This window comes from Deltaproteobacteria bacterium, assembly GCA_040223695.1.
Taxonomy (GTDB): Bacteria; Desulfobacterota_D; UBA1144; order Nemesobacterales; family UBA2774; genus JAVKFU01.
Genome location: JAVKFU010000006.1, coordinates 57,672 through 115,342 on the forward strand (window position 1 = coordinate 57,672; position 57,671 = coordinate 115,342).

The following is a 57,671-nucleotide window of genomic DNA, read 5'->3' on the forward strand; positions in this document are numbered from 1 at the left end:
ATACAGACTCCGGAGTCGATTTCGTCAATAGAGCCCGAGCTTGCGGAGTCAGTAAAAAAAACCGTTCTCAGGGGCAAGTTGAGGTTAACAGTGTCGCTCGAAGGAACGAAAAACAATTCCCCTGCGCTCAACGTGGAGCTCGTCAGAGAGTCCAAAAAGAACCTGGAGAGGCTGAAGAGGGAAACCGGCATCGACGAAGAAATACGCATAGAGCACTTCCTGATGATTAAGGATATATTCGCGCCCGAAAACCGCGAATCCCTGAGCAAAAAAGATATACTCGATATCGATAAGATCCTGAACGATGCCATTCGGAAACTCGACGAGACGAGGAAAATAGAGGGCAAAAAGCTTGAAAAGGACTTAAAGGAGAGACTGAGGAATCTCCAGAGCCTTACCCGCACGATAGCTACTAAAAGAAAAGATTTCATGAAAACCGCCTCTGCAAAGATTAAGGACAGAATATCAAAAGTGCTCGATGAGAATCAGATTGATGAGGCTAGGCTTTATCAGGAAACGGCTTTCCTCGCCGAGAGAAGCGATATAACGGAGGAGCTTGTAAGGCTCAAGGCCCATATAGGGAAATTCAGGGAAACTACCCGAAAGCAAGGGTCGATAGGGAAAGAGCTCGACTTCCTCATTCAGGAAATGAACCGTGAAGCGGGAACCATATCGGCGAAAGCCAAGGACGCGGAAATTTCCCACCTTACGATAGACCTGCGCTCGGAGCTGGAAAAAATGAGGGAACAGATACAGAACATCGAATAAACCGATTCTCGCAAGCAGCGGATAATAAACAGAAGCGGGAGAGAGGCTGCTTAACGCAAAAAGTCGGCGGGATGGAGATAATTTCGCCGCGTAAAACAGGCAGGCCGGCTTCAGGTTGAAACAGTTAAAACACTATGTTATGTTTCTCCCCGCAATCCGGCATTTGAATTCATAACTCGGATAAACAAGGAGTACGGCATTATGAGTATTTTAGTCAACAAGGATAGCAAGGTGGTAGTTCAGGGTATTACGGGTAGCGCGGGCCTATTTCACGCGACTCAATGCCGTGAATACGGGACGAATGTTGTAGGGGGAGTAACCCCGGGAAAAGGGGGAACAGAGGTGGAAGGATTTCCGGTTTTCGATACCGTTACCGATGCCGTTGATAAGACAGGCGCCGATACCTCCCTGATTTTCGTTCCCGCTCCTTTTGCCATGGATTCGATGATTGAAGCCGTGGATGCGGGGATTGAGCTCGTTATCTGCATAACCGAGGGAATTCCCACCCAGGATATGATTAAGGTCAAAAAATTTACGGAAGGCAGGAACTCCAGGCTTATAGGCCCGAACTGCCCCGGTGTAATCACCCCCGGAGAGGCGAAGGTAGGGATCATGCCGGGATATATTCACACTCCGGGAAGAATCGGAATTATCTCGCGGAGCGGAACCCTTACATATGAAGCGGTCTGGCAGCTCTCGAACCTGGGGATCGGACAGTCAACGTGCGTCGGTATAGGCGGGGACCCGATAATCGGCACTACATTCATAGACGCCCTGAGCATGTTCGAAGAAGACGAGGATACGGACGCCGTAGTAATGATAGGGGAAATCGGGGGAAGCGCCGAGGAAGAGGCCGCAGAATTTATAAAAGAAAAGCTGAGCAAGCCCGTAGTCGCATTCATCGCAGGAGCGACAGCCCCCAAGGGAAAGAGGATGGGCCACGCGGGGGCAATCATTTCAGGGAGCTCCGGAAGCGCAGAGGACAAAGTAGCCGCGCTCGAAAGAGCAGGGGTCAGGGTATCGCCGAGCCCTGCTGAGATGGGCGAGACGCTCAAGGAAGCCATCAGCTAGCCGTCAGGTAAAGCTCCAAATTATTCAATAGCCATTCATAATGTTTTCTCAGTCCCTCCCGGATTGGAACGGCGGGGGAAAACCGGAAATCCGTTTCAGCTTTCGATACGTCGGCGTAGGTATGTTTGGCGTCTCCCCTCTGTGATTCGGTAAATTTCAGCCGGGCCTTTTTACCGGAAAGTTCCTCTATAATCCTGACGCATTCGATCAGCTTGATCCTGCTCCCGCCGCCTATGTTGTAGATTTCTCCGTCGATACCATTTTCAAACGCGCGCAGATTCGCCTGAACCGCGTCGTCTATGTAGGTAAAATCCCTTGTCTGCTCCCCTGTCCCGTAAATCTCTATTTCTTCTCCGAGAATTACAGCCCTGATGAATTTATGAAAAGCCATGTCGGGACGCTGTCTCGGGCCGTAAACAGTGAAGTATCTGAGAGAGACAGCGGGAATGCCGTACGCTTTGTGATAAAGGGATACGAGATGCTCGCCCCCAAGCTTGGATACCCCGTAGGGGGATATCGGATTCGTCGGAGAGGTCTCGGAGACGGGCAGCTCTTCCGCATCCCCGTAAACCGAGGACGACGAGGCGTAGATGAATTTTTTGAGCTCCCTGTTTTTACAGGCCTCTAAAAGCATCTGTGTTCCGAGTATGTTGTTCTTTACGTATTCATCGAATCTGCCGCCCCAGCTGGACCTCACGCCCGCGATAGCGGCCTGATGGAACACGGCTTCAATCCCCTCCGTGATCTTCCCGAGATCGAGGCCGAGAATATCGGCCTCGATGAACTCGAAACCCGGCTTCCCGAGCAAGTTCCTGATATTGTACTCTTTGATTTGGCGGGGATAGTAGTCTAAAAATGAGTCCACTCCCAGGACGCTGTTCCCCTCTTCTAAAAGCCTTTCGGCCAGATGCGAGCCTATGAAACCCGAAACTCCCGTTACTAAAACCTTCATATAAAATCCCGACCTCTCTAACTCGATTTACCGGTTCAGTCCGGCCTAATTTGACAAAGAATGAAACCACAATACATTAGTATGAAAAATATGAAAAACAAGATAACATTATCGCTTATTTTAACCGCATTTTCCATCGCACTGAATCACGCTTACGCGGTTCCGCCTCCGTGCACGACCGAGGAGCTTCTTAAGAGCTCCGATTACGCGGTCGAAGGGACAGTAATGAAAATCGAGTGCGGGGAGCCGTACGACTCAGAGGAATGCAAGCCGCTTGACGAATCTTCAGGAAATTTCGTTCCCGAACTGGTGGCCAAGTGCATGGCTACCGTAAAGGTCACGAAGAATATAAAAGGCGGGTACGAGGCAGGAAGCGAGGCTCCGGTGCCGTTTCTCAAAATAGCTCAGGATTGTGAGAACGGCTCTCACATAATTCCGGGGAGCCCGACAAAAGACCTGGCTGTAAATAGCAACATCGAGTACTACAACTCAGAGCTGTGCAGATACTGGAACCTGAAGGAGCCTGCTCCGCAGACGCCGGGACCCGGGAACAGTGATGAATCGGCAGACAAAAAACCTGAATAAAATATCGCAAATAAGACTCACAATTTTCTTTTATGCCGCTCAGCCCGTTTGAACTCGAAATTTTTCAAAACATACTCAGCTCCATAGCCGAGGAAATGGGCGTGGTGCTCATCCGCGCCGGATTCTCGCCGAATATCAAGGAAAGAAGGGACTTATCCTGCGCGATATTCATGGCTAACGGCGAAATGATAGCACAGGCGGCCCACATTCCCGTACATCTGGGCTCGATGAGCTTTGCGGTAAAGGCCGTAATAGACGAACCCGAAATAAACGAAGGAGACGTCTTCATACTTAACGACCCGTTCAGGGGGGGGACGCATCTCCCGGACGTTACCTGCATTGCCCCGGTATTCGTGAAAGACAGGCTTGAATTCTTTGTCGCCTCCCGCGCCCACCACGCCGATATGGGGGGGCTTACGCCCGGCTCAATGCCCCTTTCGACCTCTATTCACGAGGAAGGGATATTAATCCCGCCTTCGAGGCTCTACCGAAAAGGGAAACTGAACAAACCCCTCTTCGACAAGATACTCTCATCGACGCGCGACCCCGAAGAAAGGGAAGGAGATTTCAGGGCCCAGGTCGGCTCACTCGAACTAGGCGCAAGGAGGCTCCGCGAGGTCATCGACAAGTACTCTCTCAAAAAGGTGAAGACTTCCGGGAGCGAGCTTTTAAATTACAGCGAGAAGATGATGAGGGAAGTTGTAAAACAAATCCCCGCCGGGACTTATGAATTCGAGGACCGTCTGGACGATGACGGGGCGGGGACAAAAAATATACCGCTCAGGGTCTCGATCAAGGTCAGACGGGAGACGGCAGAAGTGAATTTCGAGGGATCGTCAAAGATGGTAAAGGGTTGCCTTAATACGCCGTTAAGCGTGACCACAGCCGCCGCGATATACGTATTTCAGTGCCTGGCTCCAAAAGAAATGCCCTTGAACTCGGGCCCCCTGAGAGTAGTCGGAATTAAGGCGGAAAAAGGGTCCATTCTAAATGCCGAATTTCCGGCGGCCGTCGTGGGAGGGAACGTAGAAACCTCTCAGCGGGTCGTGGACGTAGTATTCGGCGCACTTTCCCGCGCAGTCCCCGAAAAGGTGCCCGCCGCAAGCGCGGGCACTATGAGCAATACCACGTTCGGCGGCGTGAACCCCCGGACCGGGAATAAATTCGCATACTACGAGACAATCGCGGGGGGGATGGGAGGAAGATTCGGCAAGGACGGCGTAAACGCGGTTCAGACGCACATGACGAACACGCTGAATACACCGATAGAGGCGCTTGAAAGAGAACTCCCGGTGATGATCGATTCATACGGCGTCCGAAAGAGGAGCGGCGGGAAAGGCAGGTATAAAGGAGGCGACGGCATCATAAGAAAATACAAATTCCTTACCGACGCCACTGTTTCGCTCATCACCGAGCGGAGAAAATCAGCCCCCTACGGTATAAACGGCGGAGGAGAAGGGAAAAAGGGAAAGAACACACTCGTTAGAAGAGGCGTTAAAGGAAAGATAGCGCCCAAGGAAACCTTCGAAGTAAAGAAAGGAGACGTACTGGAAATAGAAACACCGGGCGGAGGCGGCTGGGGTAAGCCCGTATCCGGGGACTGACGGCAAGAAAATGGAATATCCGAAATTAAGATATATAGAAGCGATTCCGGCAGAGTCGAACGGCGAAAGGATCGTTTACCTGAGAGACCATCAAAATCCAAGCGGCAGGGTGCTGGCAGTGTCGCCCGAGACGCTTATCGTTCTGAGCCTCTTCGACGGGACCAGATCGGTAGGAGAAATACAGACGGCGCTAACACGAAAATTCGGCGATCTCGTCAATAAAGGGGATATAGAGAACCTGATTACACAACTGGACGAAGCCCTTTTCCTGGACAGCGATAAATACAGGGATTACAAAAATAAACTCGAGCATGAATTCAGAGGGGCGGATAAAAGAGAATCGAGCCACGCGGGGCTTTCCTACCCTGCCGATTCTTCCGAGCTTGCAGGATGGTTTGAAACGTTTTTTAGAAAAGCAGAGGAAACGGAGCCCTATAAAAAAGCCCAGGGGAAACCCAAGGGAATAATCTCCCCCCACATAGATTACAGAAGGGGCGGAACTTCTTACGCTAAGGCCTACAGGGAGCTACTGGGGTGCGAAGAGGCCGATACATTTATAATCTACGGAACCTCTCACTATGCGGACGTGGAAAATCCGTTCATCCTGACAAGAAAAAATTTTATAACGCCACTCGGAGAAGCTGTAACGGACAGAAACGTAGTTGAGTCACTCGTCAACTCGTGCGACTGGGACCTTTTCGAAGGGGAGATTCACCACCGTACCGAGCATTCGATTGAATTTCAGGTCGCTTTTCTCCAATACTTATTTAACGGAAAGAGGGATTTTAAAATAGTACCGATACTGTGCAACTCTTTTTACCGGCTGATCAGCGAGGGACGGTCTCCGGGCGGGGATGAAAAGATATCGGGTTTCCTGAATTCGATATCGGAAATAATATCCGGCCTGGGGGAGAGGGCTTTTATAATCGCTGCCGCTGACATGGCACACGTGGGCACGAAATTCGGGGACAGGGAACCCGTTAATAACGGGACTCTCGAACGAATAAGAGAGAGGGACATACTGAGCCTCACTTACAGCGAAAAACTCGACGCCGAGGGGTTTTACAGGTCGGTGGAGGAGGAGAAGGACTGGAGGAAGATATGCGGCCTGTCCCCCATTTACGCGACCCTTAAAACGATACAGGCCCAAGAGGGCAGGCTCCTCGATTATGATCAGGCTCTTGAGCCCGACACGGGGTCAGTGGTCAGCTTTGCGAGCATGGGATTTTATCTTTAGATTTTGTTTATTGTTAGTCTCGATACCCCGGTTAATTTCAAATTTTTTTCTAGCCGTTGCATTAAGGGGAAACAACCGAGGATTTTTAAATGCTTACTCTCTAGACACGCATCTTTTCCAGACAACTCTCTTTCACTTTATCTCACATAACCCAGCATGTTTTCTGACAAAGGGAAATGCTCTGTCATAGATGCACATGTTTGCATACCAGGTGAAGATCGAGTGAATTACCGTTTCTTATAAATACCCAGTTATTCGGACAGTCCCGAAATTGACAGCTCTTCCTTCCAAAGCGTAAGCGTCCAATGGTTTATAGAAGATTCACGATGTCCGGGTTCGGGCGTATATCTTTTATCACCAAACATTCTCCAGAAATAATGAACTATCCAGGTCATAAGACGGAGGCTGGGGATTTCTGACCCCGGTATATCCAATGCGCTTGTATAATAATCCAGACAATCCCGGAATACCCCTCCCGTAAAGGTGTCGGGGTCAAGCATTTCACGATAACAGTCTCCGTATGTGATTGATTTCGGCGCGCCCCGAAGAATAAAACCGGCGCGCGTCAGAAAAAATATTAAATCCAGCGCCGGAATACCGTGTAATCGGGAAAACTCCCAATCGATTACGCCGAGTTTGCTTTCAGAATCCACTAGAATATTTTGTGGTCCAAAATCTCTATGCTCACAAACAAGGCAGGGGATGTTAAAATCGCCGAGAATATGAATAGTTTGGTCCATGAAATGAGAGTCTATGATCTTGGCCGCCGATGAATTAATATCGGATAAAACCGAATGTACCATTTTTTCCCGCCAATCCTCAGGAGGCCTGGTTTTTGTGCTTTTGGCCAATTCCACGAGCCAGAGGGTAGTTAATCGAGCAAGCTCAGGAAAACTGTCTTTGTTTAGTACGGAAGCAAGCAGTGCTCCGTTTATAACTGTCTGAACATTCACGTGCGCGTCCGTGGTGTGGTTTGAAAATAATATCCTCGGAATTCCTTCAATATTTTTGTATTTTTCGTTTATTGTCTTAAGCACATTGCTCTCCATATTAAGCTGAGAAGCGGATTCTTCGGTTCTGGATATTTTAACAACTAACGAGGGATCGTAATTCAGCCCGTAAAAAACAATTAAAAGAATTTTATATAATTCATCTATGCCCCCGGTAATCATAAGGACCGAAAGCCTATCGCGTTCTTTATAGCCGACTTCATTCCGATTGTTCCGGATTCTTACGCGCGGACTTACAAGATCATTCTCAACGCTTAAGCAATCTTTGAGCGCTTTAACAGGAATCCCCGCAAGTTTATTTGCAGTTAATTTCTCTCCAGGTTTAGAACAGATTGAACATATGGAGAATTTTTTCAACCCTGAGCTTAAAAGCCATGGATATGACAGAAAGGGCTGAGGAAATAATTTCCAAGAAAGTCTGCGAACGGACTTACCCAGCCACTCGAGGAATCTCTTTCGAGAAATTTGAGTATTAGCTTTCGTCAGGAACTCGATAGCTCCCGGGGCATCTAAAGGAATCCAGACTTTAGGTATAGACTTTGAGGGGTCGGGTTTCGGCAGATAAAGAAAGACACTTTCGAATCCAAATTTGCTTAATCTTTCCTCTATAACCGCAGGCTTGGTAAATTGATTGACAGTCCATTCCGCATAGAAATCTCCGCCAGGTTTTAGACTGGAAAAAGCTGATTCAAGGGTTGCATCGTCGGGGTTGACTGCAACAAACAAGTCGCAACTATTTACGTCACGATTAGACGCAGGCTCAACAACCGAACCAGAAATTAATTCAACGGCACCGGATAACAAACCACCTGCTAAACAGATACTTTTTTCCGGGTCGGGATTAGACAGCAAAAACCGGAAATCAGACCTCTGAAGAATTTGATCTTGAGATTTTTCCGAAAAATTTTCTCTTTCAACCTTAATTGCGACCTTACCTCCGACATACAGGAAACACTCAAGAAGCAAAATTCAGCTTTTTTAACCCTCACCAAAAATCTGTAACGCGAAAATTAGAGATTTCTGACCCTCTGGAATGTTTTCCGCGTACTCTTTCCGGCACTGAGTTATGCAAAGCCGAACCGGGCCTGAACTCGTTGCAGTTCTTACCCCAAGTTTCCACCGTTTCACTTGCGGAGTCAAGCGATGGAGGCCGGTATATTCGTAGAGAATCTTACAGATACTTAATTCCTGTTGTAGAACCTAATTTTAAGCTCTTAATCACGAGGCGTTTTTGGGTACCTGTTTCTCCCTTTATTTCCCGCAACGCCGCATGTATTCTAACACTCTAAAGTTGGCAGAACCTGTATTCGAGGACTTAGCTTCTTCACAGCGAAACAATAATGACTGAGAATTTCTTTATCGTCGACGCGCATGAGGACATAGCGTTTCATCTCAATTACTTCAAGAGGGATTTTGTAGCCCCCGAGAAGCCCTGCATGATTACCCTTCCGTGGCTGGTTGAGGGGAACGTCAAGCTCGTGTTCAATACGATTTTCGTACACCCGAAGCTCAAACCCGAAAAAACGGTCGTATCGGCAATGGAGCAGTTCTCCACGTACGAAAAGATATACGAGGAGCACGGGGACAAGATTTTCCAGATCAGAACGAGCGACGACCTTGCGGAAATAAGCGCCGGCTCCAGAATCGGCTTTCTTACCCTGATGGAGGGAGCGGACCCGGTAGAGACGCCCGAAAAGCTGGACGAGTTTTACGGGATGGGAGTGCGCATAATAGGGCTTGCCTGGAACGACAGGAACCAGTACGCGTCGGGCAACGACACGGAGGACGGGCTTTCGGACAAAGGGATCGAGCTAATAAGGAGAATGAACGCCCTCGGAATCACTCTTGATCTGTCGCATCTGAATGAAAAGTGCTTCCGGGAGGCGATAGAGCTTACGGAGCTGATACCGGTTGCTACACATTCGAACTCGAGAGCGCTCACGGACCATCCGAGGAACCTGAAGGACGAGCAGCTACAGGCTATCGCGGAGAGGGGCGGGGTCACGGGAATAGTGCTCTACAACCAGTTTCTTAAAACCTCGGACAAAACACCGACGCTGGATGACGTATTCGCCCACGCCGACTACATGATCGAGCTCTGCGGGGAGGACCACGTAGGGATCGGGAGCGATATGGACGGGGCGAGGATAGAGGATTTCCCCGAGGGGTTAAGGAAAATATCCGACCTCCCCAAAATAGCCGATTTCTTCCTTGAAAAGGGTTATGCGGAGGACAGGGTGAGAAAGATTATGGGCGGGAATTTCCTGAGGGTAATCAGGGAGAATCTGACTTAAGAACACAAATATTGTGTTCGGCACGAATCCTCTTTCCATTCATATGCTTCAAAGACTATGTAGAACATAAACGAAAGGGACGATTTATGCGCTGTGTCGATGCTCCACGGCATCCCAGAGCCCGTAGTTAGATATAATATAAACTTTTTTAGAATTTAAGGTGTATCAATGCAGACGATTATTTCAGTCAACGATTTGAGCAAAACCTATGCCTCAGGCTTTCAGGCGCTAAAGAACGTGAGTCTCAATATACGCCGGGGAGAAATCTTTGCTCTCCTGGGCCCGAACGGCGCCGGAAAGACGACTCTTATCAGTATTATTTGCGGGATAGTCAATCCAAGCAAGGGCACAGTGCTGGCAGACGGTCACAATATCGTTTCAGACTATAGGGCGGCAAGATCGAAGATCGGTCTTGTGCCTCAGGAGCTGACCACGGATGTCTTCGAAACCGTTTGGGCTACGATGAATTTCAGCCGCGGCCTGTTCGGAAAACCCCCGAACCCCGGATATATCGAGAAGGTGCTTCGGGATCTTTCACTCTGGGACAAGAAGGACTCGAAGATTCTGGCGCTTTCGGGAGGTATGAAGCGCCGCGTATTGATCGCCAAGGCCCTGTCGCATGAGCCGAAGATACTCTTTCTCGACGAACCCACTGCCGGTGTCGACGTAGAGCTGCGCCGCGATATGTGGGAGATGGTGAGGGGTTTAAGGGAAAACGGTGTGACTATAATCCTGACGACGCACTATATCGAGGAGGCCGAGGAGATGGCCGACCGTATAGGGGTAATTAACAAGGGAGAGATTATTTTAGTGGAGGACAAGGCCGCGCTGATGCAAAAACTGGGCAAAAAACAGTTGAAGCTCCACCTGCAGAATCCTTTGATCTCCATTCCTCAAGAGCTCGCCGGGCACTCGCTCGAGCTTTCACCCGATGGGAACGAACTGGTTTACACCTTTAACACGCAGGACGACAAGACGGGCATTGCCGGACTGCTGCGACGTCTGAACGAGCATGGAATAGATTTCAGAGACCTCCATTCGAGCCAGAGCTCTCTCGAGGAAATCTTTGTCAGCCTGGTTAAAGAAAAACAATGAACATATATGCGATACGCTCAATATATTCTTTCGAGATGGCGCGTATGTGGCGCACGCTGATGCAGAGCATCGCTGCTCCGATTCTCTCGACCGCGTTATACTTCGTGGTGTTCGGAGCGGCGATAGGATCACGCATGGGGGAGATCGAGGGGGTCAGCTACGGCGCCTTTATTATTCCCGGCCTGATCATGCTGTCGCTTATGAGCGAGAGCATCTCGAACGCATCCTTCGGTATATACATGCCCAAGTTCGCGGGCACTATTTACGAGGTACTCTCAGCGCCCATCTCCTACATTGAGATCCTGATCGGTTATGTCGGCGCCGCGGCTACCAAATCAATCATCCTGGGACTGCTGATACTTGCCACGGCGCGGTTATTCGTCCCCTACGAGATTGCACATCCGCTCTGGATGGCGGGCTTTCTTGTTCTCACCTCGGTGACGTTCAGCCTCTTCGGCTTCATAATCGGCATCTGGGCGGACGGCTTCGAGAAACTGCAAATTGTACCGCTTATGATCGTTACTCCGCTTACCTTCCTGGGCGGTACTTTTTACACAATCAACATGCTGCCGCCTGTATGGCAGAAGATCACGCTGTTCAATCCGGTGGTCTATCTGGTGAGCTGTTTCAGATGGAGCTTTTACGGGGTCGCAGATGTCAGCGTGGCTGTCAGTCTGGGTATGACGCTTCTATTCCTGGCTTTATGTATTGCAGCGGTGTGGTGGATTTTCAAGACGGGTTACCGGCTCAAGACCTGAGACAGATCAAACTACGGGCGGGAATTTTTTGAGGCTTATTGTAAGGAATTCAGGGCAGCGATTGTCAATTAAGCGCCGTGTAGCGAAGCTCCCTGCCCTTCTACTTTTCTACTCCGAGACAACATATATCAAACCATCAATCAAAAAAGCGGCTCACCCCTTCTCGATTCTTTTAATAAGCGCGTCGGCGAACTCGCGCGTGCCGAGCCCGCCCCCGAGGTCGCGTGTTTTATAACCCTCGAGCAGGGCGTTATTGTACGCGTTTTTAATCTTTTCCGCGCAGGCGCGGAAATCCTCGCGCCCTTCCGTATCGGCCAGGTGGTTAAGCATCATCACGCCCGACATAAGGAGCGCGAGCGGGTTCGCTATATCCCTGCCCGCTATATCGGGAGCGGAGCCGTGAACCGCCTCAAACACTGCCTCCCTGTCCCCTATGTTGGCTCCGGGAATGACGCCAAGCCCTCCCACGAGCCCCGCGCACAGGTCGCTTATCAGATCCCCGTAGAGATTCTCCAGCAGCAGTACATCGAACTGTGAGGGGTTCTGGACGAGCCTCATACAGCCCGCGTCTATAATCAGCTCCTCATACTGAATGCCCCCATACTCCCTGCTTGCCTCCTGCGACTTACTTATAAACAGTCCGTCCGTGAGCTTCATTATATTCGCCTTGTGGAAAACCGTGACCTTTTTCCTGTTACGGTTACGCGCGTATTCGAACGCCCAGTGTGAGATACGGCTGCAGGCCTTCTCCGTCGCGACTTTCATGCTCATTACCACGCCCGGGGTTATCGTATTTTCAACCCCGCTGTAAAGACCCTCCGTATTCTCGCGGATTATAACGATGTCCACATTCCTGAAACCGGTTACCACGCCCGGGAGATTTCTCACCGGCCTGACCGCGGCGTAAAGGTCCAGTGTTTTCCTGAGCTGTACATTTACAGATGTGAATCCTCCTCCTATAGGGGTCGTACAGGGGCCCTTTAACGCTACCTTGTGCTCCCTTATAGCTTCTATAGTCTCCTGCGGAAGCACTTCCGAGCCCTTCTCAAGCGCGGCGAGCCCGGCCTGACGCTCGATCCATTCAATCCGGGCACCGGATGCTTCCAGCACCTTTTGAACCGCTTCCGTGATATTGGGACCGATTCCGTCCCCGGGAATGATTACTATATTGCGCTTTTTCATGAGAGATATTGAACCAGATTTATTATGGTTATCAAATCATGAAGACCGGCGGGAGAAAATCATTGGAAAACAGAATTAATAGGCATAAGAGTTTTTAAGTCAAAGCATCTCACTTCTTAATTGCTCTAGCTCTCAGGTTTAGACCTCCGCGCGAGTGCGTTCGCCGTATATGTGCTTACCAGCCTCGCAACCAGGAACACTATAAACAACTGACCTATGATCGCTTCAAGGATCGAAATAATCCTCGCCAGAGGGGTCAGCGAAGTAATATCGCCGTACCCGAGAGTAGTTAGTGTTGTAAAGCTGTAATAGATCAATACATTCGAGCTTAGCGGCTCGCTTATCTCCCCTTCACTCCCCACGAAGACAGCGCCCGGCGACAGGTATTCCAGAACACCGTAAATACTCGCCCACATTATGCCCAATAATAAATAAACGCATACAGCCGCGTATAAAGTATCGGCCGTCACTTCCTTTGATTTTAATATGTGCTCGAGAATTGTAACGGTAACGAGGATGAAAAAGAGCATGCTCATAAATATGGTCCTGTTTGACTTTGTAAAAGTCCATTCGGATATGAACCACGGTAGTCCCAGTATTACTAGCAATATCAGTCTTTTCTTGCTCCCGCCCACCGCGTAAACACCGAGTAAAAATACAATCGTGCTCAGTACATTAAGAACAAGGTAGCCGTATTTAGTCTCCTCGAGAACTGCCAGCAGTATCAACAGCAATAGAATTGAGACCATGAAGTTGAACATTTTGTATTTCGCCGAACTTAAGATCAAAGCGGAAAGATCAGACCTGTTAGCTTCGAGCATTTTTAGTCCTCCGAGGAGTATTATCGATACACTAATTTATCAAACAAATTTATGTAATTGCAATAATTCACGTATGAGAACAGGGGAATTAGTTAAAAGTAGATAAACCGCTTAAAAAGTATTTCAATGTACATAGTGGCCGGGAACAAGAATCGCAGGCAAATTCAATCATCCGTCAGAAAGGGTGCAGCCGTCCGTATCGACGCTGGCGTTGCCGCTCACGTTGACCGCGCGCCTGCCTCCGCTGATCGAGCACTGATTATTCTGCGGGTCTATTTCGACCACGGAATTGCCGGCGGCGTTAATTCCGTTCAGGTTGGCGGATTGAATCAATACGCTGTTATCGACCGGGTCCGAGGTCTCTCCAATGCGTACGAAGGTGTCGTCGAATGATATTACAGCGTCCCTGTTGCTCGATACGGTGATGTCTTCATCCGCTTCGAGGATTACGGACGCAGTACCCTGAACGCGGACGCCCTCCCTGCAGTTTATTATGGTTATGCTCTTTACCCTGAATGTTATAACGCTTGACCCCGTTCCTATCAGGCAATCCCCCCCATCCGCGTCTATCGCTATATCGGCGAGTTTTTCATTGAACACCAGCTCGGATTCATTTCTCAGGAACAGCGGGTCCTGAAGGACCTGCCAGCTGTTGATGGTTATGAGCGTCGGGTTCTGCTGCAAAGTGAAATCGAACAAGATGGTGCTGTCATCGGTGACCCTCAGGTTTGGTCTCTCGGCATCGAACGAATCAGACTCGAACCTCAGGCTGACAAACCCCGTGTTCGATCTGAAGCGAAGATTAAAGTTGCCCCCGTCGTCCGTTTTATCACTGTCAAGCCTCCTGCCGTCCTCCAAAACCGTCACCGTTATCTCGCCGAACTGGGCGGAGTTGGAAACTTTGCTGTCAATACTTATATTACCGCCTCCTCCGGTGTCACAGTTGAATAACGTAAAAGTGATTCCCAAAACTAACAAAATGACGACAACGTTTTTTCCCGTCATACTTCGCACCTCGAGGATCAGGCTCTGATTTATGAATTGCTCATTTTCATAATACTATAACCGCTGTGTTAAAGCCATTATTATGAAAAACAGGATCAGACAGAAGAACATCGCCGGGCGCTCGATTTGCAGAGCCGGTTTTCCGCTGCAGTCCGGCGGGATTCCGGTTCAACGAAGAGAAAAGAATTTTGAAGGGGAAATCGAAACCGGGAGTTATATTAGACAACAATTTCAGGGTCGGCTCAAGAGGTAAAAACAATAACCGTAAAGCCGGGGCGGGCCGACTTGCTGCCTGAGACAAACGACGCCCGCCCGGTTATAAGTCAAAAGCGCTTGGGCAACACAGGATCCGCAATATCTAACGAAATCATTTATTGCGAGCTTCCCGCCCCACCCGAGAAATTTATCGCTCGCTCCTTCTAACGCTAGCGAACTGTCTTGCGGCTTCGGGAAGAACCTTCTCTATGTTCTCGGGCGTGGGCTCGATATTGTTAATCTCCACTATCGCCCTGGCCATGCCCCTTATGATTATCTGCCGGTCCGAATTCTCCGCGTTAAATGCCTGTGTCTGCTCGGGAGTGAGACTGCCCCTTATTACAAGAAGGCCCTCATTGCCCTCTACCGCCAAACCCTTTGAGAGCATATTGTTTACGACGGAGAGACGCTGCGCCCTTCTCTTGTAAGCCTGCACTACATCGGGCATGCTCCTTATTTTCTGCGTGATCTGCTCGGAAATGTTGCCCTGAGCCCAGGCGTAATTGCTGAAATCGAGTGTAAGTCCCTTTTTAATAACGATGACCTTGGTCTCCGATCTCAGAACGGGCTCGTCGGGATAAACAGCGCGGCTCTGCGGCCCCGGAGATGGAACGGGCTTGGATTGCGGCGCGCTCTCCGTACCGTCCGCCGCCGGAGAGCCCTCCTCCAGGAATTCCTGTTCCAGATTTGAATAGGCCTCCCTTACCTCTTCCGCGGGGAAATAGACGTTCACCGTTATCGTCGCGCAGGATACCAGATAAAAAAAGAATACCAGCAGTAACGACTGTAAAATTTTTATTATATTTCTATTCATATTCGCGCCTCCCTCAATTCGTTTCAATCGTGGGCCCACCGGACCTCGATCTTCTGGCTATCTCTCTAATCACCGAAACCAGATGGGATATGGATATGGAATTTCTTATCGGGTCCGCCTGTATAGACAGATTTTTATATCCCAAAATCGTGTTGGAAATATCCAGCGTTTGAAATGTAATAACTCCGTCTTTAATATAACCTGAAATCTCCCCATTATCATAACTGCGTGTCGATCCGAGAATGAACCTTTCTTTGGCTCCCAGCTGATCGAGAAGGGCTTTTCCAATCACCCTGGCCTCTTTGTCCGATTTAACAACCCAGAACTCAAAGGGCCCGTCGATGGTGCCCAACTCCGCCCCTTCTCCGCTGAGCCAGATAAGACCGTTTACCCTGCCCGTAATATAATCCTTTATGGAAGAGAGCCTTTTAGAAATTCCCTCGAGACTCACGTCGTTAAATAAAAAGGAAAAATTATAATCGACGCCGGGGCTCTCGAAATTAAGAATGCCGGTCCCGTAGAGTGTTCCGAGGAAGAACCTGGATTTAAGTCTCTCCAGATTGAGTTTTTCCCTGTCCACCTCAAGCTCGCATTCAACATCCTCGAATTTCAGTATCCCGTACTCTATTTCGCCTATTTTCAGGTAATCCACATAGGGGCCGGTTCGGGCTTCTTTGAGCGTGCTGAAATATTTCCTGTAAACCTTTTTGTCGAATTCCAGATCGTCACCCAGGATGGAGGCAAGGGCATTTTCAGACTCTGCCTGCTCTTTCAATCTTATAGTTCCGTTTATGTCGCGCACGAAAAGATCGGCCCCGCCGATAAAGAGCGAGTACGAAGCGCCGTTAAATGTTATATCCCCGCCCCAGGAGCTTCCGGGACTGAAAAGATTGCGGAGCTCCAAACGGAGGTCAGCGACCCCGGAGGCCTGACCGTTTCTAAAATCCTGCGGCATAAAGGGCCTAAGCAACGTAACAGCACTGGAAAGCGCAACTCCCGGAAAAGCTAACTCAAGCCTTCTCTCTTCACTCAACGAATTTTTCATTTCTCCTGAAAACACTATTTCTCCGCTCTCCTTATTACCTATAAACCCATTATCTATAGATAAGGTTTCACCGGCAGTCCTGAATTCTACGGCTCCGTCGATAGTGGAATCCGCATCCTTATCGCCCAGGCTGATCTCTTTTAATTCCAATTTTCCCTTTCCTGCTGGAAGAGAACCATCCGGCAGGGTTCCCGAGAAATAAAAATCCGACCTGCTCAAACTGATCTGCGAATCTCCCGACTTAACGGAAGCGCCGTGAAGAGAAAGGTCGGTAACGATACCTGTCCCGGGTTGGGAGGTGAGTATATCGACTTTGCCTATCAAATCGCCGTCCAGAAAATTACCGGATATATCCGTCAACTTGATGCCCTCCGAGTAAGGGAGCAGCCCGAAGCTCAAGTCCGTAAGGGGCGTCGAGAAGATATCGGAATTCTTTATTGAGACTTCTCCCTCCCACTCGGTACTGCCGCGCTCAGGATCATGCAAAATAAATACCCCCTTTATTCCAGCGGATTTCAATTTGTCATCGAAGGCGGTAAAGCTCCCGTCATCAAACCCTATCCGATAGGGATACCCGCCGTTTTGCCCCCCGAATCCGACCAGGAGCTCGTCGGTCCTGAACTCACCTATCGTACCTATCTCCGCCGAGAGTTTATTAATATCAAGCGAATCACCCTTAAACACGTACTCAGCCGAAAGCATCGGGAAATTCACGCTTTTGAACCTGCCGCCCTGACCGTCTATCATGCCGCTGAATCCCTGTTTACCGCTGTTTTCGATCTCGAGGTGTTCCTTAAATCTGTCGAGACCTATCTCTTTTCCGATAACCTCGAATCCCGACCCTCTAGAGTTCATTATCAGGCTCCAGTCCCCTCCAATATTCAATGAAAAGATCAGCTCACTCACTTTTCCGCTCCTGATATGATATTCCCCGGAAGACAGGTCTTCGTAATCAAGCCCCTTGTCGCTGATTATAATTCTCTTTTGCTGCTCAGCGGACGAGCCCGCGTCCTTATCTTCGCCCTCTTCCGCCGAGATATATTCAAACCGGACGACCTCCCCTGAAGAAACCTTCGAGATTTTAAATTCCCTTCCCCTGTCCGACCTCAGGAGAAAATCGTTCACGGCAAATGTAATACCGGCGTCATAATTGCCCGATCTTCCTTTAAAATCGGCGCTTACCTGCCGAGCATCGCCCTCCATGTTAAAGGGAAGGATATTCTTGGGCGCCTTTTTCAGATTGAGATTTTCCCCGCTCAGCCTACCCCCGATTTCTATACCATTTGCCGCAGGGATTATGTCCAGACTCCCGTGCACGCGGCCGTCCATGTAGCGTCCGTCCAGTTTTGAGAGCGATATACGGTAGCCGCTCCCTTCCTCTTCAGGCTTAATCTCGACATTACCCGATACGCCGTCCACCTCCCCCAGCTCGTCCCAGTAAAAGGTTCCGAGAGCGCAGTCTCCCCAAGATGAGAACGAGTAGTCAGATTTCTTTGCGAGACCCTGCTCAATGTTTAATCCGCAAGACAGGTCCTTAACTTTGACGCCGTCGTCTTTATCGGCGAAGTTCACGCGGTCTAGGGTAATCTTCCCCCTTAAACTTATGTCCTGATCCTTTCTTGATCCCGTAATTCTGAGGTCATCGGAATAGAGGCTGCCCGCAAGCTCGTTTTCATTTATTTCAGGCACCCACTTAACTATTTCTTTCAGGCTCTCGGTCGCGGCGCTGCCGTTCAAATTGAAAATTGTACTTCCCGTCACTTCCTCTACAGTCCCGGTGAATTCTCCTTCGAGTGTATCTAGTAATTCGAATTTGAGGGCATTTACAAACGCCGTATTCCCGGTTGGATCATATCTCAATTCATAGTTTATTGCCGCAAGCGGGCCGTCCAATCGCTCCGTTTCCGCCATTAAAACGATATTTCCTCCCACGTTGATGTCCTCTGAAACCCTGAATTCCAATTCGGAAACACCCTCGATGTGACGGGGTATTTTTACCGAACCCGGGAACGAATCCGTTTTAAGCCTGTCGAGGGATATTTTCAGGTTTCCGGTAGTCTCTTCAGGCAGTAAGCTCACCCCGCCCTGAACGCCCAGCTCATTTTCCTTAATTGTCAATCCGCCCTCGAAGTCCACTCTGCCGGGCCATTCCGAACCCGCGTCTGAGATGAGAATCTCCATTTCTCTCGACAAGACGGTAAAATCCGGACCGAGTTCAAAACGCGCATCTTCGAGCTTGATCCGCTCTATCGTGACCGCGGGCGGCTTATCCCCTCCCTGCTCCCCTTTCTTAAAAGCTTTGAGCAGCTTCCGAGCGTCCTCGCTGTCATACTTGATAACGGGATTTTCAATAATAATTTCTTCGAGATTTACCTTACGATTGAAAAGAGAAGAGAAAATCCGCGGCTCGACGATTATGCTGTTTATTAACACAGGAGGGTTCTCGGTGTCAGAAGGGTCTGTGAGCTTTACTCCGTTTAAGCTCAGCCGGAACAACATGTCGAGTTTTACCGACTCAAATTTTAAATCATAGCCTATGCTGTTTGAGAATTTCTCCAGGTAAAGCGGCGCGCTTTTTGTGAGCTTGATATTCAAAAAAATATTAAGAGAAACAAGAATTACGCAAATTACTATGAGTATGATGAGGAGTAATCGCAGAAACCCGTTTCTGATGAGGGTCATATCAAAAATATTATATGAGGAAAGTTAATTTTAAAAGCGCAATTAGGCCGCCCGCCCGATAATCAGAAGAATTGCGCAGGACCTAAAAAAAAGCCGCATTTTACCGACGGCTTAAATCGATTCGACAGTCCGGGCCTTTATGACATTTTCGATTTTATAGAACAAGTAGCTCTTTTGCTTCCTGAATTTTCCCATGATTTTAACCGAATCGCCTTTGGATATGGGAAGGTGCTCGTCCTCGTAGTAAACGTTTACTTCGTTGTTGTCCCCGTCTTTTAATTTGAACAGCGTGAACGGCTCGCCCTTGCTTGATTTGGTATATTCGACTTTCTTCACCCGGCCCTCAAGAGCTACCTGCTTTCCGTTGTACTCCCTTGGGTTATCGACCACGTCTTTGATGCTGACTTCGAGTACTGCCGGATCGCCTTTACCCTCAGGGACGCTTGTATCAGCTGCCCCGTCAGAAGAATAGGCGACGCATAAAAGCGTAACAACCATTACTGTAAAAATCCTAAAAATAAATCTTATTCCCATATCACATATCCTTCCTTACTGAATTTTATTCGCCGGAACCTGCTCAATATAGTATAGTGACTGTTCACCAATATTCCACATGGTACGCACTTTACGTGAGCCCGGGCTGTTAGCCGCATCATTCTACAACATCTTGAAAACAGTTAGAATTAACGAGGAAATAGCTAAATCAGGGGAACACTGCGATGACTTCGGTAATGATGCGGAAATTAAACGGCCTTCTCAGGACAGAGAACATAGGGAAGGTCATACATTACTACGACGAGGCGGACTCTACCAACAGCGTTTTGGCAAAGCTGGCTGAAAACGGCGCTTCAGAAGGGACGGCCGTGATTGCCGATACGCAGACGCGCGGGAGGGGAAGGCTGGAGCGAAAGTGGATCTCGCCCCCAGGCGTAAATCTGTATATATCAATACTGCTTCGCCCGTCGATGCCCCCCGGTGAGTCGCCGCTGTTGACCCTCCTCGCTTCGATTGCGCTAGTCGAGACCCTGAAGAAGACCGGGGTCGAAAAGCCTGTCATTAAATGGCCGAATGATGTGCAGATCGGCGGCAGGAAAGTAGCAGGGGTATTGACGGAGATGCGGTCGAAAGGCGAATCGGTCGATTTTGTCATATTGGGCATAGGGGTGAACATCAATATGACGAGGGCTCAAATAAATTCCGAAATGAGGGAAGCGTCGAGGGTTGCGACCTCCGTAAAAGAAAACCTGGGAAAAGACATTGAGCGGGCAAAGTTCACCGCGGACATGCTGGCAGAGATAGAAATCTGGTATAAAAGCTTCGCCAGGCGCGGCAAGCCTTTCATATTGAAGGAATGGACCGATAGATGGGGAGGGCAAAACCGGAGGGTAAGGGTACACACTGAGGACAAAAATACATATGAGGGAACGGCTGTGGGAATCGACGGGGACGGACACCTGCTGGTTAAAACGGATGAAGAGAACACGGTGAAGGTAATTGCGGGGGATGTAACCGTAATTTAGCTACAAGGTCGAGCCTATTAATCTCAAACGCATTTAGCCATCTCGTCCCTTATACTTTCCATGAGCCCTGTCCACTCGCTTATCAGAGAAAAATCGTTCTGAGGAAGCGATTTTTTTATTTTAATCCCGTAAGCCGTGGGCTCCACCCTGCAGCTCTTATATTTTCCCTCTAGAATCAGCGCGAATTTATAAAGAAACTTTACCGCTTCAGGGTCTTTACCCGCAAATTTTGAAACGAGCACGACTTCCTGATCGAACCCCTCGAATATAATATTCCAGAGACTGGCGCTGGACTCCATGCCGAAGGTTAAACCGATCGAATCCGACCTGCGAGCTTCTTTATGCATATCTCAAACCGGCAAATCCTATAACCAATTGAGCATCGTATTCCGTGGCGGATAAAAAACTGTCCCGCTATTTACAGGAGAGATTATCAGCCGGGACCTGACGCCGAGCCTACAATCCCGGACAGAGCCCCGCGTCCGGCCTACTGGCTCCCTCCTCCCAGAGCCGACAATCTTTGCTTGGCTGTTTCGACATAACCAGCGTACTCCCCCTGCTCGACCGATAAGTCGAGGAACTTTTTATAATATATAATAGCCTGCTGAGGATTATTCGATCCTTCATAACCCTGGGCCATAAAGAAGTATGTGTCGGGATAATTCGGATTTAGGGAGATGGCCTTTTTCTGTCTCTCAATATTCTCGTTGTATTTATTCAGGTAAAAGTATGTGATTCCGAGATTCATGTGGGCGGGCGCGTAATTCGGATTAAGCTCGATAGCCTTCTGATATTCGGCGATAGCGGCGTTATACTGTCCCTGGGTTCTGAGCGCTGTGCCGATGTAGTTATGAATCTGCGCGGAAGGAGCGATTTCCGAGGCCTCTTTGTAAAGCTGAGCCGCCTGCCCGTAGGCCCTCTTCTTGAAGAAAAGGGCTGTTCCCAAACCAATGTAGGCGGGAATGTAAGTCCGGTTAAGCTCAAGCACTTTTCTTATTTCCGGGGAATCTGGGTTTTCGCCGAGGGCCGACCACAAAACATAAAGAGCCTCGGCGTTATTCGGGTCTTCGGCCAGAACCTTCCTGGCCTCGAGTACCGCTTCCTTTTCACGGCTCAGATGAAGATAGCTGTAAGCCAGAGCGACTTGAGTTTCTTTGAGGTTGGGTCCGAGCTGAAGAGCCTTCACCATATTGGCATAAGAATCATTATAATACTTTTCGTAATCTTCCTTTACGTTATACCTGTACCAGCCCATAAAAGAATATACCTCCGCAAGACCCGCGTAAGCGGGCGCGTAATTCGGGTCGGCGCTGACAGCCTGGTTGTAGAGCGATATAGCCTTTTCAAAACCCTCCGGCGTAAACTTGAGAAACGCCTGCCTTCCCTCTTTGTAATAACCGGCCGCGCCCGATTCATTCTGAGCGGCGGCACCACTGCTAATTAACCCTGATGTTCCTACAAACAAACACAACAATATGAGACTAAATTTCAGATTTCTCATCACTTCCTCCCTATTGAATTTGAACCATGAAAGGATAAATATAATTTTAGTAACCTTCAATTATATATTTTACAATCTCTTCCGCCAGGCTCTGGTAAATGTCCTTGGCCATAAAACCCATAGAGCTAAAACCGCTTACCTCACCCGTGGATATCTCATCCCCGGTAGCTTTGTTGACCAAAGCCAGTTTGAGGGCGATCGAAACCTCCCCGAATTTAAGCCCCCCGCCTTCAAATGTGATGTCGGAACTCGGCCTGTACTCGCTTATCTCGCCGAGCAGCACGAGAGTATCCTCCGCAGGAATATTTTCAATCTCCCCGTACTTTACCTCTTTGAACTTGTTCCTGGACGCAAGGAGCTCGGCCGCCTGGTCGGGCACCTTGGTGAGAGCCTCCTTGGGGAAATCCTCAATCTGCGTTTCGAATGTCTCGAACTGAATAGCCTGGAACTCTTTCAGCTTGGTCTTTGTCGGAGTGAAGTAGGATGTAGTTTTAACGTTCGTACACCCCGTGATAAGTACGGAGCCTGCAATAACGAGAATAAGAAAAATCAAAGATACACAATATTGTCTGCGCATGTTTTTAACCGCCTCCTGAATGAATGAGTATTATAAAATATCATACTTCGGTGATTTGATAAACATTAAATCCTTAAAACACGCAATACATCCTTTCTAAAAAATTTTATATTTCTAAAATTAATTGTCATACAATGTCATTGATGTGACATTTTTTGTCACACATACTCAATTCCGGCAACCTTCAGGATGCCTTATATTGAGAGCAGGATTCTATGAAATTGCAAAATATTCAGTCTTTTCATTCGGTTACAAATACAAGCGTAAAATCACTACAATATGGCACGTGTTTTGCATTTAATTTAATACGAAACTCAAAATTCATGAGGAGGTTTTAATATGTTAAGAAATTTGAATAAATCAAGAAAAGGCGAGAAAGGTTTTACCCTGATCGAGCTTTTAGTCGTAGCGGCGATCATAGGTATCCTGCTGGCTATCGCAATACCTAACCTGATTAAGGCAAGAATTTCAGCCAACGAGGCAAACGCGAGAAAGGCCATGCAGACCCTGAGGGACGCCGAAGGCGAGTATTTCGAGCAGGACCTGAATGATGACGGCGAGAGAAACTATACGGGCAACATAGCTACTCTGCGTGACCCTGAAGGTACCGGCAATGAAGAGGACGCCCTGATAGACAGCAGCTTTACCGGCGCTGACGCAGGCGATGCTGCGGGTACCGCTGCTTGTGCAGACTCAAAGGCAGGATACTGCGTGGGCTGGGACGCAGCCACCGTCGGAGCGGCCGCGGACAACCTCGACGACTTCGGATGGGAAGCCTCGATGACAAGTTTTCGTAAAACAGGCAGAAAAGACTTCTCGGTTTACGGGGACGGCGTTATAAGGTGTACGGTAACAGGAGCGTCGGCCTCCGGCGATCCCGGCACCTTTAATTCCGACCGTACTACCGGCGCCTGTGACTAGTAAATAATATCAGTAGCTAGCTTAGAATAGACCATTTACTAAAACGGCGGGCTTAAACCCGCCGTTTTAACTTTATTATCAAGTAAAATAATATTTGATCAAATTTTCCATAAAAAAATACTTAGGCTACTCAGCGCGGTTATTTGGAATCTTCGGCACGCTCATCGTATTTAAGGATTATAATTAAGCAGGTGTGTACTGATGACGCAACTGGGCAAAATAAAGTTTCAGAACGGATTTACGCTGATCGAGCTGCTTGTGGTTGCGGCTATTATAGGCATTCTGCTTGCGATAGCTGTCCCGAATCTTTTAAAAGCCCGTATCTCCGCCAATGAAGTGAATGCGCGAAAAGCCCTCCAAACCTTAAAGGACGCCGAGTATGAGTATTTTGAGCAGGACCTGGACGATGACGGCGAGAGGGATTTTACAAACCTGATAGGCTCTCTCGGCACTGCCGGAACCCTGCGGGACCCCTCGGGGACTAACGATCCGGAAGATGCCCTGATAGACATAACGTTTGAGACCGCCGTTATAAACGACGGCAGTCCCGCGAGCGCCGCAAGCTGCGCAGACCCCAAGGCCGGTTATTGCGTGGCGTGGAGCAGCGACGCCGAAAACGATGATCTGTCCCTCGTGGGAGACTTCGGGTGGGAGGCGTCCATGACAAACGCGAGGGTTAACGGGAGGAAGGATTTCTCGGCTTTCGCCGATAAAGTTATAAAATGCACCGTTACGACCCGGAATAAAGGGGAGAGCGGGGCGTTTGAATCCGGCCGCAACGACCCCGATTGCGAGTGACGGGTTTTTATTTCGAAAATTAGAATTATCAAGCTTGCAATCAACCCTATTAAACAATAAATATTGCCTCAAGGCATCGATTAACATATATTTAGATGTCCTCTAATGTCAGAAACAATGCTCCGCGTAAACGATCTGGTTAAAGACTACAAGACCGGCTTCCTGGGCAAAAAAACCCGCGTGCTGAAAAATGTCTCCTTCACGGTAAACGAGGGAGAAATATTCGGGTTCGTGGGACCGAACGGCGCGGGTAAAACCACTACCTTTAAATCGATACTGGGTTTTGTTACGCCTACCGAGGGGGAAGTAGAGATGTCGGGCAGAAACCTCGGCCACGTCGAACTGAAGCGTAAAATCGGTTATCTGCCGGAAAACCCCTATTTTTACGACTACCTCACCGGGGAAGAGCTGCTCTTCTATATGGGAGAGCTTCACGGACTGAAGCGAAAAATCCTTAGAGAGAGGACTGAGGAGCTTCTCGAAAAAGTAAGAATGTCTCACGCAAAAGGCACCCAGATGAGAAAGTACTCAAAAGGGATGCTTCAGAGAATAGGAATAGCTCAGGCGCTCGTAAACGACCCCGAATTCATAATTCTCGACGAACCGATGAGCGGGCTCGACCCCATTGGAAGGAGGGAAGTCAAAGACCTGATACTCGAAGAAAAACGCAAGGGGAAAACGATCCTCTTGAGCTCACACATGCTCTCGGACGTGGAGGCCCTCTGTGACAGGGTGGGAATTATCATGGGCGGCAGGGTGATAAAGATCGGCGACATAGGGGAGCTGCTTAAGGAAATAGATACGGATTACGAGATGCTCCTTGAGGGATCAGGCCAGGAGATAAAGGATAGCGTTAGAGGGTTGAGTGTCGAGCTCGAGAACAGGGCCGGATATACGGTGATTAAGTTCGATGAGGAAAATAAAAGAAAGGTCATTCAGGCGATTGCGCAGACGTCCGCTGAAATCGTTTCACTTCACCCGCTAAGGAAATCCCTCGAAGGGCTTTTTGTGGAGGAAGCCAGAAAGGGAAAGGAAGGTGCGGAGCCGTAATCCGGATTTCAGAGAATCAATAACTGATGAACGATGAGAAAAATATTAAGTGTGGCTCATAATACGTTTATAGAGGCGATCAGAGACAGGGTTCTCTACAGCCTCGTATTATTCGCGATACTTATGATAGTGAGCTCGCTTGTCTTTGCCAGTATATCGGCAGAGCAATACAACAAGATTGTAAAGGATTTGGGACTCACAGCTATTTCCGTAATAGGCATTCTGATTTCCGTATTTCTGGGAATCGGACTTGTCTATAAGGAAGTAGAGAAAAAAACCGTTTACAATATCTTTTCCAAACCGGTGAAGCGGTACGAATTCATACTCGGGAAATACCTGGGCCTCGGAATAACACTCTTCGTTATTACGCTCGGAATGGGGCTGATACTTTTTCTTATGGTCCTGTACATAGAGATAAGATACGAGGGTCTTATTAATTTCTATTACGGCGGACACTTTTACGCCGAGTTCTTTAACGCCGTATATTTTCAGTACCTGGAATTCCTCGTAATCATCGGGGTAGCGCTGGTTTTTTCGAGCTTCACCACGCCCGTGCTCAGCGCTCTTTTCACTTTTTTCGTCATAGCTATCGGACGCTTTTCAAGCGATATAAGGCTTTTTGCGGAAGAGATCAAACACCCGACGACCAAATTTCTCTCGGAGATCATATACCGAACAATACCTAATCTGGAGAAATTCGACGTGAGAAGCGAAGCGGTCTACGGAGGGACTATCGACCCGGAGTTAATCATATATACGACGGCTTACGCGGTTATATACACACTCACGCTCCTCATACTCTCCATAATTATATTCGAGAGGAAAGAGTTTAAATAACAAATGGCCCGGAACAAGGATAAAACGTTAGTCCTGCTTGCAATATTAGTATTACTAATAATAGTCTCGGTCCCGTTTCAGATAAAAATCGACAACATGAGAGGGAAATTCCGGTCGGTGGAGGAGAGTCTCTATCTATCGTCCTCGACCCTGAAAAAGCTCTCGCTCGGCTACCACGAGCTGCTTGCGGACATATACTGGCTGAGGGCGCTTCAGTACTTCGGCAGCAAGGACCTTGAGGAACAGGACCCGGAACTGCTCTATCACTACTTCGATATAATCACCGATCTTGATCCCGGGTTCGTTAACGCCTACAGATACGGGGGGACGTTTCTCGCCGAGCCGCCGCCTTTCGGTCTAGGTGAAACTCAAAAGGGAATAGAGCTGCTCGATAAGGGGAGATTAAATAATCCGTCGAATTATCGACTGCCTCTCGAAGAGGCGTTTATATATTATTTCTATCCGAAGGACTATGAAAAAGCGGCTGGTCTCTTTAGAGAAGCGTCCGAAAAACCCGGGGTATCCCCTTTAAGAAAGGCTTCCATAGCGGGAATGGCCGCGTCGGCTCACGCCAAGGGCGGAAACACGGAGCTTTCAACAAGGATTTGGGAGATAATTTATGAAACCAGTCCGAGCGAGGGGAGAAGGAATTTTGCTCTGGCGAAGCTGAAGGAGATCGATACAATGGCTATGGAGAGCGAATTAACCGCCGGATTGAGAGAATACATAAAAACTTACGGAAAGCTCCCCTCTACAATCGATGAACTGGTCAATACAGGTTTTATCGAAGACGGGATTCCCGAGTCTCCGGTGGGCGGCAAATTCATGATAGCCCCAAGGATAAAGGCGGTAAGGAATTCCGTTCTGGCGAAAGAGCAAATAAAACATGACCTCGCCTTCCTTAACGCCAAATCGGTGAGGTTTATGAAGAGATACGGAGAGTACCCGAAAGATTTAAAGGAGCTTGAGGAGTATGTCGACTCCGAGACAACCGGGGAGACTCCGGTTCATCCCCTGGGGGTGGAATACATATATAACCCGGAGACGGGAAAGGTGAAATCCGGAGTCGAGATTGATTAGACGCCGGTTCCGCGCGGGATTGGGCTAATAAATCAGGCTATATCCAGAACGACGAACTCCCTAACTCCTCCGGGGGCCTGTACCTCGACATCGTCGTCCACCCGTTTGCCTATGAGTGCCCTTCCTATCGGCGACGTGATCGAGATAAGGCCGTTCTCGGGCTCCGATTCATCGGGCCCCACCAGCTGATAACTCACGGTTTCGCCCGTTTCCAGATTCTCGAGCTTGACTTTTACCCCGAACGTTACCCTGTCCTTATCTTTTAACGACGCAGGGTCTATGATTTCCGCCCTTCCGATCTTGCTCTCAAGTTCCTGAATCCTGCCCTCGACGAAAGACTGCCTGTCCTTAGCCGTCTCATACTCGGCGTTCTCGGAAAGATCTCCAAGCGACCTGGCATATTCGATCATTTTAATAACCGCGGGTCTTTCAACTGTTTTGAGCCTGCGCAGTTCTTCCTTGAGCTTCTTATACCCGTTGGGTGTCATCGGCACTCTGTCGGTTGACATGCAAATTTCCTCCTGCTATTGATAGGAAAGTAGTAAGATTGCTTAACTTGCCGAATAAATCATATATATATATATTAATTCTACCTGCAAATGCACTCTACAGAAACTAATAATAGTCCTGAATCGCCTTTACTTCCAGGCCTTCTTTTATGAGGACTTCTATTGCTCCCGTGACAGCGTCTGCGGCCGAGATAGTGGTAAAGTAGGGTACTCTGTGGATGAGCGCGGTTCTTCTGATCGAATAGGACTGAGCAACTTCAGTTTCCCCGAAAGTGGTGTTAAACACAAGCTGAACATCACCGTTTTTAATATGGTCCACCACATGGGGACGGCCTTCCTTGACCTTTTTTACCAACGTGCAATTTACCCCGATGCTGTCGAGATAAGCCGCCGTGCCCGCTGTAGCCATAATCTTGAATCCGAGCTCGCGGAGTTTTTTCGCGAATTCCGGGATCTTCGGTTTATCCTCGTCTTTGACACTTATGAATGCGGTCCCGGAAAGCGGAATATTGTTGCCGGCTGCGATCTGCGCTTTGGCGAAAGCCATACGGATTTCCGAATCTATACCCATGACTTCGCCCGTTGACTTCATCTCCGGTCCCAGAATCGTATCGACTCCCTGAAACTTGATGAATGGAAATACGGACTCCTTTACGCATATGTGCCCGGGGACTATCTCTTCCGTAAATCCGAGCTCCTCCAGTGTCTTTCCTATCATAATTTTGGTTCCGAGCTTGGCAAGAGGCACCCCTATGGCTTTACTTACAAATGGAACCGTGCGGCTCGCCCTGGGGTTGACCTCAAGTATGTAGACCAGGCCGTCCTTTACGGCAAACTGTATGTTCATCAGCCCCTTCACATCAAGCGCAAGGGCCAGTTCTTTAGTCTGGCGCTTGATCTCACTCACGATGGAATCTTCTATGGAATAAGGCGGAAGCACCATGGCGCTGTCACCGGAATGCACTCCCGCTTCCTCGATGTGCTCAAGCAGGCCGCCGACCACGACCGTTTTGCCGTCGGATATGGCGTCCACATCAACCTCTTTTGCGTCCTTGAGGAACTTGTCTATCAGAACGGGATGGTTGGGGGAAACCTGTACAGCCTCTCTTATATACCTTTTGAGGGATTCCTCGGTATATACAATCTCCATAGCGCGCCCTCCCAGGACGTAGGAAGGCCTCACCACAATCGGATAACTAACTTTGCGGGCAATATCAAGCGCCTCTTCCTCGCTCCTGGCTATTCCGCTATCCGGCTGTTTCAGCCCCAGTTTCTCGATAAGCCCCCGGAACCTCTCCCTGTCTTCGGCGAGGTCAATGCTGTCAGGGGAGGTGCCTATGATTCTAACGCCGCGCTCCTCAAGCGGGATAGCGAGCTTGAGGGGGGTCTGACCGCCCAGGTGAACGATCACCCCTTCGGGGTTCTCCCTCCTTATGATGGAAAGCGTATCCTCCAAGGTGAGCGGCTCAAAATAGAGCCTGTCCGAGGTGTCGTAATCTGTGCTTACTGTCTCGGGGTTGCAGTTTATCATTATTGCTTCGTAGCCTTCTTCCTTTAGAGAATAGGAGGCATGGACGCAGCAGTAATCAAACTCAATACCCTGGCCTATCCTGTTCGGTCCCCCTCCCAGAATAACCACCTTACGCTCATCCGTAGGCGGCGCTTCATTCTCGCTTTCAAAAGTCGAGTACAGATAGGGCGTGTACGCCTCGAACTCCGCAGCGCATGTATCGACCATTTTATAAACGGGTTCGATTTTATCTTCCTGTCTTAATTCCCGGATATTGTCCTCGGAAGCCCCGATGAGATCGGAGATTCTTATATCGGAAAACCCGTATTCCTTTGCCCGCCTGAGAGCATGGGCGTCAAGGGGCTCTGAAGAGGATTTAAGCTCCTCTTCCATCCGAACAATTTGCTCCACATTGCGGAGGAACCATCTGTCGATACGGGTCAGAGTATATATTTCCTCGATATCTATTCCGCGCCTGAAAGCGTCCGCCAGGTACCAGAGTCTTTCGGAATTAGGCGTCCTGAGCTTTTCCTTTATAAGCACGACATCGCTGCTTTTCGGCTCGAAGCCTGAAGAATCAATTTCGAGCGATCTCACGGCCTTCTGCAGGGATTCCTTGAAAGTCCTCCCTATCGCCATTACCTCGCCTACGGATTTCATTTGAGTCGTGAGCGAAAAATCGGTCTGGGGGAATTTCTCAAAAGTGAATCTGGGTATTTTTACAACGACGTAATCGATGGTGGGCTCAAAGGAGGCCGGCGTATATTTTGTAATGTCGTTAGAAATTTCATCGAGCGTGTAGCCGACAGCGAGCTTCGCAGCGATCTTTGCGATGGGGAACCCTGTCGCCTTCGAGGCGAGCGCCGAGCTTCGGGAAACCCTCGGATTCATCTCGATTACAACCATGCGCCCGTCCTCGGGGTTAAGCCCGAACTGTATGTTTGAACCGCCCGTATCGACGCCTATCTCCCTGATGATCGCGATAGAGGCATCCCTCATCTTCTGATATTCCTTGTCCGTGAGTGTCTGGGAGGGGGCGACCGTTATGCTGTCCCCCGTGTGAACGCCCATCGGGTCGAAGTTCTCAATCGAGCAGATTATGACCACATTGTCCATACCGTCCCGCATAACTTCAAGCTCATATTCCTTCCATCCGAGCACGGATTCCTCGATTAAAATCTCGGTCACAGGGCTTAAGTCCAGGCCTGATTTCGCAAACTCGCGAAACTCCTCTCTGTTATACGCGACGCTGCCCCCTGAGCCGCCGAGGGTGAAGGAGGGGCGGATAATAACCGGAAATCCTATATCCTCCACAACCTGCCAAGCCTCGTCCATCGAGCGGGCGATGCCGCTTTGGGGGACATCAAGCCCCATCTTCAGCATCGCTTCCTTGAAGAGCTTCCTGTCTTCCGCCTTTTTTATCGCGGGGAGCCTAGCCCCTATAAGCTCGACACCGTATTTATCGAGCACTCCCGACTCGGCGAGATCCACAGCCAAGTTAAGCGCGGTCTGGCCTCCGAGAGTCGGCAGGAGAGCGTCGGGCCTTTCCTTCTCGATTATTTTTTCCACGATTTCAGGAACCAGGGGCTCGATATAGGTCCGGTCGGCAAACGAGGGATCGGTCATTATTGTGGCGGGGTTGCTGTTTACCAGAACAATTTTAAATCCCTCTTCCCTGAGCGCTTTGCAGGCCTGCGTTCCCGAATAGTCGAACTCGCAGGCCTGACCTATAACTATAGGGCCCGAGCCGATCAACAGTATAGTCTTTATATCTTCTCTTTTCGGCATCGATTGATCAGTTTAAACGGTATCAAAGTATTGGTTACGCGATTCGGGGAGCGCAAAAAGTGATATTTTGAGCCGATTGCCCCGAACTAAAAGCCATTGATTTATACCTGTGAATTTATAATCTAGCAAATAGAATATACCCCTTCGGATGGGAGAGATAGGATGGTATATACGAGGCGGGACTTCAACGAAAAATGAAAAATCTCAATATACAATGCCGGGTTGCCGGGGGGAAAATTACTATATTTCAATTCTCGTTTTCGGATTCAATGCTCTTTAAGTCTTCGTCCCTTCTTTTCAGCTCGCCCATGACGTGAAACATTCTCTCCAGGGCGGTATAGGTTGAGAAAACAAGCATTATCAAGAGCGCAAGCTTGAGCAGGTAGTCCTGAGGAGGGTAACCGAGCCCTTCGGCGATCAGGTTCCCGAGGAAATTGAAAACAGAGAGGACACCGAGATAAACCACCCTCTCCGTTCTTTGCATCATTCCGACTTCACATTTTACGCCCAGCCCCTCGGCCCTCGCCCTTGTATAGCTAACCATCGTTGTGGAAACCAGGATCAGGAAGACAATATAGGAAAATATCGTACCCTGATAAAGGCTAAGGAGGCCCAGATAGATGAAGGCCTCGGCGAATCTGTCGAGGCAGGAATCGAAGAACGCTCCGTGCTCACTGTTTAAACCCTGAGCACGGGCTACACGCCCGTCAAAGATATCGAACGTCGACCCTGCGAGAACGAGTATTCCTCCCGCGAAAATCCATCCGAAATGGTAAAAAACTCCCGTAATCGCGCCTACGACGAGAGTCGAAACCGTAAGCACATTGGGATGGATTTTGATTTTCAGAAGATAATCCTCGATAGGGAGCATAAGCATAAGCCACCACATTTTGATACCGCTCCCTAAAAGTTTAGTGGATTCGGGGCCTTTCTTGTTTTTGGACCTCTCTCTGATTTCTTCGGGGTGAGTCATGACAATTTCTCCGCTCTCACATGCTAGCCGAGCCGGCAATAACAATATCAGTTTTAGCACTCCCAGGCAAGATAACCGGAATTTTCATGAAACGGGTAAAAAAAGACCTTGGGAAAACTGGCGGCCTAGTCACTTTCGGCTGTAAAAACAGACTTAACGAGGGGCTCTTTCTCGCGCAAGCTATTACCGTATATACTCGCCTCTTTTCTGGTGCTGAAACTGCCGACCCTCACCCTGTACCACCTGCCCCTGCCGGGAATATCCGCCGTAACTACGAATACAGGATAACCCTTTAGACCCAGTTTCCGGGCCAGCGTGCGCGCATCCTCCTCGTTTTTAACTGAAGCGACCTGAACAGTAAAACCGCCCTTGACCCCGGAAAGACTCAGCGTGCCAGGGCCCTTTTCAGGGGCGACAGGCGTAAAGGAAGCTGCGAGTTGAGCCTGGATAATCAGGCCTTTGGAATCCCTCCCATCGAGCGCCGGAGTATCCTGGCCGCCATTTTTCATGGATTCACGAGATTCGGTAACCGCTCCTACAGCTAATTCATCCGATTCGTCTTCGAGCTTAATCGCCGTATCAATTTCCCCGGGCGGAGTCGATTGCTCCTCTTCTGTTATTGAAGCCTGCCCTGAAGGGACTGCGCTCGCGTGAAACCGGGAGCCCATTTGTCTTGCTATGATAAGTCTTTTCTCGTTATTCTCCGTAACGGACGCTGAAACGGGGGCCGCGCCGGCCTCATCCACCGTTGACAGGGTCTGCTCGGCCTTGATGCTCTCGAACTCCAGCTTCTGAATCGTACCGGGAGACGGTGCTGTTTCGCTTTTCGCCGGAGACTCATCCTCTACTATCGATCTTTCACGATCGAGACGGCTTACGGGGACCGCCCCTCCCTCCCCGATTTTTACGACCTGAAGGCACGTAAACGGCCTTTTAACAACCACCTCGCGCTCCTTTAACACGAGGTCCACTGAGCCGACTATATCTACCGGAGTCTCGAAAACGAGCTTCCGGGGCGATTCGGCAAGGACAGGCGGCTTTTTACTCCCGATCCGGAAGTCCGTTGTAGCGAAGTCCCCGTCAAAAGGCCCCCTGATCTCTACGAACCTGCCGGCCTGTCCCACAAGGGGACACTGATAGTCAAAGGGGGTGGGCATCCCGCCCCTTCCCGACCCCGGCGCGGAAAGACCGACTGGAATCCTGGAGTTTGAAAGCTCCCTCATGGAGCCGTCTTTAAGGGCGAATTTAATAGAGCTTCCGGCGGTGTTCCTGGGGATGTCCATCTTGAACGTTTTCTGGCCGACAGGGGCGCTTACATAACTCGTCTCGATAATATAGCCGTTCAAGGCCCTTGTATTACTGATTTTTTCCTCGCTCGAGGTCCCCTTGGGAAAAACCCCTATCGAGGCCGATATAGTATCGCCCGCAGCCATATCGTCTGGTAAATACAGCTTGACCACGCCTTCCTTCAAGTTAAATTCGATTACATGTACACCGTTTAGAGTGTCTGAGGCCGCCGCGCAGAAAGAGATAGCGAATATGAAAATAGTTATAAAAGCCGAAAAGAAAGCAACAGTCTGATATTTTTTCTTTTCAATCATCATCCCGGCCTGTTTGTAAAAATTATAATCAGCAGAATTCTTTTAATTATTCACCGTGATAAAAACCAGATTCACCGCGGGCTCCATAGTTTTCAAACCTTCGCCGTACTTTTTCGCTGTCTCTATATCGCCGAAAGTTCCGACCCTGACCCTGTACCAGTTTTCGTTATCCGGAGTAGTCATGGCTTTAATGAATACGGGGTAGCCTTTTGATTTAAGCGAGCTTGCAAGGGAATTTGCCTGCTTCTGATTTTGAAATGATCCTATCTGAACCGTGTACAGGCCTTTGGGGTCAATGGGCGGGAGAGCTACATCGCCGGTACGGCCCTTTTGCTCAGACTCCGTCCTCTCCCTCTCTCTCTCCCGCCTGATTTCTTCGGTTATCTCGGCAAGACGGGCTTCGGTCTCGGCCTCGGGAGGTGAAACAGCTTTATCGGGCGGAGCCGCTTCCCGAACATCGGATTTGCCGACCTCGGGCCGGGGTGTCGCCTCAGGGGAAGGGGAAGGTTCGGGCGCTTCTTCCTCGAGTCCGTTCTCCTTCTCACTATCGGTGTCGCTATCGCTATATGCTATAACAGATTCCGGCTCCGGTTCTTCATCTTCTTCAAAGGGAATCTCGGGCACGGGTTGTTCCCGCTCCTGAAACTTTGTTGCGATCCGTATTTCTTCTTTCCTGAGCCCCTTGCCCACAAACACACCCAGGCTGAAAACAATTATAAAAAGCACCATGAAAGCGATAAACACCTTCACTACCCGGGCCTTATCAGTTCTTGGTCTGTTGCTCATATTCACATCCTCTCGGGGGCTGTTATTCCGAGCAGCTTTAGTCCGTTACTGAGAACGGTCTCCACGCATCTGACCAGAAAAAGCCTTGCCTTGCCGAGATTCCGGTCCTCGCCCACAATCCTGAATTTATTGTAATAGGAATGAAAGTCGGAAGCTACTTCCTGAAGGAAAAAGGCCAGCTTGTGAGGCGCGAGCGAAAGGGCGCATTCCTCGACTGTCTCGGGATAAAGAAGGAGTTTTTTTATGAGTTCTATCTCTTCGGGTTGAGTAAGCAGGTTAATCGAATCAATGGAGTCGAACAGCTCCTCTTTCTTTGCTTTCCGAAAGAGGCTCTTTATCCTGGCGTAGGCGTATTGAATGTAATAGACCGGATTATCGCTTGATTCCCTCTTCGCAAGATCGAGATCGAAGTCCAGATGGCTTTCAGAGCTCCGCATTAGTAAAAAGAAACGCATCACGTCGGGGCCCACTTCGTTGACGACATCCCTCATCGTTACATAACTTCCGGCCCTTTTGGACATCGAGACCTCCTCTCCCTTTCTCATGAGTCTTACGAACTGTATCAACACTACTTTGAAGCGCTCGTCTTGAAAACCAAGCGCGTTCAGAGCGGCTTTGAGGCGGGCAACATGACCGTGGTGGTCGGCGCCCCATATATTTATGAGGGATTCAAAACCCCTTTCAAATTTGTCCACATGGTAGGCAATATCCGAAAGGAAGTATGTAGGGCTGCCGTCGCTTTTTACCAGCACCCAGTCCTGAGAATCCCCGAACCGCGTGGCCATGAACCAGAGCGCTCCGTCCCGCTCCTCAAGAGCTCCTTTTTGACTGAGCATCTCCCTCGCTTCATCGAGCTTGCTGCCGCTGTCATTTCCATCTGAAAGCCGGTGAATATTATCCCTTTCTCCGTACCACTCATCGAATATTACACCGATACCCTCTAAATCTTCCTTAATAAATTCGAGCAGTATCTCCCTTCCGAACTCCCTTGAGAATTCACGCGCCTCGGGCTCCGAGCATTCGTTAATAAGGGAGTCGCCCTTCTCAGACTTGATCTTTGACGCTATCTCCTTAACGTAATCCCCCTTATACCCGTCCTCCGGGATATGCCAATCAAGACCGTGCATCTCGCGGTATCTCGCCAGAACCGATTCGCCGAGGAGATCCATCTGCCTGCCCGCGTCATTGATGTAGAATTCCCTGCTTACCTCGTAGCCGGACGCGGACAGAATATTCGAAATCGTATCACCTACGACGGCGTTCCTCGCATGCCCCATGTGAAGATAGCCCGTCGGATTGGCGCTTACGTACTCGACCAGCACCTTCTCGCCCTTTCCGAGACCGGAGAATCCGTACTTTTCGCCCAGACGGTTTATATCCTCGAGCTTATGAACTATGGCTTCTTCTTTTACGAAGAAATTGATAAACCCGGCGCCCGCTATCTCGACCTTCTTGAAGAGAGCGTCTTTTTCTCCGGGCAGGTTTTCTATAATAAGCTCCGCGACACGGCGTGGATTCTCGCCCATGCTCTTGGCCAGAACCATAGCCGTGTTGACGGAGAAATCGCCGAATTCCCTCCGTTTAGGTATACCGACCTCGATTTCAGACGGGAAATCCTTGATATTTATTTTCTTGCCGAGACTTTTTACCGATTCACGAACTACCTTTTGAATGTCTTCTTTCATAATTTTATAAGGAAATTACACCACATATTGTCGGGAGTTACAAGAAACCCGGTTCCCCCATGCAGCCATACCCACGGGATAAAAACCATAAGCTAGAATTCGGGAATTGATTCGACGGGAGAAAGGTGAGAAACGTCGTTGAGGACATCAACCCGTATATTGCCATTTTTTGAAACTATTATATTTTTGCATGCCGCCTGGAGGTTAAAGTTACGAAACCCTTTGAGCCCAACTCCCGTGATCTTGCACAGGAGTAAAGTAATAGTAAGGTTGTGGCTAACGACGACGACGGTTTCGCCGGCGTGCCGCCTGTGCACCTTCTCGAAGGCCTTCCAGGCCCTCTGCTCGACCTGAAGAAGCGACTCCCCGTCGGGGAGTATCAGGGTCTCGGGACTCTCTCTCCACTCCTTGAGCACATGGGCATATCTCTCCCTTATCTCGGAGAACATGAGGCCTTCGAGCTCCCCCTGGTTCATTTCCCTCAGGTCCTCGTCAATAGTTACGCAAATACCGTGATGCCTCGCAATCTCTCGCGCGGTTTCAAGCGCCCTCAGGAGATTGCTCGAATAGACGGCAGCTATATCGTGATTTTTAAGTGACTCGCCCAGCTCCCTTACCTGCTTCCTGCCGTTATCATTAAGCTCTATGTCCGCTATACCCTGACACCTGCCTGTCCTGTTCCAGTCCGTCTCTCCGTGCCGCACGAGAATCAAATTCATTCGCAAATCTCCAGATCAAAGTTCATAAACGTCATAACAGAAACTAAATGAAAATCGATTAAAAGGGCTCGTTCCTGAAAGGAACCAGGACTCCCTTGTTTTTAGCCTCATCCGCGAATTCAGACGGAGGTGCAGGAAGCGGGGCCGATTTATAGATGGCATCAACACAAAATTGATCAAAAGCGGAATTGCCGGAGGACTTGTTTACCCTCACATCATATACCTTGCCCCTCTCGTCCACCTTGAAAAATATAAGAGAGACGAGGCTGCCGTCTGTCGGTACGCCCGGGGGGATTCTCCAGTTACGGCTTATCCTCTGATGCACCTTGTTTGTATATAACTGAATCAATACGGGATTTGTCGACGAGCCGCCGCCCGAGCTCCCCCCCGACTCCCCGGGACCCTCGCCGGGGCTTTCCGGCATATCCATGCTGTCGGCCATGGCGAGCCTTCGCTCCTCGCCTATTTCCTCCTGCTCGATTCGTGGGCCTTCGTCGCCGCCTTTCTTCAAATTCTCGAGCACCTTTTGCCTCTGAATGTCCTGCAGCACCCTTTTCTTTTCGCCCTCCAGATTCTTTTTTTGAGCAACCTCTTTCTTCTCCTGTGCGGGCTTCTCTGTAGGTTCGGGCTTCTTAGCGACCTCTTTTTTCTTTTCCGGTTCTGGCTTTTCCTCTTTCTTTTCAGTCTCAAGCGGAATTACTTCTTTTTTCTCAGGCTCTTTCTCAGCTACCTTCGGCTTCTCCTCAACTTCAGGTTCTTTTTTCGGCTCTTCTTTCTCAGGTTCTTCCTTTTTCGGCTCTTCCTTTTTTACCTCAACCTTTTTCTCTTCCTCTTTTTCCGGTTCTTTAGGAGGGTCCTTTTTTACAGGCTCGGGAGGGGGGGCTTTGACCTGTTCTTTCTTTTCCACTTTTTCGGGCTCTGGCTCTTCCGGCTCCGTTTTTTCAGGTTTCGCCTCTTTCAGCTGCTCCGGGGGGGTTCCGGCCTGAGGCGGTTTTTCCCTCTTCTCGCCTCCGGACCCGCCGGGCAGCCCGGAGAGTGAAACCTCAATAGGGCCGTTTGAGTTACTAAGGTTGGATTTCCCGCTGAATCCCCAAAAGAGGACTAATATAAGGACTGTCGCATGGAGCGTTATTGAAAAAAACATTCCCCAAAATGACGACTCTTTCGAACTGTCTTTATTCACAGGCTTCATTTCCCCTGACCTCTGATTACTGTTTCGGTACAGGCTCCGTTATGAGCCCGAGCTTGTTTACTCCTGCGTTTCTTATCTCCGACATTACTTCCATAACCGTGCCGTAAGAAACGCTGGAATCGGCCCTGAGAAAAACCTCTTCATTCCTTATATCACGGCCTCTGTCGGAAACGAGTTTTCTGATCTCGATTCTGAGCTCATCAGGCGTATACCGCTCTTTTTCTATAAAAATTTCACCGGCCTCGTTAAGAGTAACAACGACCTTCCTCTCACGGTCAATGGAGGGCATCGGTTTTGACTCCGTCTTGGGCAGGTTTACGTCCACGCCCTGATAAAGAATCGGGGTCGTAACCATGAATATCACAAGGAGAACAAGCATCACATCGACAAACGGAGTGACGTTTATCTCCGACATTACAGAGCGACCTTCTTTATTGGTCTGCATTCCCATTTGTCTAAACCTTCTTAATATACCTGTCCACGATGTTCAGGAACTCCGAGGAAAAATTCTCCATTTCAATGTCTATTCTTTTGACCCTGCTTACAAAATAGTTATAGGCTATAACGGCGGGGATAGCGGCCGCAAGGCCTATCGCAGTTGCGACAAGCGCCTCCGCAATACCCGGAGCCACAGCCTGGAGAGTGGGGACGCCTTCACTGCCCGCGAGACCTATAAATGAGGTCATTATGCCCCAAACGGTTCCGAAAAGACCTATAAAGGGGGCCGCGCTGCCGGTCGTCGCAAGGAATATCAGGGAGCCCTCGAGCTTGGAAGTCTCGGACGCCATCGTCCTCTTGAGCGCCCTCTCGACAAGCTCCACGACGCCGAGCTCCGTAGCTATAACCTCGGGATTCGTCTTGGCCTCAGAGCCCTTTGATGCGCCGCTTGACCTTCTCAGCTTCAGTATCTCCGTATAACCCGCCCGGAAAACCTCCGCAATGGGGCCGCCGATGTGTTTTGTCGAGGAGTAGAGATTGCCGAAATTGCCGCTGGCATTGTAGAGCTCAAGGAATTTTTCGGATTTTCTTGTCGCTCTCCTCAGCATAAACGCCTTTGAGAATATAATTGTCCACGAGACAAGGGACATCAGGAGAAGCAGCAAGAGCACGGCCTTTACGACAGGACCCGCATCGGTTATCAGATTCAATACTCTGATCTCACCGCCTCCGGTCCCGGCCTGCGTCTCTATCAAGAAGTAGATCCAGTTTGTCATCTGTGCCAACCTGCTGATAACTCGGATTTAGGGTTTGAATGAAAAATCAATGCCTTTGACTTATAGATACGTTTGAGATGCACTTCAGATTCCAATTAAAGTTTTCCATACCTGAATACCAAAATCAAATAATATTATCAATACATCCCGGCAGGATGAAAAGTCGATTTGATTTTCGGCTCAAAATGTATGATAGTCGTCATGTAAAAGAGGGGAAATTATACCGAGCACGCACAGGAGGGACATTCAATGGCGGGTATTATGAAACTGTATTTGATTCCGGGAGCGGCCATAGTAATGACGCTCGCGGCCCTGACCGCACACGCGGAAGGGGACAGGTATCAGATAGTTATCGAGGAGAGCTTTTACGTGGTAAAACCGGAGAACAAGGAAAAGTTTCTCAATATCTACAGGGAAAAGCTCTATCCGTTCTGGAGCGAAATGCAGAAGATGGGCGTGATCGTCGATGAATACAGGCTCTATTCACAAAGGGTCCACACGCTTGAGCCGCTCTGGACATACAAGACAGTGGTTAAATTCAAGAACTATCAATCGATTGACAAGTGGCTCGAAACGAGGGACCAGGTCTACGGCAGGCTCTTCCCGGATGAGGGGGGATACAAGGCTCCGAGGAATGAAATAGATATGATTACCGAAGAGCACTGGGACGAGTTTATAAGGGAGATACCTTTACAAAAGTAACCCCAGCCGATCTCCTTAAATGTACTGATATGATGCCAGGAGTTTATCATCATATTACCGATTTCAGGGAAATACATACAATAGCGGAATTAGACAAGGCTTAGGGGGTGAATGCGTTACGCATTCACCCCCTTCCCAACTATTTTTGATTTGGAAACGTCTTGACTTGACTCTAGTTAAGTTTCTGCATTAGTTCAGAGGAGTCCAAACGCTCACCAGATCGCGTTTGTTCCCCGTTAAGGGAGAAGGGATTAAAAGGATTAGATTCTGAATCAAGTTCAGAATGACATGTTGTCAGGAGAGGGCGTCCGATTGCGCGCTTGCTCGCAATCGTAGTTCAGAATGACTAAGAACTTCAAATCCTCCCCGACCCTCCTTTTTCCAAGGAGGGAATTAAAGAAAAAAGGCGGGACTGCCGCGGCTCCTTCGGAGCCTCGCAAAGACGAGGAGAAAATCAAAAATCACCGACTGCATAGAATGAGGCTAAAAATCTCATGTTAACGCTAAAATGTTTTGATTACGCAACACATTGCCAAGAGCACCAACAATATTGCACTGAGGTCAAGGTGTCCGGATGTTTCGTTTTCAGAAAGTTTGTCCAAAGTTCAAGTACATTCTTGCATTTAGCCAAGGTCGACCAGCTCTTCACTCGCTCAGAACTGTTGCTTTCTCGAATTCGTTGCACGTTCGAAATCGTTTGTGAATGTCGGGAGGGAAAGAGCTGAAAGGACTAGATTTCTCCTGTTAGTCAAAATGACATCCTTCGACAGGCTGAGGATGAGAGGGCTATGATCACCCCCATCCTGACCTCCCCCCTATAAGGGGGGAGGAATCCCGCTTTGCCGGGCGTGCCTGGAGCTGGCTCTTTAGACTGGTTTCAGGATGTGCTGGTCTTTGAAAGATTAGATTCTGAACAGATTCTGAAACGATCCCGGATCGTAGTCCGGGACAAGGTTCAGGACAGGGTTCAAGGGGGGCTAATTTGAGTTTACTCGGCGAGGAGGCCTTTGTTCATATGGGGCGGGGAGATATTCAGGTGATCATAGGCAAAAGGGGTAACGGTCCTTCCGCGGGGGGTTTTTACGAGGAGCCCCTGACGTATTAAAAAGGGCTCGTAAACATACTCGATCGTGTCTTTATCCTCGCTTACCGCGGCGGCAAGAGAATCTATCCCGACGGGACCTCCGCCGAACTTTTCGATTATCGTCTCGAGTATTGTCCTGTCCAGATTGTCGAGACCGAGGATATCCACCTCTAGCATCTCAAGCGCCGAGTGGGCCACATCCGTGTCGATTACACCGTCCGCCCTGACCTCGGCAAAGTCCCTTACCCTCTTGAGAAGCCTGTTTGCGATACGGGGGGTCCCCCGGGCCCGGCACGCAAGCCCGGCTATGCCGTCAGGGGTTATTTCGACCCCCAGAATACCGGACGAGCGCTCAATTATGCCCTCTATCTCCTCGGGCTTGTAGTAATCGAGCCTGAGATCGACTCCGAACCTCGATCTCAGAGGGGATGTCAGGAGACCGGTCCTCGTCGTCGCCCCGACAAGCGTAAACCGGCTCACGGAGACTTTCATGGACTTGGCGGTGGGCCCTTCGCCGATCATGATGTCAATCTTATAATCCTCCATCGCGGAATAAAGATACTCCTCGACTATGCGGTTAAGACGGTGTATCTCGTCTATAAACAGTACGTCCCTGTCTTCGAGATTCGTAAGTATCGAGGCGAGGTCCCCGACACGCTCCACGACAGGGCCTGAAGTGGAATATATGCTCACGCCGAGCTCGTTCGATATTATGTGCGCGAGGGTGGTTTTTCCTAGACCGGGCGGACCGTAGAGAAGCACATGGTCGAGCGCTTCTCTTCTTCTCCTGGCGGCCTCGATAAAAATACCGACCTTTTCCTTTACCTTCTCCTGCCCGAGATAGTCCGTCAGACGCTCCGGTCTCAGGTTAACGTCAAATAGCGGGTCTTCTTCCGTGTCGCCCGGGCTTAAAATCCTCTCAGCCATTTCCTCACAACCTGAAATAATTGATGTTTCTAGTATATACGAACTGAATCTTTATCGGAATCTGCGAATACGGGCCAGGCTCATACCCTCTTCATCAGCTTCAAAGATTCTCTGAGCGAAGTCTCGATGTCGTTTTCTCCCGCCGTTATACTTTCAATCTTGGATATATGCTCGTCTATCTCGTTCTTCTTGTAGCCGAGGTTTAAAAGGGCCGATATGACGTCCTCGAGAAGGCCTGCTTCCCTCCGGGCTTCGTCGGACACCGGCACGCTCGAGACCTTGTCCCTGAGCTCGGTAGTCAGCCTGGAGGCGAGCTTGGAGCCTATGCCGGGAACTTTCCTCCTTGCGAGGTCGCCCGAGGAGATTGCCGAAGCGAATTCGCCGGGCGAGACGTTCGAGAGTATATTCGTAGCCACTTTAGGTCCCACTCCCGAGACACCTATCAGCAAGGTAAAAACGGCCTTCTCTTCCTCGGTCAGGAAACCGAAAAGCTCTATGCCGCTGTCCTTCATTTGTGTATGTATTTTCAGCTCCGTTTCGCTGCCCGCCTCCCCAAGACGGTAATAGGTGGACAGTGGGACTGTAACTCCGTACCCCACGCCCCCTACATCGAGTATGACCCTGCCTAATTGTTTCCCGGCAATTTTTCCTCTAAGAAGGGAGATCATCTAGGGTGAAACGCCTCCTCCTTCTCCGGGATTGCACGAACTCGCTTCCGAGCTTTTTCTCGATCCGGGACAGATTTATATGGCAAAGGGCTATAGCTACCGCGTCGGACGCGTCCTCGGCTTCGAATTCGGACACGCCCAGTATCCTGGATATCATCTTCTGGACTTCAGTTTTATTGGCCCTCCCTCTTCCGGTGAGAGCGAGCTTGACCTTTGTGGGGGAATATTCATAAATCGAAATCCCCGCGCTTGAGGCCGCAAGCAGCGCCACCCCCCTCGCCTCGCCCAGCTTGATTGCGCTCTTTACATTTTTCGAAAAGAAGATGTCCTCGACCGACATTACATCGGGTGAGTGCTCCCGTATTACTTTGACTATGTTGTCATAAACGGTTTTTAATCTCTCCGGGATAGGCAGGGTGGAGGCGGGTGTAATGATCCCGCTCGCTATATGGGTTACCTCGCCGTTACGGAACTCAAGAACCCCGTAACCGCATACCCTCGTGCCGGGGTCTATGCCGATTACCCTCATTTAGGACGCCAGGCTCTCTATGACTTCCTCCGGCACATCGAAATTGGAATAAACGTTCTGAACATCGTCGCTTTCCTCAAGCGCCTCCATGAGACGGATCATATGCTCGGCTTCTTTGCCTTCGATCCTGACGCTGTTTTGCGGGATCATCGTAACCTCGGCGGATTCATAATTGAGACCGGCTTGCTCAATAGCCCTCTTCACGGGCTCAAAGGCTTCCGGAGGAGTAATTACTACAAGCTCGCTGTCCTCGGTCACGACATCGTCAGCCCCCGCCTCGAGCGCAATCTCGAATACCTCGTCTTCGCTGACTTTATCCTCCTCAAAAGCGATTCTGCCCTTCATGTCGAAGATCCAGGCGACGCATCCGTTTTCCCCCAGGCTGCCTCCGTGCTTCGTGAATATTCTCCTTACGTCGGAGACCGTCCGGTTCTTGTTATCTGTCAGAGCCTGCACCAGAACCGCGCTTCCGCCCGGGCCGTATCCCTCATAGGAAATCTCGTGAAACTCATCGCCCCCGATCTCACCCGTACCCCGCTTGATAGCACGGTCAATGGTGTCATTGGGCATGTTCTGGCCTTTAGCGGCGGATATCGCCGTCCTGAGGCGCGGATTCGCCTCCGGGTCGCCCCCGCCGTGTTTAGCAGCTACGGTGAGCTCGCGGATAAGCTTGGTAAATACCTTGCCCCTCTTCGCGTCAACGGCGGCCTTTCTGTGTTTTATATTAGCCCATTTTGAATGTCCAGCCATAATAACCTCACCTCACAACTAATTGTATATATTATTCTCTCCTCAAAAAATACTATGTAAAAATTCTAAAACATTGGGGAATAATTGGCAATAGGGGGGAACGGGCGATTACCTGACCCTCTTTACGAGAACCGTAAGCGGCTGGGCTCCGCCTACTTTTGTGGTAATCGTAGATACGGTGCTCTCCTTGTTTATCTCCCCAACGGTCAAAATTTTGGTTGACGGGTCAATAACCTGGCCGGACAGTGAAGTGAAATCGAATCTTATTTCGGCATCATCTGGCAGGCCGAATACCTCGGCCGTTATGGGCGCCGGGGTCCCCACGTCCGTCTCCGGAACCAGGAGGTTATAACCCCAGGCCGGCAAATCGGCGTTAATAAAAGTACCGTCGGGTTTCTTGAGACTGACACGCATATTCCCGTCTTCATTCACTATATCCGGAGGGAGATTCCCGAATTCAGCCGCAAGCTGATCCGACTTCATGGCAATTATTCTGCCGTTGATAAAGGAATTGTCCCGGGAGTTCAGTATCCCTATTTCATACTTGCTGGGTTCAAGGACATTCTGTGCGGGGAAAGTGAATGTGTTGCCGAGCGAGCCGAATTCCACTACATTAACATGAACGGACCCCACTGCGCCTGAAGGGCCTTTTTCATCGTCAGGCCTGGAGATTTTTAATATACCGTCCTCGCCTGAAACTATTACTCCGTATGAGCCGGACAGCTCCTGAGGAAGACTGAATTTTCTCCATCCATCCGTCATAATCCTGACCTCGACCCCTATCTTCTGTCCCAGCAGCCCGTTTTGATCTATGGTCCGTACGGACGATACCTTGCCGGTATATTGCGGGTTGATGAATATCTCTCCGCCGACGGATGTAAGCTCGGCTTCGGTATATCGGGGCGGCCCCGCCATTGCTACTTCCGCTCCGTCTAGGTCATTATTTTTTTGAACAACCGCACTGGAACCATCTCCCGTTCCGAACGAATCGTCGACAGGTTCTCCGACCGCGAATGCCGGGGTTACACAGTAATGAACCGCAAAAAGCGACAGATAAAATAACATCATAAACTCAATTTTTCGTCTCATAGCTCCCTCGGCATTAACCCTTTATTAATATGTTTACAAAAAATAAATTACAATGTAAGGTTTCAGTATAGCACAAACGGCACACCGTGTTTAAATGACGAGCGGGAAAATCTGAATTAAAAACACTTTTATTATTCACGAAAAAACTCACTTGACAAATTATCTATTTAACATGCATAATATGTGTGTCAGTATACTTTTCGCAACTCAAAGAGAACTAACACTCAATTCCACAAATTAGCGAAGTGACGTTGCATTAAAAATCCTGAAAAAATGAGTCAAGGACTTGGAAGATATGGCTAGAGCAACCAAATTACGGGAAAAACCCGAAGAGAAGGAAATTATCGAAGAAGCTCACTTTCTTAACCTGAATGAACTAAGAAACAGAAAGAGCGTAGAATTAATGAAGATGGCCAGAGAGCTGGACATTGATGAAACCTCGCGCATGACCAAGCAGGACATCATCTATGCTATCTTAAAGGCTCAAAGCGAGAAGGAAGGGGTAATTTTCGCGGAGGGAGTGCTTGAAATCCTTTCGGAAGGATACGGCTTTCTGAGATCTCCTAAATACAGCTACCTGCCGGGCCCCGATGACATATATGTCTCGAAATCCCAGATTCGCTCGTTTAATCTGAAAACGGGAGACACGGTGGGCGGACAGGTAAGGCTCCCGAGGGAGGGAGAAAAAAACCTGGCCCTCCTCAAAATAGAAGAGGTAAATTTTGACTCCCCCGAAGCGTGCAGAGAAAGGGTCGCATTCGAAAACCGCGTGCCGCTGCATCCTGAAGAAAAGATAAAGCTCGAGTTCGATCGGAACGAATTCTGCAGCAGGGTCCTGGACCTCTTCATTCCTATCGGGATGGGGCAGAGGGGACTGATCGTGGCCCCGCCCAGGACAGGTAAAACCATACTACTGCAGAGAATAGCAAACGCAATAACCGAAAACCACCCGGACATAGCGCTTATCGTGCTTCTTATAGACGAGCGTCCGGAGGAAGTAACGGATATGGACAGGTCGGTCAACGGTGAGGTGGTAAGCTCCACGTTCGATGAGCCGCCGCAGCGCCACATCCAGGTCGCCGACATGGTTTTAGAAAAGGCAAAGAGGCTTGTCGAGCACGGAAAGGATGTAGTTATCCTTCTGGACAGCCTTACCCGTCTGGCCCGCGCCAGCAACACCGTTACCCCGGCGAGCGGAAGAGTGCTCTCAGGCGGTATGGAAGCGAACGCACTTCAGAGACCGAAGAGGTTTTTCGGCGCGGCGAGAAACACGGAAGAAGGCGGGAGCCTCACGATAATCGCAACCGCCCTTATAGACACCGGAAGCCGTATGGACGAAGTAATATTCGAGGAGTTCAAAGGGACGGGCAACATGGAGGCCTATCTCGACAGGAGGCTCGCCGACAAGAGGGTATTCCCCGCGGTTGACCTGCAGCGCTCGGGGACGAGGAAGGAAGAGCTTCTGCTTTCGGAGGAAGTGCTGAACAAGGTATGGCTCCTGAGGAAGGTGCTCAGCCCTATGAACACGGTGGAAGCCATGGAGTTCCTGCTGGACAAGATGAGCGGCACGAAGTCCAACAAAGAATTCCTCAATATGATGAATCAGTAGGTCCTTTCAAAGCCCGCTATTCAATTATCCGACAAAACCGTTTAATGTAAGTCACAAAATAAGTGAGCCAGGATTGCTTCGCTATTTACATATCGAGCGATATAGGTACTCCGTTAAGTGAGAAGTATGAAAGAACCATATCATGAAAGAATATTATCAGGGCGCTTTAAATTAATATTGACCCTTTCGGTATTCCTCATATTCCTTTCCCATCCCGTACTTGCAGCGGAAGACCAAAGCCCGGCATTTAATCCGGAAGCCCGTTTCCACCCCGTAGCAGCAAAGAACGGGATGGTCGTATCTGAAGAGGGATACGCCACGGAAGCCGGGCTTGCGGTACTGAGAGAAGGGGGGAACGCGGTAGATGCGGCAGTCACAGTCGGGTTTACGCTGGCAGTTACGTTTCCGCGCGCCGGGAACCTTGGAGGAGGCGGGTTCATGCTCATATACCTGGCAGACAGGAAGGAGGTAGTCGCAGTAGATTACAGGGAAAGGGCTCCCGCGGCGGCAAGAGCGGAAATGTATCTCGACGAGAAAGGAAATATCGACGAGGAGAAATCCCGGCACAGCATTCTCGCCGCAGGTGTCCCGGGGACGGTGGCGGGACTTACGCTCGCACTCCAAAAATACGGCACAATTTCACTTGAGCGTGCCGTCCGGCCCGCGGTCGAGCTTGCGGAGAAGGGTTTTCCCGTAAATGAAGAGCTCAGGAGATCTCTCGTTCAGGCCCGGGAGCGCATGAAGTCATCAGAGGAGAGCATGGCCGTATTTTTCAAGGATGGGGGCGAGCCCTATAACATTGGCGAGACGTTAATCCAAAAAAATCTCGCCCGGAGCCTTAAGGAGATTTCCGAAAACGGGGCCGATGCTTTCTACAAAGGCGAAATCGCAAAGAGAATCGCCTCATTCATGAAAGAGAGCGGAGGGCTTATAACCGAGGTCGACCTCGGCTCTTATGAGGCCGTTGTCAGGAAGCCGGTTTACGAAACCTACCGGGGTTACGAGATATACTCGATGCCCCCTCCGAGCTCCGGAGGAGTACATCTTATTCAAATCCTAAACATACTCGAGCAATTCCCCCTGGGCGTATGGGGACATAACACGGCAAAAACCATTCACGTCATGGCCGAAAGCATGAAGCTCGCCTACGCCGACCGCTCGAAGCATCTGGGAGACCCCGATTTCGTCGAAGTCCCCGTCTCAAAGCTCGTTTCGAAGGATTACGCGCGGGAGCTCGGGGACGGAATAGACCTTGAACGAGCAACGCCGAGCGCGGAAATCAGCCCGGGTGAGATGCATCCCCGTGAGGGCAGAAACACGACGCATTTCTCTGTAATCGACAGGTACGGAAACGCAGTGTCCAACACGTACACCCTCAATTTCGGCTACGGATCGAAGATAGCGGCAACAGGCACGGGGATACTCCTTAACAACGAGATGGACGATTTTTCAATGAAACCCGGGGCGCCGAACGCATACGGACTTACGGGCGGGGAATATAACTCCCTTAAACCCGGCAAAAGGATGCTCAGCTCGATGACCCCTACGATTGTGCTAAAAGACGGGAAGCCTTTCCTGGTAACCGGGAGCCCGGGCGGGAGTCTTATCATAACCACTGTGCTCCAGATATTGACCAATGTGATAGATTTCGGGATGAACATCTCTCAGGCGACAAACGCCGTGCGAGTTCATCACCAGTGGCTGCCCGATGAGCTGAGAGCGGAGGAGGGGCTTAGCGGGGACACGGCAAAGTTACTAACTCGGATGGGATATAAGATAATTACGGGGAATACGATGGGGAGCGCCCAGAGTATAATGAGAGCCGGGGGCTTCCTTTACGGAGCGTCTGACCCCAGGAGACCCGGCGGCGTCGCGGAAGGGTATTAAACCGTAATCTCGAGCATTCTATCGATTGATTTTTTCGCCCTTGAAGCGGTGTGCTCCGGGACCTTTACTTCGAAGACCTCTTCTTTGAGAGACCTGAGTACTTTATCGAGCGTTATCATTTTCATATACTTGCATACGGCGCTTTCCCTCGCCGGATGGAAAACCTTATCGGGATTCGCCTTTCTTAGCGGGTGGAGCATACCGGTTTCAGTCGCTATTATGAATTCCTTAGCAGGGGAGGATTTGGCGCGCTTAATCATACCGCCCGTCGATAAAAATTTTATATGACCGTTTCCGTTACCAGGCGAGCCGTTTAAGCCCTGATACATGAGATTGGTAGTACAGCCGCATTCGGGGTGGACGATCATTTCGGCGCCGGGATGCTCATGCTCCATTTCCTCAATGTCCTGCATCCTGATTCCCGCGTGCACGTGGCACTCTCCGGGCCAGACGTGTATTTTCCTGCCCGTCACCTTGGCCGCGTATGCGCCGAGAAACATATCCGGAAGGAACAGTATCTCTTTATTCTCGGGCACGGAGCTCACTACTTTAACGGCATTGGATGACGTACAGCAGTAATCGCTCTCCGCCTTGACTTCGGCACTGGTATTCACGTATGAAACCACTACCGCGCCGGGATGCTCTTCTTTCCACTCCCTGAGCTGGTCCGCATTGATCGTATCAGCGAGCGAGCAGCCCGCTTTGAGATCAGGAATCAAGACCTTTTTATGAGGGGAGATAATGGACGCGGTTTCCGCCATAAAATGAACGCCGCAAAATACTATGATATCAGCCTCGGTATCCGCGGCCATTTGCGAGAGCGAAAGGGAATCACCGGTAAAATCAGCTATGTCCTGTACTTCCGGCAACTGGTAGTTGTGCGCGAGTATGACCGCATTTTTTTCTTTTTTCAGCCTTTTTATCTCTTCCTCAACCCTGATTTGTTCTTTCATTCTGTCCTCAACTCCCTCTGAACATTAAAAAAGTTATTATACCATATAGAGGCCTATATCTAAAGCAGGAGCGGAGTGGGTCAACGACCCTACGGAGATAAAATCGACGCCCGTACCCGCCACTTCCCTCACATTCCTAAATTTAATACCTCCCGAGGCTTCGACAAGAGCGTTCCCGGAAATTATGCCGACAGCGGTCTTCATTTGTTCAGTTGTCATGTTATCGAGCATTATTATATCCGCCCCTGCCGAAAGGGCCTCCCTGACTTCATCGAGATTCGATGTCTCTACCTCTATCTTATATTTTCGCCTGTACTTTTTACGTACGATCTCGACAGCCCTTCTTATGCTTCCCGCCATCCTGATATGATTGTCCTTTATCATTATGCCGTCATATAATCCGAAGCGGTGATTATGGCCCCCGCCCGCCGACACAGCATATTTATCGAGCACCCTGAGACCGGGCGCCGTCTTCCTCGTATCGAGTATCTTTACCTGAAGCCCTTCCACCGCTTTTACGTATCTGGAAGTAAGCGTAGCTATACCGGAGAGTCTCTGAAGAATATTGAGAGCCAGACGCTCGCCGGAGAGCACAGCTCTTGTGGAGCCGCTTATTTCCGAGAGCACTTCTCCCGGCCTAGCCGTGTCGCCGTCCTTCAAATTGTGCACGCAAACAATCTCCGGATCCAATCTTTGAAATACCCTTTCGGCCACGGGAAGACCCGCGATCACGCCTTTTTGCTTGGCCCGGAGAACCGCGCGGCAATTGTCTCGCTCCGAGCATACAGCATCGGTTGTGATATCGCCCTTTCCTAAATCCTCATCGAGGGCGTTCTCGATTATCCGGTCTGTATTCTTCCAGTCAAGCTCCGGTCTTTTCATCTCTTATAAAATTGCCTCGGCGAATTTATTTGTAATCAACATGGGGAAATTAAACCGGAACGGTCTCCGGCTCTTCCCCCTTTTTCATTACGATATGTTTTCTCCAGCGCGGGTCTTCCGCCGGGTAATCCTGCCTGATATGCACCCCCCTCGATTCCTCCCTGATTAGAGAAAATCGAGTGATCATAGATGAAACCTCCAGAATCATGTTCAATTTCAATCTGTAGTAACCGGAAAACTTTTCAGAATACGCGTAGAGACTTTTCAACTCCTCTTCAGCCTGAGACAGGCCCTCCCGGCTCCTCACGATACCGACACATCTGTTCATTATTCTGCAGCACGCCGTTTTGAATTCCGTAAACAAGCTCTCCTGTGCTCTCGATATATCGAATTGCGGGAGATCGACCTTACTATTAAACCGGAATAATTCTCCACCCGACGATTCGAGAGCTCCGTCAACAGCGCGTTTGGCAAAAACGACACATTCGAGAAGGGAGTTGCTAGCAAGCCTGTTTGCTCCGTGCACACCCGCGCATGCGACCTCGCCGCAGGCAAAGAGGCCCTTTATATTCGTTTGTCCGAGGAGCCCGGTTCTGACTCCGCCTATGGTGTAGTGGGCCGCGGGAGCCACCGGTATCAAATTCTTCGTTATATCAATATTGTAGTTAAGACATAGCTCGTAAATGTTGCGAAACCGGGTTTTTACGAATCCGGAGTCGAGGTGCCTCATATCCAGATAAACACAGTCTTCTTTAGATTTGTCCACCTCGACGGATATGGCGCGTGAGACTATGTCCCGGGGGGCAAGCTCGCCGAGCTCGCTGTATTGCTTCATAAACCTGTGCCCGGAGGCGTCCAGAAGATAGGCGCCTTCACCCCGTACGGCCTCCGTGATGAGAAAACTCGCGCCGTGCTCGTTATAGAATGCGGTAGGATGAAACTGGACGAACTCCATGTCGGTGATTTCCGCCCCTGCCTGATATGCAAGAGCGATACCCTCGCCGGTGGACCCTCCGGGATTGGTTGTACGCTCATAGAGAGCCGAAGCGCCCCCTGTAGCGAGTATGACGGACCTGGATATAAAGGCCAGCGGCTCGAAATCCCTCCCGAGGGCCAAAGCGCCGCAGCATCCCGCCTCACCCGTAATAAGCTCGACTACGCCCGTGCTCTCATACTTTTTTATAGACGGGTTATCCTCTACAGCGGCGATAAGAAACGTGACCATCTCCCTGCCGGTAGAGCTGCCGCCCGCGTGAAGCACCCGTCTTTTCGTATGCCCTCCCTCAAGGCCGAGCTCAAGTCCCCTCTCTCCGGAATCGAACTTCATACCCAGATCTATCAGGTCCATAACCAAGTCCCTGCCCTCGTTAACCAGAACCTGAACCGCCTCTGTATTATTGAGCCCCCTGCCCGCTCTAAGCGTATCCTCTATATGAAACCAGGCGGAATCCTCGGGATCGACAGCGGCGGCTATCCCGCCCTGGGCCCAGAAAGAATTGCTCTCCTCAACGGTGGATTTGGTGAGTATGACGACGTCGCCGAAATTAGAAGCGTAAAGAGCGGCATATAACCCTGCCAGTCCGCTGCCAATAATTAGAAAATCAGAATGTATTTCCGCGGGTTCCGGAGCGCCCGCTTCCGAATTGCTCATTCAATACTCTGAACTAAGAGATTTTATCATTTCACAGCACTTAACCGGCAGCAATCGATTCCATCAGCGCGTTCTTTATATCTTCAATCTTTTCAGGGTCCGTTATTTTCTTTCCGCTCGAATCCACGACGTAAAACGCGTCCACTACCTGATCGACCTTTGTCGAAATCTTGGCGTACTCAATCGAAAGCTCCAGATTCCTCAGCGTCTTCGTAATATCGTATAAAAGCCCGGACCTGTCGTGGGTATATACATCTACAACGGTAGCCAGATCCGAGGATTCATTATCTACCATGATCCGCGCAGGGTACTGCGGAATCGCCTTGCCGTAAATGGGCTTGTCCAGCTTTCTTTTCGCAACAATCTTCTCAACATCCATCTTGCCTATAAGCACCTGACGCATATTTTTGCCCAGCTTATCCCAAATCTCGTCCCCCTCCTTCACCGATTTGCCGAATTTGTTCACATAAAATACGTCCAGGATTCTTCCGTCGTTCCTGGTCGTGATTCGAGCTCCCAGCACGTTGAGGCCGGTTGCCCTTATCACGCCGCACAGCTTGGAAAATATACCCGGCTCATCGAAGCCCCAGAAAGTAAACTCATCGAATTCATCGTCGGTATGATAAAGCACATCCATTCCGACGCCGTCTTTAGATTTATCCACGAGTCCCATATGGTAGGCGATCTTACGGGGGGAGAAACTTGAGAAATAAGACTCGGGCATTGTCTTGAGTATCTTTCTCACATTTCTTCTCGAAATCTTCCTGTCGAGCATTTTAACGACCTCTTCGGTCATTCTTTTCTGCCTCGCCAACGGGTCCTCTTTCCTGTACGTTCCCCTTTCGAGCACTCTTGCGGTTCTTATAAAAAGCTCTTTCAGAAGCATCCCTTTCCAGTTGGTCCAGACATCCGGGCCGACGGATTTAATATCGGCGAAAGTAAGCAGATACAGGAGACTGAGGGTCTCCAGATTTTTTACCTGCTTCGCGAATCTCACTATCAGGCTGTGATCATGGATATCCCTTCTCTGAGAAAAATGGGACATGAGAAGGTGGTTCTTTACGAGGAACTGGAGCTGCTCGATCTCATCCTTCGAGAGACCCATTCTTCTGGCGATCCTGGGTATCATGGCCGCTCCTTTCTCGGCATGGCCCTTACCCTCTCCTTTTCCCATATCGTGAAACAGACACGCGAGATACAACACGTGCCTGTTCATAAGAGATTCCGCAGTTTTCGTAAGGAGCGGGAGATCCTTATCGTATTTGTAATTGAGAAGATTCTCTATCTCCCTCACCATGAATATCGAATGAACGTCAACGGTGTAAACGTGATACGCGTCGTGCTGAACCATGCATACTATCTTTCCGAACTCCGGTATGTAATTCCCCAGAAAACGAAGCCGGTTCATTTCGAACAGCGTGTCGGCGACATTTTTTCCCTTCTTGAGCAGTCTCAGAAATGATGCATTGAGCTCTGGGTTTCTCCTTAACTTTTCGTCCATTGCCGTAAAGCTCAGGTTGTCCCGGATGAGGTCAAGCAGGTAAGTGCTCATCCTGACCTGATGTTTGTCGGCATACTCAAAAGCCCTCATGAGGTTTGCGGGGTTTTCCTTAAAGATGTTTACGTTGGAGACCGAAAGCACTCCCCCGTGTATGATAAATCCGTTATCCAGAACGATCTTCTTCGAAGAGCGGATTCCGGACTTATGATCCGTAACGCATTTGTCTATAAGCCTTCTGGACTGCTCTCTTAATTCATTGGCTCTCAGATAGTATATCCTCATGAACCGTTCTACCGCGGGCAATTCCGCGTCCTTAAATCCGAGAAATTCCGCGACCTTTTTCTGAAACTCGAATCCGAGCCTGTCCTCTCTTCTGCCAGCCAGATAATGAAGCTCCGAGCGTATCAGGAGGAGAAAATTAAGGGCTTTCTCGAAGATCCTTATCTCCTTTTCAATCAATATTCCTTTGGGTAGGAGCTCCGAAAACGTCTTCACCTTGAACTTTGCCTGTGCTATCCACAGGGCATAGTGTATGTCTCTTAGTCCGCCTTCTCCCTCTTTAACATTAGGCTCCAGAAGGTACACCGACCTTCCGAATCTGTTGAGCCTTTGTTCATTTTCCTTTACCTTGCTCTGAATGAACTTGTGGGAAATAGCAGGGAGGAGCTGACTGAAGATTTTCGTATTCAAATCCTCGCACAACTCTCTATCGCCGAAAACGTACCTGCCGTCGAGAAGCGAAGTTAGAACAGTAGTGTCTTCATCCTCTGAAAGCTCCATGCACTCGTCTATGGTTCTCAGGGAATGACCGACGTCGAGGTTTAAGTCCCACAGAAGGTATAGAAGTTTTTCGGTTGCCTCTTTGGCCTGGGTTTTATTCCGGGGCTTGTATAAAAACATCAAATCCACATCGGAATAGGGGCAAAGCTCGTTTCTGCCGTAACCGCCGAGCGCCACCACGGATACATTCTTGAGATTGTTCAAACCCTGCTGAGCGAGCGCCTGTCTGATGAGCTTATCGACAATATCCGACCTCTTTTTTGCAAGGAGGCTCCCCGACAAAGCCCTGTTGCGCTTGGCTTTATTTTTATGGTATTCCTCCAGCTCGGCCTCTTTCCGGGTAAGCCTTTCCTTCAAATCACGGCTCGTGTCTTCCGTTTCAACAATTATATCAGCAGGTTTACTCATTTATTTTCTCTATCCATATATTACAGCTATATTGTAATGGCACGCGGCAAAAATTCATAATTTCAGGCTGAGCGACACGCCGTCTCTTATAGGAATTATCGTGGTGAAAAAACCCTCCCGCGACAGCAGCAAACGGGTGAATTCCCTGACCCCTTCGGTGCTGGGGGAATTATCGCCGCTCACGACGCGTCCGAACCAGAGTACGTTATCGGTGATCAGGAGACCTCCCTTCCTTAATTTCGCGTAAGCCTTATCCACAACCTCAGGATAATATTCCTTGTCTATATCGTTGAAGATAATATCGAATTCATCCTGAGCGCTGTCCAGAACATCAAGCGCGTTCCCCGTTATTATCCTCACTCTGTCCCTGACCCCGGCTCTGGTCAAATAGTCCTCCGCGAGTCTTGAGTTCCCGGGGGATAATTCCGTAAAGACCACCGATCCGCCCTCCCCGACCGATCCGGCAAACCAGTACGCGGAATATCCGAAACCCGACCCCAGCTCAAGGACCTTTTTGGCCCCTGTCATAAGCGCAATCTGTGAGAGAAACCTTCCTACGAGCGGTCCCACGATGGGGAAATCGTTATTCCCCGCATAGAGCTCCATCTCTTTTAAAATAGCGTCTTCGACGGGAGTAAGGCTTGACAGATAATCCTCGATCTCGGGGTTTACTATATAACTATCTGTCTCGGAGGACTGCTTCACTTTTTTCGGAACTCCACAAATGTTTCGGCGTATTTACTTTCCTTGTTCTCAATCCGGGCCATCACAAACAGCAGGTCGGACAGCCTGTTAATATATATCAGCACGTTCTTGCCGACCTCTTCCTGCTTCATAAGCTTAACTATCTTCCGCTCGGACCTTCTTGCTACGGTCCGCGCGAAATGGAGAAAGGATCCGCCGGTACTGCCGCTCGGCAGGATGAATTCTTTTAAAGGCTCCAGTTCCTCAAGGAATTTGTCGATCTCGGATTCTATTTCTTTTATCCGGTCCCCGCCGATTCTGGGAACTTCCAGATCCGGAGGACTCGCAAGCTCGGCGCCGATTATGAATAGATCGTTCTGAATGGTTTCTACGGTATTTTTGATCGATTCGCTTTTTGCATGAGTGCGGGCAATTCCCAGGACCGCGTTGAGCTCGTCAACATCGCCGTACGCCTCCACCCTCGGAGACGCTTTGCTCACTCTGGTGCCGCCCACAAGAGACGTCAGGCCCTCGTCCCCGGTCTTGGTATATACCCTTGTTATTCTCTTTTTGGACATGCTGAAATTCTAACCGAATGGGAAATGCGGTTCAAACAGATGCGTTCAAATCAGGGCGGGGTTGTTTTAAAATGAAACAGATAAAATCTTCCGGAGCCGGGAACGGGACAATCCCATGCTAACGGTATGGAGAGATTAATTTGAAATTGTCCCGTACAGAAATTAAGCGGAGGGGATTCAGACTGCTACTCTGTCCTCCAGCGTTCCGTCAATCGCATCCACGATTTGCCCCTTCGGGAGGGCCCCCGTGATGACATTTCGAGGTTTTCCTTGCTTGAATATAATCATCGTCGGAATGCTTCTGATCCCGTACGCCTGGGTGGTTTTGGGATTTTCATCCACATTCAGCTTAGCTATTTTCAATTTGTCCTCGTATTCCCCGGCTATCTCCTCGAGAACGGGCGCTATAGCGCGGCAAGGGCCGCACCATTCAGCCCAGAAGTCGAGTAGAACGGGGACTTCGGAATTAATGACCTCTTTTTCAAAATTATCGTCTGTTACCAGCGTGGTTTTGCTCATCGTTCGGCCTCCTGCTTTTATTAGCTGATTGTTGGTTTAGATATAAATAGATGAAAAAGGATTCAGAGCCGGTTACCCGGATTAGCCTATTGTTTAATGCAGAAACCACATATTGCTGTGAGAATTTGCCGCCCTTCGCGTAACCGGAGCCCGAGAATGAAGCCCGTCGAGTATGCTATACTTATTTTCTGGATTCTAAAAATCGGGCAGTTGAAAATTATGGACTTGTCATCACTGGACCTGAAAGACGTATACAATCTGAAAAGCTTCTCCGGTACGATTCCTCTATTTCCGCTATCGACGGTTGTATTTTTCCCTAACACCCTTTTGCCGCTTCACATATTCGAGCCGAGATATCAACAAATGGTACACGATGTTATGGAATCGGAAAAAATAATCGGCATGGCTCTCCTGAAACCGGGCTGGGAATCGAACTACTACGGCAACCCCGAAGTATTCGATGTTGCGGGTATGGGAAGGGTAGTAAGCTCGGAAATGTTCAAGGACGGAAGGATGAATATTGTTCTTTACGGATTGAAAAGGGTTAAAATAGAGAAAATAGTTCAGGATAAACCGTACCGGCTGGCCAATGTAAGCATAATGGAGAACCTGCACAGCGCGGGCGATGAGGCCTACAGGGAACGGATAGAGAAACTTGTCACCAAATGGAACTTTGTACTCGACGAGGAGCAGAAATCCCACAGGATTAATATAAATACGAAACTGCCCCTGGACAGCCTGACAGACGCCCTTGCCACGCTTATCTCTTCAAATATTTTTGATAAACAGATGCTTCTGGAAGAGCCGAGCATAGAGAAAAGAGCCGAGGCGATTATTAAATATCTCCAGACGAGGCTCGATATTGTATCCGTCACATCCAAGAAGAGAAACAAGATTATAGATAAGCGAAATCTCAATTAGAGTCAATCGCCGAGCAGAAATTCAAGTACAAGCCTGTCCACTTCTTCCTGCCTTTCTCTCCAGAATCCGTGTCCCGCACCCTCGAAAACCTTGAGTTTGGAGTCAGGAAT

Annotated in this window: 52 protein-coding genes (2 of these 52 cut by a window edge); 18 read left to right on the forward strand and 34 right to left on the reverse strand. The window is 49.6% G+C overall.

What is annotated here, in order from left to right:
- Window positions 1–768, forward strand: the 3' portion of a protein-coding gene (locus tag RIG61_00505; protein ID MEQ9617637.1) for a YicC/YloC family endoribonuclease. 102 nt of this gene lie to the left of the window's left edge; the window shows 768 of its 870 coding nt (coding positions 103–870); its start codon lies beyond the left edge, outside the window; it ends in the stop codon at window positions 766–768.
- A gap of 201 nt (window positions 769–969) precedes the next feature.
- Window positions 970–1,839 carry a succinate--CoA ligase subunit alpha gene (gene sucD, locus RIG61_00510; protein MEQ9617638.1) on the forward strand — a complete coding sequence of 290 codons (870 nt, stop codon included), beginning with the start codon at window positions 970–972 and terminating at the stop codon, window positions 1,837–1,839.
- Here sucD and RIG61_00515 read toward each other — a convergent pair.
- Window positions 1,832–2,791 carry an NAD-dependent epimerase/dehydratase family protein gene (locus tag RIG61_00515; protein ID MEQ9617639.1) on the reverse strand — a complete coding sequence of 320 codons (960 nt, stop codon included), beginning with the start codon at window positions 2,789–2,791 and terminating at the stop codon, window positions 1,832–1,834. The two genes, sucD and RIG61_00515, sit on opposite strands and share 8 nt — an antisense overlap.
- A 90-nt stretch (window positions 2,792–2,881) precedes the next feature.
- Between RIG61_00515 and RIG61_00520 the strand changes: the two genes are divergently transcribed.
- From RIG61_00520 to amrB, 3 genes are read left to right on the forward strand one after another with little or no spacing between them, the layout of a single operon-like run.
- Window positions 2,882–3,376, forward strand: coding sequence for a hypothetical protein (locus RIG61_00520; protein MEQ9617640.1), 495 nt, complete (start codon window positions 2,882–2,884; stop codon window positions 3,374–3,376).
- A 32-nt stretch (window positions 3,377–3,408) separates the two neighbouring features.
- Entirely contained in the window at window positions 3,409–4,980 is a 1,572-nt protein-coding gene (locus tag RIG61_00525; protein MEQ9617641.1) for a hydantoinase B/oxoprolinase family protein, read from the forward strand.
- Window positions 4,981–4,990: 10 nt separating this feature from the next.
- Window positions 4,991–6,217, forward strand: a complete 1,227-nt coding sequence (gene amrB / locus RIG61_00530) for an AmmeMemoRadiSam system protein B (GenBank protein ID MEQ9617642.1) — start codon at window positions 4,991–4,993, stop codon at window positions 6,215–6,217.
- A gap of 251 nt (window positions 6,218–6,468) precedes the next feature.
- On the opposite strand, the gene RIG61_00535 is transcribed toward amrB, so the two are convergent.
- On the reverse strand, window positions 6,469–7,389 hold the full coding sequence (locus tag RIG61_00535; protein ID MEQ9617643.1) for an aminoglycoside phosphotransferase family protein: 921 nt from the start codon (window positions 7,387–7,389) through the stop codon (window positions 6,469–6,471).
- Window positions 7,390–8,567: 1,178 nt separating this feature from the next.
- On the opposite strand from RIG61_00535, the gene RIG61_00540 reads away from it, so the two are divergent.
- From RIG61_00540 to RIG61_00550, 3 genes are all read left to right on the forward strand, one after another.
- Complete coding sequence (locus RIG61_00540; protein MEQ9617644.1) at window positions 8,568–9,521, forward strand: dipeptidase; 954 nt, start codon at window positions 8,568–8,570, stop codon at window positions 9,519–9,521.
- Between the two features lie 168 nt (window positions 9,522–9,689).
- Complete coding sequence (locus RIG61_00545) at window positions 9,690–10,616, forward strand: ABC transporter ATP-binding protein (protein ID MEQ9617645.1); 927 nt, start codon at window positions 9,690–9,692, stop codon at window positions 10,614–10,616.
- On the forward strand, window positions 10,613–11,374 hold the full coding sequence (locus RIG61_00550; protein MEQ9617646.1) for an ABC transporter permease: 762 nt from the start codon (window positions 10,613–10,615) through the stop codon (window positions 11,372–11,374). The genes RIG61_00545 and RIG61_00550 overlap by 4 nt, the downstream gene beginning before the upstream one ends.
- Window positions 11,375–11,527: 153 nt before the next feature.
- Here the strand turns inward: RIG61_00550 and RIG61_00555 are convergent, their stop codons facing one another.
- From RIG61_00555 to RIG61_00580, 6 genes are all read right to left on the reverse strand, one after another.
- Complete coding sequence (locus RIG61_00555; protein ID MEQ9617647.1) at window positions 11,528–12,556, reverse strand: isocitrate/isopropylmalate dehydrogenase family protein; 1,029 nt, start codon at window positions 12,554–12,556, stop codon at window positions 11,528–11,530.
- A 125-nt stretch (window positions 12,557–12,681) separates the two neighbouring features.
- Window positions 12,682–13,377 carry an ion channel gene (locus RIG61_00560; GenBank protein MEQ9617648.1) on the reverse strand — a complete coding sequence of 232 codons (696 nt, stop codon included), beginning with the start codon at window positions 13,375–13,377 and terminating at the stop codon, window positions 12,682–12,684.
- A gap of 168 nt (window positions 13,378–13,545) precedes the next feature.
- Entirely contained in the window at window positions 13,546–14,382 is an 837-nt protein-coding gene (locus tag RIG61_00565; GenBank protein MEQ9617649.1) for a hypothetical protein, read from the reverse strand.
- A 403-nt stretch (window positions 14,383–14,785) separates the two neighbouring features.
- On the reverse strand, window positions 14,786–15,451 hold the full coding sequence (locus RIG61_00570) for a hypothetical protein (GenBank protein ID MEQ9617650.1): 666 nt from the start codon (window positions 15,449–15,451) through the stop codon (window positions 14,786–14,788).
- Window positions 15,452–15,464: 13 nt separating this feature from the next.
- Window positions 15,465–19,091: a hypothetical protein gene (locus RIG61_00575; protein ID MEQ9617651.1), complete on the reverse strand. Its 3,627-nt coding sequence runs from the start codon at window positions 19,089–19,091 to the stop codon at window positions 15,465–15,467.
- Between the two features lie 198 nt (window positions 19,092–19,289).
- The gene (locus tag RIG61_00580; protein ID MEQ9617652.1) at window positions 19,290–19,712 is read right to left on the reverse strand and encodes a hypothetical protein; all 423 of its coding nucleotides are present in this window, start codon (window positions 19,710–19,712) and stop codon (window positions 19,290–19,292) included.
- Window positions 19,713–19,897: 185 nt separating this feature from the next.
- Between RIG61_00580 and RIG61_00585 the strand changes: the two genes are divergently transcribed.
- Window positions 19,898–20,698, forward strand: a complete 801-nt coding sequence (locus tag RIG61_00585) for a biotin--[acetyl-CoA-carboxylase] ligase (GenBank protein ID MEQ9617653.1) — start codon at window positions 19,898–19,900, stop codon at window positions 20,696–20,698.
- 23 nt (window positions 20,699–20,721) lie between these two features.
- On the opposite strand, the gene RIG61_00590 is transcribed toward RIG61_00585, so the two are convergent.
- The 3 genes from RIG61_00590 to RIG61_00600 all read right to left on the reverse strand — a co-directional run bounded on the left by RIG61_00590 (window position 20,722) and on the right by RIG61_00600 (window position 22,776).
- Window positions 20,722–21,045 carry a hypothetical protein gene (locus RIG61_00590; GenBank protein MEQ9617654.1) on the reverse strand — a complete coding sequence of 108 codons (324 nt, stop codon included), beginning with the start codon at window positions 21,043–21,045 and terminating at the stop codon, window positions 20,722–20,724.
- Between the two features lie 140 nt (window positions 21,046–21,185).
- Complete coding sequence (locus tag RIG61_00595; protein MEQ9617655.1) at window positions 21,186–22,199, reverse strand: tetratricopeptide repeat protein; 1,014 nt, start codon at window positions 22,197–22,199, stop codon at window positions 21,186–21,188.
- A gap of 46 nt (window positions 22,200–22,245) precedes the next feature.
- On the reverse strand, window positions 22,246–22,776 hold the full coding sequence (locus RIG61_00600; GenBank protein MEQ9617656.1) for a hypothetical protein: 531 nt from the start codon (window positions 22,774–22,776) through the stop codon (window positions 22,246–22,248).
- A gap of 339 nt (window positions 22,777–23,115) precedes the next feature.
- Between RIG61_00600 and RIG61_00605 the strand changes: the two genes are divergently transcribed.
- The 5 genes from RIG61_00605 to RIG61_00625 all read left to right on the forward strand — a co-directional run bounded on the left by RIG61_00605 (window position 23,116) and on the right by RIG61_00625 (window position 27,462).
- Entirely contained in the window at window positions 23,116–23,697 is a 582-nt protein-coding gene (locus RIG61_00605) for a prepilin-type N-terminal cleavage/methylation domain-containing protein (GenBank protein MEQ9617657.1), read from the forward strand.
- 201 nt (window positions 23,698–23,898) lie between these two features.
- Window positions 23,899–24,495: a type II secretion system protein gene (locus tag RIG61_00610; protein MEQ9617658.1), complete on the forward strand. Its 597-nt coding sequence runs from the start codon at window positions 23,899–23,901 to the stop codon at window positions 24,493–24,495.
- A gap of 105 nt (window positions 24,496–24,600) precedes the next feature.
- Window positions 24,601–25,545: an ABC transporter ATP-binding protein gene (locus RIG61_00615; protein MEQ9617659.1), complete on the forward strand. Its 945-nt coding sequence runs from the start codon at window positions 24,601–24,603 to the stop codon at window positions 25,543–25,545.
- A 33-nt stretch (window positions 25,546–25,578) separates the two neighbouring features.
- Window positions 25,579–26,382: an ABC transporter permease gene (locus RIG61_00620; protein ID MEQ9617660.1), complete on the forward strand. Its 804-nt coding sequence runs from the start codon at window positions 25,579–25,581 to the stop codon at window positions 26,380–26,382.
- 3 nt (window positions 26,383–26,385) lie between these two features.
- Complete coding sequence (locus RIG61_00625) at window positions 26,386–27,462, forward strand: hypothetical protein (GenBank protein ID MEQ9617661.1); 1,077 nt, start codon at window positions 26,386–26,388, stop codon at window positions 27,460–27,462.
- A 32-nt stretch (window positions 27,463–27,494) separates the two neighbouring features.
- Here RIG61_00625 and greA read toward each other — a convergent pair whose 3' ends face one another.
- The 10 genes from greA to tolQ form a co-directional block, all read right to left on the reverse strand.
- Complete coding sequence (gene greA / locus RIG61_00630) at window positions 27,495–27,971, reverse strand: transcription elongation factor GreA (protein ID MEQ9617662.1); 477 nt, start codon at window positions 27,969–27,971, stop codon at window positions 27,495–27,497.
- 106 nt (window positions 27,972–28,077) lie between these two features.
- A complete protein-coding gene (carB, locus tag RIG61_00635; protein MEQ9617663.1) occupies window positions 28,078–31,269 on the reverse strand; it encodes a carbamoyl-phosphate synthase large subunit in 3,192 nt (1,063 codons plus the stop codon).
- Between the two features lie 247 nt (window positions 31,270–31,516).
- Window positions 31,517–32,242 (reverse strand): CDP-alcohol phosphatidyltransferase family protein, encoded by a 726-nt coding sequence (locus RIG61_00640; protein ID MEQ9617664.1) that lies wholly within the window; start codon window positions 32,240–32,242, stop codon window positions 31,517–31,519.
- Window positions 32,243–32,367: 125 nt separating this feature from the next.
- Window positions 32,368–33,843, reverse strand: a complete 1,476-nt coding sequence (locus RIG61_00645; GenBank protein MEQ9617665.1) for an SPOR domain-containing protein — start codon at window positions 33,841–33,843, stop codon at window positions 32,368–32,370.
- Between the two features lie 42 nt (window positions 33,844–33,885).
- A complete protein-coding gene (locus tag RIG61_00650) occupies window positions 33,886–34,629 on the reverse strand; it encodes an SPOR domain-containing protein (protein ID MEQ9617666.1) in 744 nt (247 codons plus the stop codon).
- Window positions 34,630–34,631: 2 nt separating this feature from the next.
- Entirely contained in the window at window positions 34,632–36,314 is a 1,683-nt protein-coding gene (gene argS, locus RIG61_00655; protein ID MEQ9617667.1) for an arginine--tRNA ligase, read from the reverse strand.
- A gap of 92 nt (window positions 36,315–36,406) precedes the next feature.
- Window positions 36,407–37,033, reverse strand: coding sequence for a histidine phosphatase family protein (locus RIG61_00660; GenBank protein ID MEQ9617668.1), 627 nt, complete (start codon window positions 37,031–37,033; stop codon window positions 36,407–36,409).
- A gap of 58 nt (window positions 37,034–37,091) precedes the next feature.
- The gene (gene tolA / locus RIG61_00665) at window positions 37,092–38,225 is read right to left on the reverse strand and encodes a cell envelope integrity protein TolA (GenBank protein MEQ9617669.1); all 1,134 of its coding nucleotides are present in this window, start codon (window positions 38,223–38,225) and stop codon (window positions 37,092–37,094) included.
- 16 nt (window positions 38,226–38,241) lie between these two features.
- A complete protein-coding gene (gene tolR, locus RIG61_00670) occupies window positions 38,242–38,676 on the reverse strand; it encodes a protein TolR (GenBank protein ID MEQ9617670.1) in 435 nt (144 codons plus the stop codon).
- A 4-nt stretch (window positions 38,677–38,680) separates the two neighbouring features.
- Window positions 38,681–39,439, reverse strand: coding sequence for a protein TolQ (tolQ, locus tag RIG61_00675; GenBank protein MEQ9617671.1), 759 nt, complete (start codon window positions 39,437–39,439; stop codon window positions 38,681–38,683).
- Between the two features lie 249 nt (window positions 39,440–39,688).
- Here tolQ and RIG61_00680 point away from each other — a divergent pair, with 249 nt between their 5' ends.
- On the forward strand, window positions 39,689–40,141 hold the full coding sequence (locus tag RIG61_00680; GenBank protein MEQ9617672.1) for a hypothetical protein: 453 nt from the start codon (window positions 39,689–39,691) through the stop codon (window positions 40,139–40,141).
- 988 nt (window positions 40,142–41,129) lie between these two features.
- Here the strand turns inward: RIG61_00680 and ruvB are convergent.
- The 5 genes from ruvB to RIG61_00705 all read right to left on the reverse strand — a co-directional run bounded on the left by ruvB (window position 41,130) and on the right by RIG61_00705 (window position 45,188).
- Window positions 41,130–42,152: a Holliday junction branch migration DNA helicase RuvB gene (gene ruvB / locus RIG61_00685; protein ID MEQ9617673.1), complete on the reverse strand. Its 1,023-nt coding sequence runs from the start codon at window positions 42,150–42,152 to the stop codon at window positions 41,130–41,132.
- A gap of 80 nt (window positions 42,153–42,232) precedes the next feature.
- The gene (ruvA, locus tag RIG61_00690) at window positions 42,233–42,820 is read right to left on the reverse strand and encodes a Holliday junction branch migration protein RuvA (GenBank protein ID MEQ9617674.1); all 588 of its coding nucleotides are present in this window, start codon (window positions 42,818–42,820) and stop codon (window positions 42,233–42,235) included.
- Window positions 42,804–43,349: a crossover junction endodeoxyribonuclease RuvC gene (gene ruvC / locus RIG61_00695; GenBank protein ID MEQ9617675.1), complete on the reverse strand. Its 546-nt coding sequence runs from the start codon at window positions 43,347–43,349 to the stop codon at window positions 42,804–42,806. The genes ruvA and ruvC overlap by 17 nt, the downstream gene beginning before the upstream one ends.
- A complete protein-coding gene (locus RIG61_00700) occupies window positions 43,350–44,099 on the reverse strand; it encodes a YebC/PmpR family DNA-binding transcriptional regulator (GenBank protein ID MEQ9617676.1) in 750 nt (249 codons plus the stop codon).
- A gap of 108 nt (window positions 44,100–44,207) precedes the next feature.
- Window positions 44,208–45,188: a hypothetical protein gene (locus RIG61_00705; protein ID MEQ9617677.1), complete on the reverse strand. Its 981-nt coding sequence runs from the start codon at window positions 45,186–45,188 to the stop codon at window positions 44,208–44,210.
- Between the two features lie 295 nt (window positions 45,189–45,483).
- On the opposite strand from RIG61_00705, the gene rho reads away from it, so the two are divergent.
- Window positions 45,484–46,797 carry a transcription termination factor Rho gene (gene rho / locus RIG61_00710; protein ID MEQ9617678.1) on the forward strand — a complete coding sequence of 438 codons (1,314 nt, stop codon included), beginning with the start codon at window positions 45,484–45,486 and terminating at the stop codon, window positions 46,795–46,797.
- A 126-nt stretch (window positions 46,798–46,923) separates the two neighbouring features.
- Window positions 46,924–48,684, forward strand: coding sequence for a gamma-glutamyltransferase (gene ggt / locus RIG61_00715; protein MEQ9617679.1), 1,761 nt, complete (start codon window positions 46,924–46,926; stop codon window positions 48,682–48,684).
- Here the strand turns inward: ggt and nadA are convergent.
- The 7 genes from nadA to trxA all read right to left on the reverse strand — a co-directional run bounded on the left by nadA (window position 48,681) and on the right by trxA (window position 56,640).
- Complete coding sequence (nadA, locus tag RIG61_00720) at window positions 48,681–49,637, reverse strand: quinolinate synthase NadA (protein ID MEQ9617680.1); 957 nt, start codon at window positions 49,635–49,637, stop codon at window positions 48,681–48,683. The two genes, ggt and nadA, sit on opposite strands and share 4 nt — an antisense overlap.
- A gap of 36 nt (window positions 49,638–49,673) precedes the next feature.
- A complete protein-coding gene (gene nadC / locus RIG61_00725; protein MEQ9617681.1) occupies window positions 49,674–50,519 on the reverse strand; it encodes a carboxylating nicotinate-nucleotide diphosphorylase in 846 nt (281 codons plus the stop codon).
- Between the two features lie 49 nt (window positions 50,520–50,568).
- Window positions 50,569–52,170, reverse strand: coding sequence for an L-aspartate oxidase (gene nadB, locus RIG61_00730; GenBank protein ID MEQ9617682.1), 1,602 nt, complete (start codon window positions 52,168–52,170; stop codon window positions 50,569–50,571).
- A gap of 40 nt (window positions 52,171–52,210) precedes the next feature.
- The gene (gene glnD / locus RIG61_00735; protein ID MEQ9617683.1) at window positions 52,211–54,859 is read right to left on the reverse strand and encodes a [protein-PII] uridylyltransferase; all 2,649 of its coding nucleotides are present in this window, start codon (window positions 54,857–54,859) and stop codon (window positions 52,211–52,213) included.
- 54 nt (window positions 54,860–54,913) lie between these two features.
- Window positions 54,914–55,564 carry an O-methyltransferase gene (locus tag RIG61_00740; GenBank protein MEQ9617684.1) on the reverse strand — a complete coding sequence of 217 codons (651 nt, stop codon included), beginning with the start codon at window positions 55,562–55,564 and terminating at the stop codon, window positions 54,914–54,916.
- A complete protein-coding gene (locus tag RIG61_00745) occupies window positions 55,561–56,121 on the reverse strand; it encodes a cob(I)yrinic acid a,c-diamide adenosyltransferase (GenBank protein ID MEQ9617685.1) in 561 nt (186 codons plus the stop codon). The genes RIG61_00740 and RIG61_00745 overlap by 4 nt, the downstream gene beginning before the upstream one ends.
- Window positions 56,122–56,298: 177 nt before the next feature.
- A complete protein-coding gene (gene trxA, locus RIG61_00750) occupies window positions 56,299–56,640 on the reverse strand; it encodes a thioredoxin (GenBank protein MEQ9617686.1) in 342 nt (113 codons plus the stop codon).
- A gap of 156 nt (window positions 56,641–56,796) precedes the next feature.
- Here trxA and RIG61_00755 point away from each other — a divergent pair, with 156 nt between their 5' ends.
- Entirely contained in the window at window positions 56,797–57,561 is a 765-nt protein-coding gene (locus RIG61_00755; GenBank protein ID MEQ9617687.1) for an LON peptidase substrate-binding domain-containing protein, read from the forward strand.
- A 2-nt stretch (window positions 57,562–57,563) separates the two neighbouring features.
- On the opposite strand, the gene RIG61_00760 is transcribed toward RIG61_00755, so the two are convergent.
- Window positions 57,564–57,671, reverse strand: the 3' portion of a protein-coding gene (locus tag RIG61_00760; protein MEQ9617688.1) for an alpha/beta fold hydrolase. Its footprint extends 684 nt past the window's final position; the window shows 108 of its 792 coding nt (coding positions 685–792); its start codon lies off the right edge, out of view; the stop codon is at window positions 57,564–57,566.

Bases quoted from the DNA above. Each gene is read 5' to 3' on its own strand.
- sucD (MEQ9617638.1), top strand. From the start codon at position 970: ATGAGTATTTTAGTCAACAAGGATAGCAAGGTGGTAGTTCAGGGTATT.
- RIG61_00755 (MEQ9617687.1), top strand. From the start codon at position 56,797: ATGAAGCCCGTCGAGTATGCTATACTTATTTTCTGGATTCTAAAAATC.
- RIG61_00600 (MEQ9617656.1), bottom strand. From the start codon at position 22,776: ATGCGCAGACAATATTGTGTATCTTTGATTTTTCTTATTCTCGTTATT.
- amrB (MEQ9617642.1), top strand. From the start codon at position 4,991: ATGGAATATCCGAAATTAAGATATATAGAAGCGATTCCGGCAGAGTCG.
- RIG61_00610 (MEQ9617658.1), top strand. From the start codon at position 23,899: ATGACGCAACTGGGCAAAATAAAGTTTCAGAACGGATTTACGCTGATC.
- RIG61_00585 (MEQ9617653.1), top strand. From the start codon at position 19,898: ATGACTTCGGTAATGATGCGGAAATTAAACGGCCTTCTCAGGACAGAG.
- RIG61_00680 (MEQ9617672.1), top strand. From the start codon at position 39,689: ATGGCGGGTATTATGAAACTGTATTTGATTCCGGGAGCGGCCATAGTA.
- RIG61_00705 (MEQ9617677.1), bottom strand. From the start codon at position 45,188: ATGAGACGAAAAATTGAGTTTATGATGTTATTTTATCTGTCGCTTTTT.
- RIG61_00625 (MEQ9617661.1), top strand. From the start codon at position 26,386: ATGGCCCGGAACAAGGATAAAACGTTAGTCCTGCTTGCAATATTAGTA.
- RIG61_00645 (MEQ9617665.1), bottom strand. From the start codon at position 33,843: ATGATTGAAAAGAAAAAATATCAGACTGTTGCTTTCTTTTCGGCTTTT.
- RIG61_00515 (MEQ9617639.1), bottom strand. From the start codon at position 2,791: ATGAAGGTTTTAGTAACGGGAGTTTCGGGTTTCATAGGCTCGCATCTG.
- RIG61_00570 (MEQ9617650.1), bottom strand. From the start codon at position 15,451: ATGAATAGAAATATAATAAAAATTTTACAGTCGTTACTGCTGGTATTC.
- nadC (MEQ9617681.1), bottom strand. From the start codon at position 50,519: ATGAAAAGACCGGAGCTTGACTGGAAGAATACAGACCGGATAATCGAG.
- RIG61_00700 (MEQ9617676.1), bottom strand. From the start codon at position 44,099: ATGGCTGGACATTCAAAATGGGCTAATATAAAACACAGAAAGGCCGCC.
- tolA (MEQ9617669.1), bottom strand. From the start codon at position 38,225: ATGAAGCCTGTGAATAAAGACAGTTCGAAAGAGTCGTCATTTTGGGGA.
- RIG61_00580 (MEQ9617652.1), bottom strand. From the start codon at position 19,712: ATGGGAATAAGATTTATTTTTAGGATTTTTACAGTAATGGTTGTTACG.
- ruvB (MEQ9617673.1), bottom strand. From the start codon at position 42,152: ATGGCTGAGAGGATTTTAAGCCCGGGCGACACGGAAGAAGACCCGCTA.
- RIG61_00605 (MEQ9617657.1), top strand. From the start codon at position 23,116: ATGTTAAGAAATTTGAATAAATCAAGAAAAGGCGAGAAAGGTTTTACC.
- RIG61_00535 (MEQ9617643.1), bottom strand. From the start codon at position 7,389: ATGATTACCGGGGGCATAGATGAATTATATAAAATTCTTTTAATTGTT.
- ruvC (MEQ9617675.1), bottom strand. From the start codon at position 43,349: ATGAGGGTAATCGGCATAGACCCCGGCACGAGGGTATGCGGTTACGGG.
- glnD (MEQ9617683.1), bottom strand. From the start codon at position 54,859: ATGAGTAAACCTGCTGATATAATTGTTGAAACGGAAGACACGAGCCGT.
- tolQ (MEQ9617671.1), bottom strand. From the start codon at position 39,439: ATGACAAACTGGATCTACTTCTTGATAGAGACGCAGGCCGGGACCGGA.
- tolR (MEQ9617670.1), bottom strand. From the start codon at position 38,676: ATGGGAATGCAGACCAATAAAGAAGGTCGCTCTGTAATGTCGGAGATA.
- RIG61_00640 (MEQ9617664.1), bottom strand. From the start codon at position 32,242: ATGACTCACCCCGAAGAAATCAGAGAGAGGTCCAAAAACAAGAAAGGC.
- nadB (MEQ9617682.1), bottom strand. From the start codon at position 52,170: ATGAGCAATTCGGAAGCGGGCGCTCCGGAACCCGCGGAAATACATTCT.
- trxA (MEQ9617686.1), bottom strand. From the start codon at position 56,640: ATGAGCAAAACCACGCTGGTAACAGACGATAATTTTGAAAAAGAGGTC.
- RIG61_00560 (MEQ9617648.1), bottom strand. From the start codon at position 13,377: ATGCTCGAAGCTAACAGGTCTGATCTTTCCGCTTTGATCTTAAGTTCG.
- rho (MEQ9617678.1), top strand. From the start codon at position 45,484: ATGGCTAGAGCAACCAAATTACGGGAAAAACCCGAAGAGAAGGAAATT.
- RIG61_00565 (MEQ9617649.1), bottom strand. From the start codon at position 14,382: ATGACGGGAAAAAACGTTGTCGTCATTTTGTTAGTTTTGGGAATCACT.
- RIG61_00540 (MEQ9617644.1), top strand. From the start codon at position 8,568: ATGACTGAGAATTTCTTTATCGTCGACGCGCATGAGGACATAGCGTTT.
- RIG61_00555 (MEQ9617647.1), bottom strand. From the start codon at position 12,556: ATGAAAAAGCGCAATATAGTAATCATTCCCGGGGACGGAATCGGTCCC.
- RIG61_00615 (MEQ9617659.1), top strand. From the start codon at position 24,601: ATGTCAGAAACAATGCTCCGCGTAAACGATCTGGTTAAAGACTACAAG.
- RIG61_00590 (MEQ9617654.1), bottom strand. From the start codon at position 21,045: ATGCATAAAGAAGCTCGCAGGTCGGATTCGATCGGTTTAACCTTCGGC.
- RIG61_00620 (MEQ9617660.1), top strand. From the start codon at position 25,579: ATGAGAAAAATATTAAGTGTGGCTCATAATACGTTTATAGAGGCGATC.
- RIG61_00650 (MEQ9617666.1), bottom strand. From the start codon at position 34,629: ATGAGCAACAGACCAAGAACTGATAAGGCCCGGGTAGTGAAGGTGTTT.
- greA (MEQ9617662.1), bottom strand. From the start codon at position 27,971: ATGTCAACCGACAGAGTGCCGATGACACCCAACGGGTATAAGAAGCTC.
- ggt (MEQ9617679.1), top strand. From the start codon at position 46,924: ATGAAAGAACCATATCATGAAAGAATATTATCAGGGCGCTTTAAATTA.
- RIG61_00595 (MEQ9617655.1), bottom strand. From the start codon at position 22,199: ATGAGAAATCTGAAATTTAGTCTCATATTGTTGTGTTTGTTTGTAGGA.
- ruvA (MEQ9617674.1), bottom strand. From the start codon at position 42,820: ATGATCTCCCTTCTTAGAGGAAAAATTGCCGGGAAACAATTAGGCAGG.
- RIG61_00520 (MEQ9617640.1), top strand. From the start codon at position 2,882: ATGAAAAACAAGATAACATTATCGCTTATTTTAACCGCATTTTCCATC.
- RIG61_00550 (MEQ9617646.1), top strand. From the start codon at position 10,613: ATGAACATATATGCGATACGCTCAATATATTCTTTCGAGATGGCGCGT.
- argS (MEQ9617667.1), bottom strand. From the start codon at position 36,314: ATGAAAGAAGACATTCAAAAGGTAGTTCGTGAATCGGTAAAAAGTCTC.
- nadA (MEQ9617680.1), bottom strand. From the start codon at position 49,637: ATGAAAGAACAAATCAGGGTTGAGGAAGAGATAAAAAGGCTGAAAAAA.
- RIG61_00660 (MEQ9617668.1), bottom strand. From the start codon at position 37,033: ATGAATTTGATTCTCGTGCGGCACGGAGAGACGGACTGGAACAGGACA.
- RIG61_00745 (MEQ9617685.1), bottom strand. From the start codon at position 56,121: ATGTCCAAAAAGAGAATAACAAGGGTATATACCAAGACCGGGGACGAG.
- RIG61_00545 (MEQ9617645.1), top strand. From the start codon at position 9,690: ATGCAGACGATTATTTCAGTCAACGATTTGAGCAAAACCTATGCCTCA.
- RIG61_00525 (MEQ9617641.1), top strand. From the start codon at position 3,409: ATGCCGCTCAGCCCGTTTGAACTCGAAATTTTTCAAAACATACTCAGC.
- carB (MEQ9617663.1), bottom strand. From the start codon at position 31,269: ATGCCGAAAAGAGAAGATATAAAGACTATACTGTTGATCGGCTCGGGC.